Origin of the sequence: Nitrospirillum karajorum (assembly GCF_036348415.1) — a bacterium.
GTDB classification, from domain to species: domain Bacteria; phylum Pseudomonadota; class Alphaproteobacteria; order Azospirillales; family Azospirillaceae; genus Nitrospirillum; species Nitrospirillum amazonense_B.
Genome location: NZ_JAZBQB010000003.1, coordinates 870172 through 927842 on the forward strand (window position 1 = coordinate 870172; position 57671 = coordinate 927842).

Here is a 57671-nt window from a genome sequence, read left to right on the forward strand (position 1 = left end):
CAAAAGCGGCCGGCGCCTACATGACGACGTCGATTACGACGCAGATGGGGATACTCCACATATGACGGATTTCATCCGATGACCCGGTTCGCGCGCAGCTCGATTAGGGAACTGACCCTGCGCGGCATCATCCTGGGTGCCTTGATCACCGTGGTGTTCACCGCCGCCAACGTCTACCTGGGCCTGAAGGTGGGCCTGACATTCGCCTCCTCCATCCCGGCGGCGGTCATCTCCATGGCGGTGCTGCGCCTGGCCAAGGACAGCACCATCCAGGAAAACAACTTCGTGCAGACGCTGGCCTCCAGTGCCGGCACGCTGTCATCGGTCATCTTCGTGCTGCCCGGCCTGGTCATCGTCGGTTACTGGACCGGCTTCCCCTTCTGGCAATCGGCGGGGATCTGCGCCGTGGGCGGCATCCTGGGCGTCATGTATACCGTGCCGCTGCGCCGGGCCATGGTGGTGCAGGGCAACCTGCCCTATCCCGAGGGCGTGGCCGCGGCCGAGGTGCTGAAGGTCGGGTCGCCCGACACGGCCGGTGAGGCCGGCGCGGACGAGGCGGCCAAGGGGGCCGGGCTGCGTGACGTGGTCGCCGGCGCCGTCGTTTCCGTCGGGTTCTTCCTGATGACGGCCATGCGCTTCTTCACCGAGCAGTTCCAGGGCTTCATCCGCATCGGCGGCGGCGTGACCGGCCTGGGCACGGGCCTGTCCATGGCCCTGCTGGGCGCCGGCTACCTGGTGGGCGCCACCGTCGGTTTCGCCATGTTCGTGGGCGTGGCCATCGCCTGGTTCGGCGCCGTCCCCATCCTGACGGCACTGCATCCGCCGGCCGACGGCATGGACCTGATCCAGTACGCCAACAGCGTCGTGTGGCGCCAGCAGGTCCGCCTGATCGGCGCCGGCGCCATCGCCGCCGCCGCCATCTGGACCCTGATCGTCCTGGCCAAGCCCATGGTGGAGGGCATCCGCGCCTCGCTGAACGCCATGAAGAACGTGCGCGCGGGCAACGGCCACTCCGTCCCCCGGGTGGAGCAGGACATCCCCTTCCACTACGTCATGGCCTTCGCCGCCGTGCTGCTGGTGCCGCTGGCCGGCCTGTTCATCTCCTTCATCCTGGGCACGCCCCTGTCGACCCACCTGGTGGTGCTGGTCCTGGCGGGCGTGGTCTTCGCCGCCGTCATGGGCTTCATCGTCGCGGCCGCCTCGGGCTACATGGCCGGCCTGATCGGCAGTTCCAACAGCCCCATCTCCAGCATCGGCATCCTGGCGGCCATCGCCTCGTCCCTGCTGCTGGTGGCGCTGCTGGGCAAGGACGCGGTGGCCGATCCGGTCATTCGCGGCGCCGCCGTGGCGCTGGCGCTGTTCACCACCTCTGTGGTGCTGACCATCGCCACCATCGCCAACGACAACCTGCAGGACCTGAAGACCGGCCAGTTGGTGGGCGCCACGCCCTGGCGCCAGCAGGTGGCCTTGATCATGGGCTGCGTCGTCGGCGCCGCCGTGATCCCGCCGGTGCTGAACCTGCTGCAGCACGCCTACGGCTTCGCCGGCGCGCCGCTGGACCCGGGCATGGACCCGGCCAAGACCCTGGGCGCCCCGCAGGCGACGCTGATGGCCACCCTGGCCACCGGCATCCTGAGCGGCAAGCTGGACTGGTCCATGCTGGGCATCGGCGCCGTCGTCGGCATCTGCCTGGTGGTGGTGGACGAGGTGCTGAAGGCCACCACCCGCCGCTTCCGCCTGCCGCCCCTGGCCGTCGCCCTGGGCATCTACCTGCCCATGACCGTCACCGTGCCGGTCAGCCTGGGCGCCCTGCTGGCCTACATCGTCGACCGGGTGCTGGCCAAACGGGCCAAGGCCGCCGGCGTGCCGTTCACCACCTTCGCCGACGTGCCCCAGCGCCGCGCCATGCTGCTGGCGTCCGGCATGATCGTGGGTGAAAGCCTGTTCGGCGTCGCCCAGGCGGCCATCATCTCGCTCACCGGCAACCAGGAACCGCTGGCGGTCATGGGCGACGGCTTCGCCCCGGCGGCCGAATGGCTGGGCGGCGTGGTCTTCCTGCTGGCCTGCCTGTGGAGCGTGCGCTGGGTTCTGGCCCAGCGGAAGTAACGTTCAACACATCGGCAAGTGGGGCGAAAAGCCCCAGGCCCGAAAGGGTTACAAAGGGGGCTCCAGGGAGCCCCCTTTTTCTATCCTTAGTCCCTACCGCTACCGGCGTATGTCGGGTTTGTCCTGAAAAGGGCGTACCATGGGCATTGCATCGACAGATGAGGGCCCGACATGGTCGTCCCCACCCCCACGTCCCCTACGCCGTTCCCAGCGCCGTCTCAGGAATGGATTTTCCTGAACCGCTTCGCCTACGGCCCCCGCCCCGGCGAGGCCCAGGCGTTGCGGCAGCAGGGCATCGCCCACTGGCTGGATGAGCAATTGCGCCTGGCGGCGGCCAGCACCGCCCCGGGACCGGAATGCCAGCAAAAGCTGGAAAGCGCCACCATGCGCATCAAGTACGATGCGGGCGAGGGCTGGGCGGCGCTGGATGAAATGCGTCCCTTGCGCACACTGGACCAGCCGGTGGACGCGCTCTGGTCCCTGAACCAGCCCGACCGCAAGCTGCCCTATCAGGAACGGGTGCGCCCGCGCCTGGACCTGGCGGCGGCCACCGTCATCCGGGCCGTCTATGATCCGGCCCAGTTGCGCCAGGTCATGACCCTGTTCTGGCACGACCACTTCTCCGTCAACGCGGCGGACAGCTACACGGCCCCCGCCCTGCCGGCCTACGACACCGCCTTGCGCACCCACGCCCTGGGCAATTTCCGCGACCTGCTGGAAGCGGTGGCCACCAGCCCCGCCATGCTGATCTACCTGAACAACCGCTCTTCCCGTGGCGGGGCCGCCAACGAGAACTACGCCCGCGAACTGTTCGAGCTGCACACCCTGGGCCGCGACGCCTACCTCAACACCCAGTACGACCGCTGGCGCGACGTGCCCGGTGCCCTGAAGGGCGCGCCCGAGGGCTATATCGACCAGGACGTCTACGAGGCCAGCCGCGCCTTCACCGGGTGGAGCATCCAAAGCGGCCAGGATTTGGGCGGCTACAAGGCCGCCAATGACGGCCGCTTCACCTACATCGAATCCTGGCACGATAATTACCAGAAGCGCGTGCTGGCGGCGGAGTTCGACAGCTACCAGCCGCCGCAGAGCGACGGCCACCGCGTGCTGGACCTGGTCGCCAACCATCCCGCCACCGCCCAGTTCATCTGCACCAAGATGGTGCGGTCCCTGCTGGGCGGGGAGCCGTCGCCGGACCTGGTGAAGGCCGCCGCCGCCGCCTGGCTGGACAACCGCCAGCGCCCCGACCAGATCGCCCGCGTCGTGCGGCTGATCGCCCTGTCGCCCCAGGCCACGGCCAACTGGGGCGCCCGGCCCAAACGGCCGCTGGAGTTGGTGGCCAGCTTCGCGCGGGCCACCGGCCTGCCCGTCACCGCCAGCGAGGGGCTGGTGAACACCATGGATAGCGCCGGGCAGAAGCTGTACGCCTGGCCCACGCCGGACGGCCACCCCATCGCCGACGATTATTGGCTGGGCGCGCAGAACATGCGGGCGCGCTGGAACCTGGCGCTGGGCCTGGCGGAGGGGTGGTGGATGCCGCCCGGCCTGTCGGCCGGCGTGCAGATGGGCCCGGCGGCCGCGCACAGCGGCCAGGCCGTCGCCTTCTGGTCCGAACGTCTGCTGGGCAGCCCCAACGCCATCGACGCCAAGGCCCTGCTGGGCGGCCTGTCCCTGGCGGCCGACGCGCCGCCCACGGTGGACAACAAGACCGGTGAATTCGCCAACCGCCGCCTGGCCGCCTATGTGGCCATGAGCCCGGCTTTCCAGCTGCGCTGAGCCGGAGAAGGAGACGCATCATGGCGTTCAATACAGTCGATATCAGCCGCCGTGGCATCCTGAAGACCCTGGCCGCCGCCGGCGCGCTGACCACCGTGCCCGGCCTGGGCCAGCTGGCCTTCGCCGCCCCCGGCGGCGCGCAGGACGCGAATGGCAAGATTCTGGTCGTGCTGTTCTTCCGGGGCGGCATGGACGTGCTGAACTTCATCGGCCCGTCCAACGACGCCGTCTACATCGACGCCCGGCCGGCCGACCTGCGGCTGCTGGACAGCGGCGACAAGGCCGGCATCCCCTTGGACAGCGACCTGGCCCATGGCGTGGACTTCCGGCTGCATCCCGAGGCGGCCGCGCTGCATGAGTTGTACCGCCATGGCGACCTGGCCATCGTCCACGCGACCGGCCTGGCCAACGCCACCCGCAGCCATTTCGAGGCGCAGGAACTGATGGAGCGCGGTCTGGCGGATGAGCCTAAGGGCAACGGCGCCCTGGGCACGGAAGGTGGCTGGGTCGCCCGGCTGCTGCGCCAGATGGGCGGGGACGGGGAACTGGTGGCCATCAGCACGGCGGGCGGCGTGCCCAAACTGCTGCAGGGCTATCCCGAGGCGCTGTCCATTCCCGATCTGCGCGGGGGCTTCGGGCTGCCGGGTGGTCCCAGCACCCAGGCGGTGCTGGAGCGGCTGTATCCGGCCGGCCCGGCCACGGGGTTCAATCCCAACGTGGCCAGGGGTGGCCGTGTCGCCCTGGACGCCGCCTTGCGGTTGAACGCCGCCTTGCCCAAGGGTCCGGACGGCAAGGTCCTGCCCTACCAGCCGGAGCATGGCGGCACCTTTGACGGCGATGTCGGCCGGTCGCTGGAAACGGTCGCCCGCCTGATCCGCATGGATGCCGGCCTGAAAGTGGCCTGTGTCGACATGGGCGGCTGGGACACGCATGAGGGCCAGTCCGGCCGGTTCAAGGGCTTGGTCCACCAGCTCTCAGGCTCGCTTTCCACCTTCTGGAATGACCTGTCCGCCTATCACGACCGCATCACCCTGGTGACCATCAGCGAATTCGGCCGCCGCCTGCGCGCCAACCGCAGCGGCGGCACCGATCACGGGCACGGTTCGCTCATGATGGTGATGGGGGGCGGCGTGGCGGGCGGCCGCCTGCTGGGGCGCTGGCCCGGCCTGCAACCCCAGGACCTGGACGAGCGGGTGGACCTGGCCGTCACCACCGACTACCGCGACGTGCTGACCAGCGTGCTGAAGCATCGCATGGGCGTGGGCCAGGTCGATGGTGTCTTCCCCGGCTTCCACCCCGGCAGCGGCGACCCGGCCTTGTTCAAGGCGTAAACAGCCAGGACCGCCGCCGGCGCCTGGATGTCCTAGCGCGCCAGGACGTGAGCCGCCTGTTTGGTGGTGGCGACGGCGGTACCCACCTGACCGACGGCGGCGGCGATGCCGCCGAGGTTGGTGGTCACCGTCTCCACCGCCACGGCGGTGCGCTGCATGTTGGAGGACATGTCGCGGGTCACGGCACTCTGCTCCTCCACCGCACTGGCGGTGCTGGTCACATATTCCCGCACCGTGCCGATCGACTGGCGGATGGTGGATAGCGCCCCCACCACCTCGCCCGAGACGGCCTGCATCCCCTCGATCTCATCGGAGATTTGCTGGGTCGCGTTGGCGGATTGCGTGGCCAGGTTCTTCACCTCCGTCGCCACGACGGCGAAGCCCTTGCCCGCCTCGCCCGCCCGCGCCGCCTCTATGGTGGCATTCAGCGCCAGCAGGTTGATCTGCCCCGCGATGCCGCGGATGGCCTCCACCACCCCTTCCATGGAGCGGGCGACGGTGGCCAGCCGCTGGGTGGAGGCGTCGGCCCGTTCCGCCAGCTCGGCGGCACTCTCCGCCGCCGCCCGCGACTGCGCCATGCTCTGCGAGATTTCACGGATGGAGGCCGCCAGTTCCTCGGCACTGGACGCCATCATCTGCACGGCACCCGACGTCTCCCCCGCGGCGTGCAGCGCCTCGCCCGACTGTCCAGTCGCCCGCGCCATGGCCTGGTCGATCTCGCCGAAGTTATTGTCGATCAATTGCTTGAGGTCCGCCAGCATCTGAATCTGGCGGGTGATGTCGGTCGCATACTTCACCACCTTGAACGGCCGGCCATTCAAATCGAAAATGGGGTTGTAGGATGCCTCGATCCACACCGCGCGTCCGCCCTTGCCGATGCGCTTGAACTGCGCCGCCCGGTATTCCCCGCGTCGCAGCGCGTCCCAGAACGCGCGGTACTCGGCGCTGTCGCGCTCGGCCGGTTCCAAGAACATGGCGTGCGGCTTGCCCTTCACCTCGGCCAGGGTATAGCCCAACGCGTTCAGGAACAGGTCGTTGGCGGTCAACACCGTGCCGTCCAGGGCGAACTCGATCACCGCCTGCGACCGGCGGATGGCGTCCATCTGGCCCCGCATGTCGGCGTATTCCAGCTTCTGGGCCGTGACGTCGGTGGCGTACTTCACCACCTTCACCGGCCGGCCGGCATCGTCGAGGATGGGATTATAGCTGGCCTCGATCCAAACCTCGCGCCCACCCTTGCCGATGCGCTTGAACTGCGCCGCCTGGTATTCCCCGCGCCGCAGCGCGTCCCAGAACGCCTTGTAGGCGGCACTGTTTCGTTCCGCCTCTTCGACGAACATGGCATGCGGCTTGCCCTGAATCTCCGCCAGGGTATAGCCCATGGCAGACAGAAAGTTCTTGTTGGCGGTCAGCACCCTGCCGTCCGGCGAAAATTCGATCACCGCCTGTGACCGGTCCAGGGCCTTCAGGGTGGACAAAACCACGCGGATTTTGCGCAGGTAGCCGGCAAAGAACATTCATCACTCCAAGGTAAACGGGCCAAGATCGCGCCCGGATGAGCGGATGAAGCCGACGATCCCTGAGAGGGCCAAACCCATTGGCCCTGACCCTGGGACGTCTAGGCCCCCAAGGTGCCCCTTGAGTGATTACCAAATCCTTGCCGTTCGCACGCTGTTAACGTTGCGCGACCAATTCTAACCTTAAGGTCAGGCCGGTTCCCACGCCTCCGGCGACGCGGCGGAGGGTAGGTTCAGGCACAGCACCAGGCGCACTTGGCCGGTGCCGGCGACGGAGGGTGAGCGGTGGACCACGCCGTCCTCCTCCCCCGCTGGGCCGCCACCACAGCCGGTTGGGCCACAGCCCTTGAACAGGGCCACGGCATGGCGCGGCATTTCGTGCAGCGGCCCGTGGTAGCGTCGCTGATCCGCCAACGCCCGGGCGGCGTCGGCGGGCGCCACGATCTGGGTGCCCGGTCCCCGATAGGTGGTGATCAGGCGCAGCCGCACATGATCGCGGTGGAATTTCCAGCAGGCGTCGCCGCCCACGGCCTCCAGCCGCACGTCGATCCACTCCCCACCGGCGACCGCCAGGAAGCGGCGGCAAAGGTCGGTGATATCGACCGTCAAGGCCGCCGGCGCCTCCGTTCCGCGCAACAGCGTCGCCAGGGCCGCGTCCACATCGCCCAGACGCGCGAGGAAACGGCCATGGGGCAAACGCTCCGCCGGCAGGGCGTCCAGCCAAGGATCAAGGGCCGCGCCGGGATGCCCCCTCCGCCGCCACAAGGCCAAACCCACGGTGGGTTCCATCACCCGATCCAGCACGGCGGGCGTATCGTCCTCGACAATACCGGCGACGCTCATTGCCGCGTGGTCTCCCCGGCCATGAGGCCGCCGTCCGCCATGTCGCTGCGGATGTGAATCGCCAGCGTGGCCAACATGTCCGCCACGCCGTCGGCGCCGTACGCGGTGACCAGACGCGGCATCAGTTCCACCAGGGCTGCGGCCAGGACGCTGTGGCCGGGAATGCCGGCCGCTTCGCAGCGCTCCAAGGCACCCTGGAATGTGAAAAGGGCTTCAGCGAAGCGGGGCGGCACCATTCCGGGCGACAGGCCGAGCGCGGCGGTGAAGGTCGTCATCGACAAGGACTCCGCTAAAGGGAAAGTCCGTGACTGTAACGTTATAACATAACATATCAAGGAAAGAATGGCGGCGGCGTGGGGGCCATCCCTCACGCCGCCGCCGGATATGGCCGGGTCTGCTGGCTATCGCGCCAGGATGTGCGCGGCCTGCTTGGTGGTGGCGACCGCCTGGCCGACTTGGCCGATGGCGGCGGCGATGGCGCCAAGGTTGGCGGTCACCGTTTCCACCGCCACGGCCGTGCCTTGCATGTTGGACGACATGTCACGGGTCACCGCGCTCTGTTCCTCCACCGCGCTGGCGGTGCTGGTCACATATTCCCGCACTGTGCCGATCGACTGGCGGATGGTGGACAACGCCCCCACCACCTCACCCGAGACGGCCTGCATCCCCTCGATCTCGTTGGAGATTTGCTGGGTCGCGTTGGCGGACTGCATGGCCAGGTTTTTCACCTCCGTCGCCACCACGGCGAAGCCCTTGCCCGCCTCGCCCGCCCGCGCCGCCTCGATGGTGGCGTTCAGCGCCAGCAGGTTGATCTGCCCCGCGATGCCGCGGATGACCTCCACCACGCTTTCCATGGAGTGTGCCACTCCGGCCAGTTTCTGGGTTGAAGCGTCGGCCATGTCCGCCAGTTGGGCGGTGCTTTCCGCCGCCGCCCGCGACTGCGCCATGCTCTGCGAGATTTCGCGGATGGACGCCGCCAGCTCCTCCACGCTGGACGCCATCATCTGCACGGCCCCCGATGTGTCCCCAGCCGCGTGCAACGCCTCACCCGACTGTCCTGTGGCGCGCTCCATGGCCTGGTCGATCTCCCCGAAGTTCTTGTCGATCAGCACCTTGAGGTCCGCCAGCATCTGAACCTGGTGGGTGATGTCGGTCGCATACTTCACCACCTTGAACGGCCGACCGTTTAAATCGAAGATGGGGTTGTAGGAGGCCTCGATCCATACCGGGCGCCCGCCCTTGCCGATGCGCTTGAACTGCGCCGCCCGGTATTCCCCGCGCCGCAGCGCGTCCCAGAAGGCGCGGTACTCGGCACTGTCGCGCTGGGCCGGTTCCACAAACATGGCGTGCGGTTTGCCCTGCACCTCGGCCAGGGTATAGCCCAGGGTGTTCAGGAAGAGGTCATTGGCGGTCAGCACCGTGCCGTCCAACGCGAACTCGATCACCGCCTGTGACCGGCGGATGGCGTCCACCTGGCCCCGAAGGTCGGCATATTCCCGCTTCTGCGCCGTGATGTCGGTTGCGTACTTCACCACCTTCACCGGCCGGCCGGCAGCGTCGAGCACGGGGTTGTAGCTGGCCTCGATCCAGACCTCACGCCCGCCCTTGCCGATGCGCTTGAACTGGGACGCCTGATAGTCCCCGCGCCGCAGCGCGCTCCAGAACGCCTTATAGGCGGCACTGTTCCGTTCCGCTTCCTCCACGAACAGGCTGTGCGGCTTACCCTGGATTTCCGCCAAGGTATATCCCATGGCCGCCAGGAAATTCCTGTTGGCGGTCAGCACGGTGCCATCCAGGGAAAACTCGATCACCGCCTGCGACCGGTCCAAAGCCTTCAAAGTAGAGGCCATCATTCGATATTTCTGAAACAGCCCATTCAGCAAAGCAACCTCCGGTAATAATATTGACAAATAAACAAATGCCGACGGTCAATAAATTAACTCGGCAAGTCGCGGAGGATGTTTATTCTCGATAACGATTGAATGCCGATAATACTCCAATAATTTAATGAAAATTTATCCCAAATGAAATTCAGCAATTGACCTCTGCACGGGAAGAGGGATTTTCCTGCACCGTCGGAAAAGGCTGGGCACTGGATCAAGGCGGGGGGTGGAAGGGCGGCATACCATGACGAATTACGCCGCCCAGCCTGTACAGGGCCGGGCGGCGGTCGCGTCCAAACAGAGAGGGGGTGGAAGGCGTGGGCGCGGGTCCGCTACACCTCTAGCCTGAAGCCGACTTCCATGACTTGCTCGGACGGCAGGCGGGTCAGAAAGCGGCCTTTGGGGCAGGCGCTCCGCCGGCAGGGCGTCCAGGCGCGAATCAAGGGCCGCACGGGGCCGCCCGCTCCCGCATTCGACCTCCGCTGGCGCCTATCAGCAGAAGGGCCAGGGTGATCAAGCCACCGGCCACCAGGAAGGTGATGTACATGCCACTGGCGACCGCGGCCGCCGGGGCGGCGGTGATGTCCGGCACGCCGGCGGCAAGGGTGAAGACCGCTCCCATGGCGGAGGCGCCGGTGATCAGACCCAGGTTGCGCGACAGGTTCAGGATGCCGGATATGACACCCCGCCGGTCCGCCGGAACACCTGACATCACGGCGGTGTTGTTGGCCGCCTGGAACAAGGCGTAGCCGGCGGTTAACACGGCGATGGGCCCGACATAGCCGGCAACGCCCAGGACAGACCTCTCCAGCACCAACCCCGCCGATGCCATCAACACGCTGCCGGCCACCATGGCGCCCAGGCCGATGATGCTGATGCGCACCGCCCCGAAACGGTCGACCAGGCGGCCGGCCGGCACCCCGGCCAGGGCCGACATCAACGGTCCGGCGGACATCACCAGCCCCACGCCGGCCGGGCTCAAGCCCAGGGCCCGGGCCAGGTAGAAGGGGCCCACGACGAAGGTGGTCGCCATCACCGTCGCCACGGCAGCACTGCCCGCCAGGCCCGGCCCCACCGCCGGATCGCGCAATAGGCGCAAACGCACGAGCGGCGACCGCACCCGCGCCTCCACCACCGCGAACAGCCCGGCCCCCACGACCGCCCCCGCCAGCAGCACCAGGTTCAAGGGGCCCCAATGCCCCCGCCCCAGGGTCATGGCCAGGGCGTACAGCGCCAACGTCCCCCCCAGCAATACCGTGCCGGCGCCATCAAAGCCGGACCACCCGCCCTCGCCACGGCCGCCGTCCACCGGCAGTGCGCGCCACGCCAGGAACAGGGTCAGACCGCCCAGCGGCAGATTGACCAGGAAGATCGCCCTCCAGCCCAGGACGGCGATCAGCACCCCGCCCAGGGAAGGCCCCAACGCCGTGCCCACGGCCGACATGGTGCCCATCAAACCCATGGCCCGGCCGACGCGGTCCCTGGGCACCGATCCACTCACGAAGGCCAGGGCCAGGGCCATCATGGCCGAGGCGCCCAGCCCCTGCGCCGCCCGCGCGGCGACCAGGACGCCCAGCCCAGGCGCCAGGCCGCACAGCGTCGAGGCGCCGGTGAACAGGCCCAGGCCCACCAGCAGCGTTCGACGGCGCCCGACCAGATCACCCAGTCGTCCGACGCTGACGATCAGGGTGGTCATGGCCAGCAGATAGGCCAGCACCACCCATTGCACCTGCTGGAAGGGTGCGTTCAAGGCCGAGGCCAAGGTGGGCAGGGCCACATTGGCGACGCTGGTGCCCAGGGAGGACAGCAGCACGCACAAGGACAGCACCGGCAGCGCCCACCGCGTCCCCGGCGGCACCATCGCCGCCACTGTCAGTCGTTGATTCACAGGTATCGAGGTCATGTCACCCTCCGCTCATCGGTTCAGGCGGACGGTAGCCGGCGTCGTGACATGGCGGAACACGCACGGTCTGCAGCATATTCGTGCATACGACGCGCCATATTGGGCCGCATCGCATGCTAGGATCGACCATGGCCACCCTGCCCGACCTGAACCTGCTGATCACCCTGGACGTGCTGCTGAGCGAGGGCAGCGTGGCCAAGGCCGCGCGCCGCCTGCGGCTCAGCCCCTCCGCCATGAGCCGGGCGCTGGGCCGCCTGCGGGAGGTGACGGGCGATCCGCTGCTGGTGCGGGCCGGTCGGGGCCCGGCGCCCACCCCCCGCGCCCTGGAGCTGCGCGAACGGGTGGCCCCCCTGGTGCGGGAGGCGGAGGCCGTGCTGCGCCCGGCGGAGAGGCTGGACCTGGCGCGCCTTACCCGCACCTTCACCCTGCGCACGCGCGAGGGTTTCGTGGAAAGCTTCGGCGTCGCCCTCGTCACCCGGCTGGCGCGGGAGGCGCCGGGCGTGCGTTTGCGCTTCGCCCCCAAGCCGGACAAGGGCAGCACGCTGCTGCGCGATGGCGCGGTCGACCTGGAAACCGGGGTGGTGGGCGACAGCATGGGGCCGGAGATTCGCGCCCAGTCCCTGTTCCGCGACCGCTTCATCGGCGTGGCGCGGGCGGGACACTTTTTAAGTCAAGGCGCCCTCACCCCGGCACGCTTCGCCGCCGCCCGGCATATCGCCGTGGCCCGCCGGGAGCATGATGCGGAGCGTCGCCAGGCCCCGGTGGACGCGGCGTTGGAACCGCTGGGCCTGACGCGCGATGTGGCCGTCATCGTCGGCGACTTCTCCGCAGCCTTGACCCTGGCCCGCGCCACCGACCTGGTGGCCACCGTGCCGGAGCGACATACCCTGACCCTGCGTGAGGGCCTGTTCACCTTCGCCCTGCCAGTCCAGGTGCCCGAGATCACCGTGTCGCTGCTGTGGCACCCCCGCCTGGATGCCGACCCCGCCCACCGCTGGCTGCGCGCCTGCGTACGCGAGGTCTGCGCGGCATGAGCCCTCATGCCGCTAGGACGCGACCGCGTCCGGTACCTTACCGGACCCGGCCTCATTCAAGTTACAAGGATGAGCCAAGCCAGCGGATGCTGGCGCCCGGCGACTGAGGGAACCTTCAACAACCCTAAACCTCCAACCTGAACCCAACCTCCATCACCTGATCGGGCGGCAAGTGGAAGTAATCCGACGCCCGCAGGCCCAGGCGCTGCATCAGGTGATAGGCGGTCCAGACCGGGCCGGACAGCGCGGGGTTCCGCTCCGCCCGGATCAGGCGCTCGTGGGAGATGTAATAGGTCACCTCCTCCCGGCAGAAGGCCAGGCCCAGGCGGGCTAGGCCACGCATGACCGTGGGCACGTCCGGCTTCTGCATGAAGCCGATGCGCACCGTGACCCGCCAGAAGCCGTTGCCCACCTGCTCCACCGCCAGGCGCTCAGCCGCCGGCACGCGCGGCCGCTTGGTCGGCACCAGGGTCAGCAGGATGACGTGCTCGTGCAGCACGCGGTTGTGGGTGACGTGGTGGACCAGCATGGGCGACACCCGGTCGGCCGTGCGGGTCACGAACACCGCCGTGCCCGGCAGGCGGTGGACCACCGTTTCCTCCACCCGCTCCATGAACTCCGTGAAGCTGGTGCCGCCTTCGCTCAGCTTGATCTGCACGATGGCGCTGCCCTTGCGCCAGGCCACCATCAGGAAGGCGATGAAGCCGCCGATGGCGAGCGGCAGCCAGCCGCCCTCCAGCAGCTTGGTGCTGTTGGCCACCAGGAAGGCGAGGTCGACGGCGGCGAAGAAGCCCATCATCAGGTTGGTGGGGATGGCCGGCCAGTCCCAAAGCTCCCGCATCACCCGGCGCAGCAGGATGGTGGTGATCAGCATGGTGGCGGACACGGCGATGCCGTAGGCCGCCGCCAGCGCCTCGGAATGGCGGAAGCCCAGCACGATCATCAGGGTCGCCAGCATCAGCAGCCAGTTGACCACGCCCACGTAGATCTGGCCGTAGGACTTGCGCGAGGTGGGGGAGATGGACATGCGCGGCAGCAGGCGCAGGGTGATGGCCTGGCGCGTCATGGAAAACACGCCGGAGATCAGCGCCTGGCTGGCGATGACCGTGGCCATGGTGGCCAGGATGACCAGGGGCACCAGCGCCCAGTCCGGCGCCAGGCGATAGAAGGGGTTGTCCACCGCCTCGGGCCGGTCCAGCAGCAGGGCGCCCTGGCCCAGATAGTTCAGGATCAGCGCCGGGAAGACGACCACGAACCAGGCGCGGCGGATGGCGCCGGCGCCGAAATGGCCCATGTCGGCGTACAGCGCCTCCGCCCCCGTCAGCGCCAGGAAGACGGCGCCGAACACGGCGAAGGCCACGCCGGGGGCATGCACCAGCAGATGCTCCGCCGACAGCGGGTTGAAGGCCATCAGGATGTCCGGACGCTGGACGACATGGAACAGGCCGACGGCGGCCAGCATGGCGAACCACAGCGCCATGATGGGGCCGAACAGGCGGCCGATGGCGCCGGTGCCCCGGTGCTGGATGGCGAACAGCGCCACCAGGACGGCGATGGTCAGGGGCAGCACGAAGGCGCCCAGGTGGCTGTCCGCCACCACCAGGCCCTCCATGGCCGACAGGACGGAAATGGCGGGTGTGATGGCGCCGTCGCCGAACAGCAGGGCGGCGCCGCAGATGCCCAGGAACACCACCATGGGCACCATTTCCCGGGCGTTGGGCGGATGCACCAGGGACAGGAGCGAGAGGATGCCGCCCTCGCCATCATTGTCGGCCCGCAGCACCAGGGCGACATACTTGACCGCCACGATCAGGATCAGCGCCCAGATGATCAGGCTGACCACCCCCAGCACGTCGCCCTCGCTGGGCAGACGCCCATGATGGGTGACGGCGCCCAGGGCCGTCTGCATGGCGTAGAGGGGGGAGGTGCCGATATCGCCGAAGACGACGCCCAACGCGCCCAGCATCAGGGCGGCCCGGCTGCCATGCACATGGCCGTGGCCATGCTCCTGCGGGTTGTGATCCTGCAGGCTATCGGGCACGCCCTCGTCCTTCACCACCGGTTCCGCCTGAGTCATCCCCGCCCCGCCATCCTGCTGTGAACGCATGGCCCTGAAATCCCTACCCAAGATAGGGCACCCCCGGCGGACCTTCTACCGTTGGGACGGGCGGGGCGGCAATGCGGCGAAAGGGGCTTCAAAAGCCCCCCAACGGATCGGGTGGGTGTCACCGGCGATCAACAGGCCTTAGCGGGGGGCCTTGGTCAGCGGGCAGCCGCCCTTGTCCTGGGACTGGTAGGCCTCCTCCCCGGGATGGTGCGCAGCAGCTTGTAATAGTCCCAGGGCTTCTTGCTCTCCTCCGGCTTCTTCACCTCGAACAGGTACATGTCATGCACCATGGTGCCGTCCTGGCGCACCGTGCCCTTGGCGAACATGTCATCCACCGGCAGCTCGCGCATCTTGGCGGCCACCGCCTTGGCCTCGGTCGTCCCCGCCGCCTTCACCGCCTTCAGGTAATGCAGCACGGCGGAATAGGTGCCGGCCTGCACCATGTTGGGCATGCGCTTAACCTTCTGGAAATAGCGCTCCGCCCACTGCCGGCTGGCGTCGTCGCGGTCCCAGTAGAAGGCCTCGGTCAGCACCAGGCCCTGCGCCGTCTTCAGGCCCAGGGCATGTACGTCGCTGAGGGTGAATAGCAGGCCGGCCAGACGCTGCCCGCCCTTGGTGATGCCAAGCTCCGCCGCCTGCTTGATGGCGTTGGTGGTGTCGGTGCCGGCGTTGGCCAGGCCGATGACCTGGGCCTTGGACGCCTGCGCCTGCGACAGGAAGGAGGAGAAGTCGCGGTTGTTGAAGGGCGCGTTGACCGCCCCCACCACCGTGCCGCCCTTGGCGGTCACGAAGTCGGTCGTGTCCTTTTCCAGCTGGTGGCCGAAGGCGTAATCGGCGGTGATGAAAAACCAGGATTTGCCACCCGATTCCACCAGCGCCCCGCCGATGCCGCGCGCCAGCGCGTAGGTGTCGTACGCCCAGTGGAAGCCGGTGGGCGAACAGGCCTCATTGGTCAGTTTGGAGGTGGCCGCCCCCACCACGATGTCGATCTTGCCCCGCTGCTTGGCCAAGTCCTGCACCGCCAGGGCCACGGAGGAGGTGGTGAGTTCGCCGATCATGTCCACCGCGTCGGCGTCGAACCATTGGCGGGCGATGGCGACACCGGTGTCCGGCTTGTTCTGGTGGTCGGCGCTGAGCAGCACGATCTTGCGCCCCAGGACGCTGCCGCCGAAATCATCGATGGCCATCTGCGCCGCCACGACGGAGCCCCGGCCACCGAAGTCGGCGTAGATGCCGGACTGGTCGTTCAGGATGCCGATGCGCACCGGCTTTGCCGTGTCCGCCTCTGGTGCCGCCCGGGCCGCGCCCGGCGCCAGCAGGCTGAACGCCGCCGCCGCCAGCAACGCGCCCCCCACCATCGCACCGCGCAGCAAGGAACCGCGCCGCGTCAGAGTTCCGCTCATCCGCTTCCTCCCGATATCGTTATGGCCGGCGCCCGTCCTGCCGATCCCGGCGCCGCAGGGCATCACTATGCCCCATCCCAGGCAATCCGGGAATGCAACACCTTGAAATATCTTGATGTGCAGGCTTAATGGACGCGGGCCGCAAGTCGTGCCGGTGGTTCAGGGCGCACGACACGTGCCGGATATCAGTTGAAGTCGTACTCCTCCCGCAGATGCAGGGCGAAGCCGGTGGCCCCGGCACCGAGCCCCTCCCGCAATTCCATGGCCGGGATCCGATAGTCCCCACCGTTCTGTTGCCGATAGGGGATGGGCGTCGTCTGCTCCACTGTGCGCATCCGCTCGCGCAAACGCTCAGCCTCGCGCTCAAAGCCGGCGGCATCAAGCCGATCCGCCTGGTACAGGACGAAGGGCGGCAGGACGGAATAGCCGGGATAGTAGAGGATGCCGTGGTGGATGGGGAACAGCAGGTCCTCGATGGGGCCGTTGATCCCGCGCGGGCCGTAATGCGGCGCCCAGCCGCCGGTGGTGGTGATGACCATGGCGCGCTTGCCCTGGAAGACTCCCTCGCCATAGCGGTCGCCCCAGCGACGGTCGCTATGCTCCCCCACGCCATAGGCGAATCCGTAGGCGAACACGCGATCGACCCAGCCCTTCAGGATGGCGGGCATGGTGAACCACCACAGGGGGAACTGCAGGACCAGCATGTCAGCCCAGCGCAGCTTTTCCTGTTCCGCCAGCACGTCGGCGGTCAGCCGGCCGGTGGCATAGGCATCCCGCGACGCCAGCACCGGCACCAGGCGATCCTCAGGCTTAAGGTCGGGGAAGTCGGCGTGGTCGACCACGGCCTTCCAGCCCATGGCGTGAAGGTCGGACACCTGGACCGTGTGACCCTGGGCCTGGAGTTCGGCCACCGCGACATCGCGCAGCGCGCCGTTCATGGACCGGGGATCGGGATGGGCGAAGACAAGAAAGACGTTCATGGGGGCGGGCTCCGACAAGGACAAAACACCCCCCAGGTAGACCCGATGGCATCTATGCGCTAGATAAGCACTATGCATATGATTTTGCCGGATTATGGATAAGTCTGACGTCACCCTGGATCGCATGCGCACCTTCGTCCGCGTGGCGGAGCGGGGCAACCTGTCCGCCGTGGCCCGGGAATTGGGCATCGGCCAATCCAGCGTCACCCGCCAGTTGCGGGAACTGGAAGACGCGGTGGGCGTGCCACTGCTGAGCCGTACCACGCGCCGCGTCAGCCCGACGGAGGAAGGCGCGCGCTATTACACACAATGCGTCCAGATCCTGCGCCTGGTGGACCAGGCGGGGGATGAGGCGCGGGGCGGCCGGCGGGGGCGGCCGGCAACATCCGCCTGTCCTGCACGGCGGCCCTGGGGGTGCGGCATATCAGCCGCCTGCTGTTCGCCTTCCAGGACCGGCACCCGGATATCGACATAGACCTGAACCTGACGGATGAGCGGGTGGATTTGGTGCGGGAGGGGGTGGACATCGCCCTGCGCCTGGGCCCCCTGACCGACAGCACCCTGAGGCTGAGGCCGCTGGGCCGGTCGCGGCGGGCGTTGATGGCGTCGCCGGATTACCTGGCCCGGCGGGGTCGGCCGGCACACCCCAGAGACCTGGCCGGCCACGACATCATCCGCATGTCCAACGTCGCCGGCAGCGACACCCTGGTGCTGCATGGCCCCGATGGCGAGGTCGAGGAGGTGGCAGCCGGCGGGCGGTTCCGTGTCGACCATGGCCTGGGCGCGCGCGAGGCGATGGCCGCCGGCCGGGGCATCGGCCCCACCCACCACTGGCTCATGGACGATTTGCTGGCGACCGGCGGGGTGGAGATCGTGCTGCCCGGCCACAGCCCACCGCCGGTGCCCTTTAACATGCTGATCGTGCCGGAACGGGCCGGCATCGCCCGGGTGCGCCTTCTGGCCGATTTCCTGGTGGATGCCGTAGCCGGCATCCCCGGGATGGACCGCTAAGGCGCCGCCTTCACCAGCCGGGTCACCGCCGGCAGGATGGCGAAGTCCAGCTCCGCCCCGGCATCCGCCGCATCCGCCACCGCCTTTTCCCCGCCGGCGCGGTCGAACATCGGCTTGCCGGTGTGCAGCGCCTCCGCCGCCGCCATACCGGCATCGGCCAGCCTGGTCAGCTTGGCCGACGGCCCAGCCAGTTCGGCCAGCAGCGGCGTGGCGGTGGCGTGGGGGGCCAACAGGGCGTTGCCCTGCTGCCAGGCCATCAGGGGCCGCAACACCGCCGCCCGCGCCTCGACATCCTTCGGGTTCGCCAGGAAGCGGTCCACCGCCAGGCTGAAGGCGCGGGCCTCGGCACTTTCCGCCGGCACCGCATCCACCAGGCGGTTCAGCGGCGTGGACTGCACCGCGTCTGGCCGGCGGACCGAGCGCCGGTAATCCTGCAGGGGCTGTACCGTCTGGGCCAGGGGCAGCAGCGCCGGCAGCCCGGCGGGGCCGGCCACGCGGGTCAGCAGGACGGACCGTGCCGCCTCATGTTGCGAGCCGGCGGACACCAAATCCTGGGCCACCGTGTCCAGGCGCGCGTACATCGCGGGCACGTCCCGGGTCATGTCCCGGGGTGACCACAGCTTTTCCGCCACCACCGCGGCGCGGGGCCACAAGCGGACGTCCAGGTTCTCCGGCGACAGCCGCTCGCTCCACGCGCAGGCCTCACCCCCCAGGATCAGGCTTTCCAAACCCGGCGGCAGGTTCTCCGGCAGGGGATCGGCGGCGTAGTGGCGGCCCGCCGGCCAGTTCAGGTCCAGGTAATAGGGGGCGGACAGGATGCCGGCGTGGCCGGCCAGGGCCGCCTTCTTCAGCGACTCCGCATCCCGCCAGGATTGCACCACCACATCCTTGGGCATGTCGCCGTCCATGATCTCATCCCAGCCGATGGCATGCTTGCCATGGGCCGCGACGATGGCCTGGACCCGGGTGGTGAACAGGGCCTGCAAGGCGGCGGTGTCCTTCAGGCCATGGGCCTTCATGTAGGCCTGGACGCCGGGGCTGGCCTTCCACTGTTCGCCGTTCACCTCATCCCCGCCGATATGGAAGTACGGGTCAGGGAACAGCGCGGTCATTTCGCCAACGAGACGATCCAGGAATTGGTATGTGCTGTCGCGCGTCGGGTCTAGCGCCGGGTCGAACACGCCCCAGTGGCGCTCGATGGCATAGGGGCCGGGCGCGCTGGCCAATTCCGGATAGCCCACCAGCCAGGCGGTGGTGTGGCCCGGCATGTCGAATTCGGGCACCACGCGGATGCCCCGGTCGGCGGCGTAGCGGATGACCTGGCGCACCTGGTCCTGGGTGTAGAATTCGCCATCGGACCCCAGCTGGTGCAGCCTGGGGAAGACCTTGCTTTCCACGCGGAAGCCCTGGTTGTCGCTGAGATGCCAGTGCAGGACGTTCAGCTTCACCGCCTGCATCAGGTCGATGGTGCGCTCCACCGTGGCGATGGGCATGAAGTGGCGCGACACGTCCAGCAGCAGGCCGCGCCAGGGGAAGCGCGGCTGGTCATGGATGGTCACCGCCGGCGCCGCCCACCCCTGCGGGCCGTTGGCCACCAGTTGGGCGAAGGTGGCGACGCCCCGGTTGATGCCGATGGATGTGGCGGCCGTGATGCTGGCGCCGCCAGGCGTCACCGTCAGGGTGTAGGACTCATCCTCCGTGGGCGCCGGGACGGCCGCGCTGACGCCCGTGATCGTCAGGGTCAGGGTGGCCCCCTTCCCCGGCGCGGTTCCCGCCGTCACCGGCGCGCCGGCCAGGAACTGCCCGGTCTTGGCCGACAGGCGCTGGATCAGCGTGCGGGCCGCGGCCTCCAGGTGCGGGTCGGCCGGCCCCGCCAGCGCCACGGTGAACCCGCCATCCACCGCCAACCGGCCCTGCCCCGCCGTCATCGACGCCGGCAGGGGCATCAGGGCCGGCAACGGCATCCCGGCAGCGGGGGTGGGAACCGATTGGGCCTGGGCGAGGCCGGCGGCCATCACGGCCACACCGCAGACAAGCAAGGTCGACAGACGCATGGGAAGGCACCCTTGGGAAAAAGCGGAACCGTGGACGGGGGGCCGGCGGGGATCAGCCGCCGGCGCGGGCGAGGGTCAGGGCATCGGCCAGCGGCGCGGCGGGCGCCCCCAGCAGCAGATGAAGACGGCCGGCCGCCGGCCGCGCGACGCCACGCAGGCCCAGAGCCAGCAGGCTGCCATCGTCAACGCGGGCCGGGTCGGTGACCCCCAGCAGCAAGCGGTTGGCCCGCGCCTCCACCTCCTGAAGATTGCCGGCACCGCCCAGGGCGGCCAACACGGCACCGGCATCGGGCCCGGTGACGGCCGCAGACTGGGCCGCCGCCGGGCGGCTCAGGGCCTGGCGGATCTCACCCGCCACCTGGTCCGCCACGGGACCCAGCACCACCTGCAGGGCCGTGGCATTGGGGCGTACCACGCCGCGTGATCCCAGGGCGGTCAGCGCCGCCTCATCCACCGCGCGGTTGTCGGCCAGCACCAGGCGAAGGCGGGTGGTGCAGGCGTCCACTGTGCGGATGTTGCCGGCGCCGCCCAGGGCCGCGACGAAGCCGCCCCCCTTCCACCGGCCGCCACCGCCTGGGCGGAGACGACCGCCACCGGCGCCGCCTCCCGCCCCAGGATGCTCAGGTCGAAGCGGCGGATGACGACAATAAAGACGGTGTAATAGAGGGCGAAATAGGCCGCCCCCACCGGCAGCAGCAGCAACGGCCGCGTCGCCTTGCCGAAATTGACGACATAGTCGACCAGGCCGGCGGAGAAGGTGAAGCCCAGCTTCACCCCCAGCAGGTCCATGACCACCATGGCCAGCCCGGTCAGCACGGCGTGCAGGGCGTAAAGCGCCGGCGCCGCGAACATGAAGGTGAACTCGATGGGCTCGGTCACGCCGGTGAGGAAGGCGGTCAGCGCCATGGACAGCAGCATGCCGCCCACGGCGGCCCGCCGGGCCGGCCGGGCCGCGCGATACAGGGCCAGGCAGGCGGCCGGCAGGCCGAACATCATGACGGGGAAATAGCCCGCCATGAAACCGCCGGCCGTGGGATCGCCGGCGAAGAAGCGCTTCAGATCGCCGGTGGCGCCGTGATAGTCGCCCAGGATGAACCAGGCGACGTTGTTCAGGATGTGGTGCAGGCCGGTGATGATCAGCACCCGGTTCAATAGGCCGTAGAGGAACAGCCCGGCCTCGCCCGACGACAGCACGGCGCGGCTGAGCCCGTCCAGGCCAGCCTCCAGCACGGGCCAGCCCAGGCCGAAGACCAGCGCCAGGCCCAGCCCCGCGATGCCGGCGGCGATGGGCACGAAGCGCCGGCCGCCGAAGAATGACAGGAATTCCGGCAGCTTCAGATCGCTGTAGCGGTTATAGAGTCCGCCGGCCAGCAGGCCGGACAGGATGCCGGCCGGCACGCCGATCTTGGCCACCGCCTTGATCTTGTAGCTGGTGGACGCCGCCTCCAGCGCGCTGCCGGTCAGGCCGGCGATCACCTCGGGCGGAACCCGCACCAGCGCCTGCGCCCCTTGCGTGGCCACCAGGAAGCCGACGACGCCGGCCAGGCCGGCGGCCCCGTTGTTCTCCCGCGCCAGGCCCACGGCCACGCCGATGGCGAAGATCAGCCCCAGGTTGGTGAAGATGGCCTCGCCGGCGGCCGCGATGAACGGGATGCCCAGCAGGTCGGGCTGGCCCAGGCGCAGCAACAGGCCGGCCACCGGCAGGACGGCGATGGGCAACATCAGGGCGCGACCCAGCTGCTGCACGCCCAGTCGTTCAAACAGGCTGAAACGGTCGCGCATCAGGCGGCTCCTTCCATGACAGACACCGCCATGCCGGCCCGGGCCAGCAGGCTGCGCACGGCGGCGGCGGATTCCTGGGCCAGCGCCTCACGCGCCAAGGCGGCGCAGGCCGCCTTGTCCAGCGGACGCAGCGCCGCCTTGATGTCGGGGATGGCCGGTGGCGTGGCCGACAGCTCCGTCACGCCCAGGCCCACCAGCAGGGGGGCCGCCGCTGGATCGGACGCCAGCGCGCCGCACACGCCCACCCAGCGCCCATGCCGGGCCGCCCCTTCCGCCGTCTGGCGGATAAGGCGCAGCACGGCGGGGTGCAGGGCGTCCAGGCGTGCGGCCAGGTCGGGGTTGCCCCGGTCCATGGCCAGCACGTACTGGGTCAGGTCATTGGTGCCGATGGACAGGAAATCGGCCTCGGTCGCCAGCTGGTCGGCTGTCACCGCCGCCGCCGGGGTTTCCACCATGACGCCCAACTGCACCGGCGGGGCGTGGCCCAGGGCCTCGCGCTCCTGGTCCAGCATGTCGCGCACGGCCCGCACCTCATCCAGGGTCGCCACCATGGGCACCATGATGCGGCACTGGCCCACCGGGCGGACGCGCAGGATGGCGCGCAACTGGGTGCGCAGGATCTCTGGCCGGCGCAGGCCGATGCGCACCCCGCGCAGGCCCAGGATGGGGTTCTCCTCCCGCGGCAGGGGCAGGTAGGGCAAGGGCTTGTCCCCGCCCACGTCCAGGGTGCGGATGATCAGCGGGCGTCCGGCCAAGGCCGTCGCCACCGCCTGGTATTGGGCCGCCTGCTCATCCTCATCCGGTGCCGTCTGGCGGTCCAGGAACAGGAATTCGGTGCGCAGGAGGCCGCAGCCCTCCGCCCCCTTGGCCACCCCCTTCACCGCGTCGGCCACTTTGCCGACATTGGTGTAGACCTCGATGCGGGTGCCGTCGGCCATGACGCAATCGGCGGCCGCGGCCCGGAGGTTGGCCTCCGTCCGCGCCTGGCGCTGCCCCGTCTCCCGTTCCAGCCTGGCCAGATCCTCGGCCGGCGGCTGGACATGCAGCAGGCCCCGGTCGGCATCCAGGATCAGCGGCGCGTCGTCGGGGATGCGCAGCACGGCCGCCCCGCCCGCCACCAGCGCCGGCACGCCCATGGAGGCGGCGAGGATGGCGACATGGCTGGTGGGGCCGCCGCGCGCCGTGCAGAAGCCGGCCAGACGGCCGGCATCCAGGTTGCTGAGCTGGCTGGGCATCAGTTCCTCCGCCACCAGGATGGCGCCCTGGGGCAGGATCACCGGCTGAGGCTCCCGCCCGGCCAGCGCCAGCATGACCTGGCGGCGCAGGTCGATCAGGTCGGCCGCGCGCTCCGCCATGCGGGGATTGCCCAGGGCGCGCAAGGCGGTGGCGCGGCGGTCGGTGGCGGCGCGCCACGCGACGCCGGCGGCCTCGCCACCGCTGATCGCGGCCAGCGCTTCGTCCAACAGCTCGGGATCGTCCAGGATGGCCAGGTGCGCCCGGAAGATGTCACGGCGCTGGGCCTGGCCGGCGGCTTCCGACTGGGCCACGGCGGCGCCCAGGCGGGCACGCACCCGCTTCAACGCGGCGGCCAGCAAGGTGCGTTCCGCCTCCGCTCCCCGGCCGCTGGCCGGCACCTCCACCTCCTCATCCTCCAGGCGGAAGGCGCGGCCCAGGGCCAGCCCGGGGGCGGCGGTGACGGCGCGGATGACCGCCGTCTCCCCTGGCGCGAAGGGTGGCTGGACCTCCAGCGCGGGCGGCTCGTCCGGGGGCGGCACGGCGGCGCTGGGCAGCGACGGCACGGGCAGCGCCGCCGGGGGCGGTACCGGCGTCTCCCCCAGGCCGGCGGCGATGGCGTCGGCGACGGCGGCCACGGCGGCGGTGGCGTCGGCCCCCTCGCCCACCACCGTCAGGGCATCGCCGTGGCGCAGGCCCAGCGACATGGCGGCCACCGCGCTCTTGGCGTTGGCGCGGCGCCCCTGGGCAACCAGATGGACGGCGGCGGCGAAGGGCTTGGCGGCGGCCGCCAGCACCGCGGCCGGGCGGGCGTGCAGCCCGTGCGCCAGGGGCAGCACCAGCGAGCGCTCGGCCCCCGCCGCTGACCCACGGGCCACCCCCGCGCCGTCCGCGCGGGCTGATCCACGCCCCTGGACCAACAGGGTCAGCAGAACCTCACCCGCGCGCACCGCGACACCCGTCTTGGCCGCCACCACGGTGGCGGACGGACCACCGGCGATGACCAGGGGCGTCACCAGGCTTTTGGCCTCCCGCGCCAGCAGGTCCATGTCGAACTCGATCAGGGCGTCGCCGGCGCGCACGGCCGCCCCTTCGGTGGTGTGGACCGTGAAGCCACGGCCGCCCAGGGCCACGGTTTCCAGCCCAATGTGCATCAGGATTTCCACGCCGCACTCGGCGCGCAGGGTCACGGCGTGGCGGGCACGGTGGATGGCGATGACGACGCCGTCGCAGGGCGCGCGCAGCGTGCCGCCGGTGGGGTCGATGGCCAAGCCATCCCCCATCATGCGCTGGGCGAAGACGGGGTCCGGCACCTCTTCCAGCGGGGCGGCCCACCCATCCAGCGGCGCCAGCAGGCTGAGCCGCGTCACGCCGCCGGTGACCGTGCCCTTACCGGGATCATTTCCCACCATCGAACCGCCCACGCCTGACCCTCATTTTTCCCGGCGCCGGCGCGCCGCCTTAGCCATAGACTCAGCGGCGGCGCCTGAAGCCGCCGCCATACCCCGCCCCGGAAAAAGGGGGCCCGGCCGGTGCCGGACCCCTGTCCAGTTTGGGGAGACCGAAAGCGCCCGTCCGAGGACATCGCCTTCCGGAAAGAACCCGCCGACCGTCACGGAAGCGGCCGGCGGGGCACTGGCGATGGCCCGGCGCGACGCCGCCCCGGGCCACCACACGCCCGCGGGACGCGTCAGTACTTGAACCGGGCGCCGAAATAGAACTGGCGGCCGTTGTCGTAGATGGCGCGCGGCTGGTCGGTGTTGTTGGCGTAGTACTTCAGCTGGCTGTCGGTGATGTTCAGCGCCGAGAAGGACAGCGTCACGTAATCGCCCACCGGCACATTGACCGAGGCGTCCAGGGTTCCATAGTCGTCCTGGTTCTCCGCCGAGCTGCGATCCAGCCCCACCAGGAAGTGGGAGCGGAAGGTGTAAGACAGGTGGGCGCTGATCCACGCGTTCTCGTAATAGCCCGTCAGGTTGTAGGTGTGACGGGAATTGCCGATCATGGGGCTGCCGTTTTCCTCGGTGCCATAGGCGTAGGTGTAATTGGCCTGCACACCGAAGCCGGCGTAGATCGGCTGCTGCACCGCCAGCTCGAAGCCCCGGTTCCGGGCCGAGGTGTTGGTGGGCGTGGTGACGATGTAGGTGTGGTTGGCCTTGTAATAGTCGGAGTAGTAGGTCTGCGGCGCCGTGCCGAAGGTCACGTAGGAATTCATGTCGTTGTAGAACACGGCAAACGACAGCAGCGACTGCGGGCCGTAGTACCACTCGATGGACGCGTCGTAGTTGGTGGACTCGATGGGCTTCAGGTTGGGGTTGCCGCCCGAGCCGGAGGAGGCCACGTCGTTCAGGCTGACCGACCCGCCCAGCGCGCTGTAATCCGGCCGCGCCATGGTCTTGGCGACCGCCAGGTGACCGATCAGGTCGTCGGTGACCTCGACCTTCAGGTTGGCGCTGGGCAGCACGTTCACGTAATCGTGGCTGATGGTCGTCGGCACGTAGGGGCCGAAGGCCGAGCTGGTGATGGCGCCCGGCGTCGTGGCGGTGGCGCCGACATAGACCAGGCTGTGGACATTGGTGTCGACGAAGCGCACGCCGAAATTGCCCGACCAGCCGGCCCCGCCGACATTGGCCATGACATAGGCGGCGCTGTCGTCCTCCGTCACCTTGAAGGAGCCGGGCCAGTAATAGCGGCTGACCGGATCGGCGTTGCCGTAGGCGGCGAAGAAGGCGGCGATCTGGGGCTCCGACAGGGTCCAGATGTCCTTCAGGATGGGACCGCCCAGGTTGGAGCCGAAGTCGCTGGGATAGGTGCCCGACGCCGTCGGGGTGGCCGCCCCCCACCCGCCGTTCAGGCAGCAGCCGCCGTTGACCTTGAACTGGGTGTTGCGCTGGTGCGCGGCATAGCGGACGCCGGCCTTCACCGAGTCCCAGATGCCGGACTTGATGTCGTACTGGGTGTCCAGCTGGCCGTAATATTCCTGGTCCTGGGCGGTGACGACGTCGGTCCAGGCCCAGCCGGTGGAATAGTTGCCGTTCTGGGTGCCGGTGGGGATGGTGAAGGCGGCGCTGGCCGGGGCCGACAGGCCGTTCAGGGCGAAGCTGGTGCCGGCGTTGGCCACCGCCTCATAGGCCGGCTGGCTGGGGGTGTCGCCCAGGCCGTAGGTGTAGCCGGCCTTGGCGCTGACGCTCAGCCGGTCGGTCGCCTGGTATTTGATGTCGGTATCGATGTAGGAGGTTTCGGCCGCAGCACCCGGGCGGCTGATCTGGTCATAGACGATGGCGTTGGTGGCCAGCGGCGCCGTGGCCGACACCAGCGTGCCGTTGCGGACGGTATAGCTGGTGGGCACGATGCCGTCGTTGCCGCCGGCGGTGCCGCCGAAAATCTTGGCGCCCCACAGCATGAAGTTGCGGTTGGAGTTGTCCGCGTCCATGTGGGAGTAGAAGCCGTTGACGTCGATCGTCAGCTTGTCGGTCGGCGTGAATTCCACATCCACGTCCCCGCCCATGCGCTTGCGCTTTTGCTGGAACAGGGCGGAACCGATCAGGGTGGGATAATAGACGCCGTTCAGGTCGGGATGGGCGACGACAGCCGGGTCGGTGGGGGCGAACTGGGAATAGCCCAGCACCTCATTGCCGTCGCGGCGCACGTTGCGTTCCTCATAAAACGCCTGGGCCACGATGCCGAAGGTGTTGGCCTGGTTCTTCCACGCGGCCAGGCCGTTGAACTGCGGCGCCGTCTTGCCGGACAGGTCGCCATAGGCCGCCTCGGCCGAGGCCTGCAGCGTCAGGCTGTCCTTGAACTCCAGCGGCTTGCGGGTCTGGATGTCGATGGAGCCGGCGATGCCGCCTTCCACCAGGTCGGCCTGCTGGCTTTTATACACCAGGGTCTTGGAGACGATTTCCGACGGCAGCAGCGAGAAGCTGACCGAACGGCCCACGGTCTGGAACTGGTCCAGCAGGAACCAGTCGCCGGTGGCGACGCCGTGGCCGTTGATGGTGGTCTGGGTCAGCGACGGGCTGGACCCCCGGATGCTAACGCGGTCGGCCTCATCGAAGCCGCCCTCGCCGGACGCGGCGGACTGGATCATGACGCCGGGCAGGCGCTGCAGGGCGTCGGCCACGTTCTTGTCGGGCAGCTTGCCGATATCCTCGGCGCTGACGACATCGACCACCGCGTTCTGCGCCCGCTTCACGTCGATGCTGTCCTGGATGGACTTACGGAACCCGGTCACCACGATTTCGTTCAGGCTGTCGTCCGCCGCCGGCGCGTCGGCCGCCTGCGCCGTGGCCATCATGGCCAGCATCACCGCCACGCTGGCGGAACCGCGCAGCATCGTTCTCCCAAAACCCATCAAACCCTCCTGTGCCCATCTTTTGTGTTTGGCAGTCCGCCGGACCCAACCTGGAGGCCCCGCGCCTGAACCGGACACCGCCCTCAACTCAGCCGGGGGGCGAGCGGGGCGGGCCCTTGCGTTCCGGCAGAGGAGAGCCGAGGGGGGCGGAATAGCGAAAGGCTGGTTCCGGCAGAATGTCGAAAATGACGGCAAAACCGGGGATTTTGACACTGGGGATTTTGACTGCGGCGACCATGGTTTTTCCCCTGGGACGCCAGCCTTGGGGCGCTAAATGCGCTCCGCATGGCGCAGGTGCTGTTTCAGGCGGCCCAGGGCCTCGCGCACCCCTTCCCGCTCCGCACCGGCGTCGGGGCAGTGCCGCAGCACGAATTCCGCCGTGCGCACCACGTCGCGCCAACGGGGGTTGCGGGGCAGGGTTTCGACCAGCAGGTATTTGTCCAGGGTGCGGGTCTGCAGGGAACTGCGGTCCATATAGACGCGCCACAGCCCGCTTTCCTCCGCCAGCTCGATCTTCCCCTTGCGCTTGGCGTGGTGCCAAAAGTCCAGCGCCAGGGTCATGACATCGACGATGCAGCGGCGGAATTCCTCATTGGCATCCAGGTCGTTGGCCGGCTCCCTCTCCGGCGCCAGGGCGGGCACCGAAGAGGGCGCAGGAACGGGCGCAGGAACAGGTGGCGGCGGAGATTCGGCCGGCACCGGTTGGGGTGGCAGCTGGGATCGCACCGTTTCCAGGGACGCTGCCGGCATGATCGCGGCGGCGATGGGCGCCGGGGCGGCATGCGGCGCGCCGGCCTCCGCCGTCGCGTCCGGGTTGGACCGCCGTGCCTGGCGCCAAGCCCAGGTGCCGCCGGTGACGCTGGCCAGCGCCAGGCCCCAGGTCCACCAGCCCAACCAGCCCGCCAAGGCCCAGCGGCTGGCCAGCACCTGGAATTGCCATGGGGTGTCCGGCACCGGATAGACGCCGAACGGGGCCAGCCCGCGGGCCGCGGCCGGCACATCGGCCGGGCGCCCGCCGGCGTCGATCAGGGCGAAACCGATGCCGCGCCGCGCCAGCGCACCCAGGCGCTGGTCAACAGCGGCCAAGGGCAGGCGGAAGGCCACCACGCCCTCAACCGCGCCGTGGCGCACCACCGGCCGGGCCACCAGCATCCCCACCCCATCCGGGTGATCGGGCGTGGTGACGCCATCCAGGGCCTGCGGGCGCGTCACCACCAGGACCTGGTTGGGATCGTCCACCTGCTGCAGCCGGGCCATGATCTCACGGAACGCCTGGCCCAGCGGCGTGTCGCGGGCGCGGGCGTCGTTCAAGTCCAGGCCGAACGCGCCATCCTTGCGGAGGCTGTAGACCACGCGGCCCAGCCGGTCGATCAGGTAAAGGTCGTCGAAGACCGAGGCGCGGATCATGTCCACGAAACTGGCGTGGAAACGGTCATGCACCGCCATATAAGGGGCCAGCGCCGAGGAGGCGCCCGGCTGCGGCGCCTCGCCCCCCGCGAACGCCGTGCGCAGCAGGGCGGCGGCCCGCTCGGGATTGGGCGAGATTTGCGCGAAGGCGGAGGCGAAGCCGTAATAGCGGCCGACGCTGTAGCCGATGAAGCTGGTGCTGGAAAAGGCGGCGCTCTGGTCACGCGCGGAGTCGTACAGGATGCCCAGGTCGTGGGCCGCCATGTCGCGGGCGGTGGCGACCGCCGTGTCCGCCCTGTCCATGACGGCGTACAGCGCCGTCAGCAGCGACAGGCAGAGCAGCACCGCGATCGTGACGAGGCCGGCCGGCGCCCTGATAGCCCACCCCTTGAACCCGACCACCCCGATGACCCCCTGTCTTTTTTGATGCGGACAGGAATACATCCAAATGTGCGGAGATCCCTGTTTTTAAATCGGCTTTACCGGCGCAGCGCCGCAAGCATACCGTCAATTTCGTCAATTCGCAAAGCGGCCCTTGACTGCCGCCCTTGTCCTCGGGGCGCGCGGCGGCGCGGATTCCCTGGGGTTTCGCCGCCCGGGCGGGTCCAGTCCCCATGACGAAAGTGACGAGTTTGCGCCCTGGCCTTGGCGCCGGTGGCTGGCGACAGTGGAGTGGGCCGGCGGGGTGGCAGCGGTTAGACTCCCCCCTCCATCACGGGCCTGCAACCGAGGGAATGCTCTTGATCCGGCGTTTCATTTCCATCGTGGTCGTCGCCCTGGCCGCTGCCGCCAGGACGATGGCCGCCCCGCCTGATGGCCAGCCCGATCCGGCGACGCTGACGGTGGTGGCCGCCATGTCCAGCGGCTGGGTCCGCAACTTCAACCCGTTCAACGAGACCAGCCGATTGCCCAGCGTGCGCGAGTTCATTTACGAGCCGCTGGTGGTCTTCAACTCGATGTACGGCGGCCGGCCGGAATACCGCCTGGCCACCGACTACGCCTTTTCGCCCGACCTCTTGAAGCTGACCTTCAAACTGCGCGATGGGGTGCTGTGGTCGGACGGTCAGCCCTTCACCGCCGCCGACGTCGCCTACACCTTCGACCTGCTGCGCCGCTTCAAGGCGCTGGACACCCTGGACATGGCCAACCGCGTCGCCAGCGTGGCGGCGGTGGACGCCCACACCGTGGTGTTCACCCTGAAGAGGGTGAACACCAGCATCGTGTTCGAGATCGTGCGCGTGCCCATCGTGCCGCGCCATGTCTGGTCCAAGGTCGCGGACCCGGTGGCCTTCACCAACGACACGCCGGTGGGCACCGGCCCGATGACGGAGGTGGCGCGCTTCACACCCCAGGTCTATGTCCAGTGCCGCAACCCCAATTACTGGGACGCCGCCGACCTCAAGGTCGACTGCCTGCGCTTCCCCCAGGTCAGCACCAACGAACAGCTGCTGGCGGCGGCGGCGGAGGGGCGGCTGGACTGGTTCGGCGCCTTCCTGCCGGATATCGAGCGCACCTACGTCGCGGCCGATCCCCGGCATCACCGCTATTGGTTCCCGCCGGGCGGCACCGTCGCCATCGACATCAACCTGAACAGCCCCAGCCGGGGCAACCGCGCCGCCTTCCGCAACGTCAACTTCCGCCGCGCCGTCAGCATGGCGGTGGACCGGCGGGCCATCGTCGATATCGCGGGCTACGGCTATCCCGAGGTCAACGAGTACGCCAGCGGCATCGGCCGCGCCTATCAGGACTGGGTGAACGGGGAGGCGGAGCGCCAGTATGGCCGCTACGCCCATTTCGACAAGGGCGGGGCCCAGGCCCTGTTGGCCGAAAGCGGCTTCCGCGACGTGAACGGCGACGGCTATGTCGACAACGCCGACGGCAGCCCCATCGCCTTCGACATCCTGGCACCCGCCGGCTGGACCGACTGGGTCAATGCCACCCAGCTGGTGGCGGAAAGCCTGAACGCGCTGGGCCTCAACGTGCGTGTTTCCACCGTGGACCCGGCGTCCTGGGCGCAGCGGCTGATCAGCGGCGATTATGACATGGCCATCAACGGCCTGTTCCCGGGGGAAACGCCCTATCGCAGCTTCGACACCGGATTCCATTCCCGCTACAGCGGCAAGACGCGCTTCGCCCCCACCCGCTTCACCGAACCGGATCTGGACGGCGCCCTTGACGCCTTCGTCGCCACCATCGACCCCACGGAACAGCGCCGGGCCATGGACAAGGTGCAGATGATCGTGGCGGCCAACACGCCCTACGTGCCGCTGTTCAGCAACCCCACCTGGTACGAATACAACACCCGCCGCTTCACGGGCTGGTTCAACGCCGACAACCCGGTGGCCCGGCCCGACGTCTTCGACGGCACGCCCGAACGCCTGTTGCACCTGCTGGCGCTGGCGCCGGTGAAGGGCCAGGCGGCGTCATCCCCGCCCCACGACACAGGAACACCATGATCCCCGCACCGCCCCCCGCGTCCCCGACGGTTCCGCTGATGGCCCTGGAGGCGGCCGAGTCCGGCGCCGCCGCGGCCCGGCAGATCGCCCGCACGGCACCGCTGTTCCGCGAACTGGGCGCCCGGCTGCGGGCGCTGAAGCCCAAGGTGGTCGTCACCTGCGCGCGGGGCAGCAGCGACCACGCCGCCGCCTACGGCAAATACCTCATCGAAACCCGGCTGGGCGTGCCCGTCGCCTCCGTCGGGCCCTCCGTCGTCTCCCTCTACAATGCCCCCCTGGCCGTGGACGGCGCCCTGTTCGTGGCGGTGTCGCAGTCCGGCCGCAGCCCCGACCTGCTGCGCCTGGCGGAGGCCGCCAAGGCCGGCGGCGCCCTGGTGGTGGGCTTCGTGAATGACGAGACCTCCCCCCTGGCCGCGCTGGCCGATGTCTTCATTCCGCTGTGCGCCGGGCCGGAGAGGAGTGTCGCCGCCACCAAGTCCTACCTCACCGCCTGCGTCGCCTTTCTGCAGCTGGTGGCCCATTGGCAGGAGGATGCGGGCCTGGCGGACACGGTGGCCAGGGTCCCCGGCTGGCTGGACCAGGCCGTGGCCCTGGATTGGTACCCGGCCTTGCGCCGGCTGGAGCTGGCCACCGGCCTCTATGTCCTGGGCCGGGGCATCGGCAGCGGGGCGGCGGCGGAAATCGCCCTGAAGTGCAAGGAGACCTGCCGCCTGCATGCCGAGGCCTTCAGCGCGGCCGAGGTGGTGCATGGCCCCTTCGCCCTGGTGGGCCCCGGCTTCCCCATCCTGGCGCTGACCCAGGACGACGTGACGGCGGCGGTGACGCGCGACACCCTGGCCAAGGCCGCCGCCCTGGGCGCCCCCATCCTGGCCACCGAGACCGGCATCGACGGCGTCGAGGCCCTGCCCGTGGTGGCGGGCCTGCCGGCGGAGGTGGGCCCCCTGGCGGCGGTCGCCAGCTTCTACAGGGCCATCCACCGGGTGGCGCGGGCCCGGGGCCTGGACCCCGACGTGCCGCCCAACCTGCGCAAGGTGACGGAGACGGTGTGATGCGGACCTTCTTCCACGGCTGCCCCGTTTTCACCGGCGAACGGACAGTGATGGACGCCGGCGTCCTGGTGGAGGATGGGCGCGTGCTGGACCTGGCGCCCCAGCCGCCGGCGGGCGCGGCCGAGGTGGTCCTGGCGTCGGACAGCCTGCTGGTACCCGGCTTCGTCGACACGCAGGTGAACGGTGGCGGCGGGGTGCTGTTCAATGAGACGCCGACGGCGGCGGGGGCCCTGGCCATCGCCGCCGCGCATCGCCGCTTCGGCACCACCGCGCTGCTGCCCACCTTCATCACCGACGCCGCCGGCACATGGCGCCGGGCGGTGGACGCGGCGGCCGAGGCCGCCCAGGTTGCCGGTGGCGGTGTGGTCGGCATCCACCTGGAAGGCCCCTTCCTGAACATGGAGCGCCGGGGCGTGCACGAGGCCGCCTATGTCCGGGCCCCCACCGACGAGGACATCGACTTCCTGCTGGGCCTGCCCGCGCGTTTCCCCCAGGGCCGCGTGCTGCTGACCCTGGCGCCCGAGGTGGTCAGCGACGGAACCCTGGCCCAGCTGGCGGAAGCCGGCCTCATCCTGGCCGGCGGCCACTCCGCCGCCAGCTTCGCCCGCACGCGCGGCGCGCTGGACCACGGCCTGACCGGCTTCACCCACCTGTTCAACGCCATGCCGCCCTTGATGAACCGGGAGCCGGGCATCGCCGGCGCGGCGCTGGCGGACCCGCGCGGTTGGTGCGGCGTCATCGCCGACGGCGTGCATGTCCACGGCGCCATGCTGCGCCTGGCGCTGGCGGCCAAGGGGCCGGAGCGCCTGTTCCTGGTGACCGACGCCATGCCGCCCACCGGCACCGACGCCGACCGGTTCGAGCTGTACGGCCAGACCATCCACCGCCGCAACGGCCGCCTGGAGACGGCGGACGGCGTGCTGGCCGGCGCCGATATCGACATGGCGGCGGCCGTGCGCGGCGCCATGGGCCTGTTGGGCGTGTCGCGGGAAACGGCGCTGGCCATGGCCTCAAAGGTGCCGGCGGACTTCCTGGGGCTGCCGGATGTGGGCCGCATCGCCCCGGGGTCCCGGGCGGACCTGGTGGAGCTGTCGCCCGACCTGGCCGTGCGGCGGATGTGGATAGCCGGCGCCATCAATGCCCAATCAGCAGGCAATCCCCCTTTCGCCTAAAACGCGGGCAAATCCCCTCCCCCGCGCCCCGATTTCCGGGGCATACTGGTCCGGTGAACAAGACGGGGGCACGCGGCATGGGGACGGATGGGGCCGGGCTGAACAAAAGCCTGGGCGGGTGGCATCTTTGGGGCATCGCCGTGGGGCTGGTGATCTCCGGCGAATACTTCGGGTGGAGCTATGGCTGGGCCCAGGCCGGCACGCTCGGGTTCCTGGCCACCACCATCCTGGTGGCGGTGCTATACACCACCTTCATCTTCAGCTTCACCGAACTGACCACGGCCATCCCCCACGCCGGCGGCCCCTTCGCCTACAGCCACCGCGCCTTCGGGCCGCTGGGCGGCTTCATCGCCGGCTATGCCACGCTGATCGAGTTCGTGTTCGCCCCGCCGGCCATCGCGCTGGCCATCGGCGCCTATCTCAACGTCCAGTTCCCGGGGCTGCCGCCCAAGCTGGCCGCCGTGGGCGCCTATGGCGTCTTCGCCCTGCTGAACATCGCCGGCGTCACCATCGCCGCCACGTTCGAGCTGTGCGTGACCCTGCTGGCCATCGGCGAGCTGCTGGTGTTCATGGGCGTGGTGGCGCCAGGCTTCCGCTGGGCCAACTTCGCGGCCCACGGCTGGTCGGGGGATGCCGGGCCGCTATCAGCAACAGCGTTGGGCGGCATCTTCGCCGCCATCCCCTTCGCCATCTGGTTCTTCCTGGCCATCGAGGGCGCGGCCATGGCGGCGGAAGAGGCGAAAGACCCCGCCCGCACCATCCCCCGCGCCTACATCGCCGGCATCCTGACCCTGGTCGCGCTCGCCTTCGGCACCATGGTGCTGGCCGGCGGCGTGGGCGACTGGCGGGACCTGGCCAACATCAACGACCCCCTGCCCCAGGCCATGAAGGCGGTGGTGGGGGCCGACAGCGGCTGGCTGCACATGCTGGTGTGGATCGGCCTGTTCGGCCTGGTGGCCAGTTTCCACGGCATCATCATGGGGTATTCCCGGCAGATTTTCGCCCTGGCCCGCGCCGGCTTCCTGCCGTCCGTCCTGAGCCGCCTGCATCCCACGCGGCGCACGCCGCACTGGGCCATCCTGGCCGGCGCCGCCGTGGGCATCGCCGCCATCTTTTCCGATGAGGTGCTGGCCTTCGGCGGCCAGCCGTTGACCGCCAACATCGTCACCCTGTCGGTGTTCGGGGCTATCGTCATGTACATCGTCAGCATGGCCAGCCTGTTCCGCCTGCGCCGCGATGCGCCGGCGCTGGACCGGCCCTTCCGGGCACCCGGCTACCCCTGGGTGCCCGGCCTGGCGCTGGGCCTGGCCTGCCTTTGCCTGGCGGCCATGATCTATTACAACCTGGTACTGTTCGGGGTGTTCGTCGCCCTGCTGGCCCTGGGCTGGCTGTACTGCCGTCTGACGGCCTTCCGGCGGCCGGGACGGGGGAGCGACCCGGTGCCGGAAACCGGCCGGTAAACGCGGGGCACGCCGGGCGAGACGCCAGCGCTCAGCGCGCCAGCAAGCTGTCGGTGATGCCGGGGGTGGGGATGTCCAGATCCGGACGGCCCAGGCGCCCGGCCATCTCGGCCCGGATCACCTTCAGCCGCTCCAGATATTCCTCGGCCTCATCGCCGGCGGTGTCGGTCAGGATCAGGCTGTCGCTGCTCCACCGTTCGATCAGGGGATCGAGGTCGGCGATACGCTCCTGCAGAATACGGGCATACGCAGCGCTCTGGTTCGTGCTCATGGCTTTCCTCCTGCTGTGATGCGTCGATCCCAAGCCTTTCAAAAGCCGGGAGGGCCGGCAACGGGGCAATGGGTCAAGGCCCCTACCCCGAAAGCCCGTGGCCGGCGCCCGGCCTATGCGGTCCGACCAGGTGCGTCACCGACGCCCGGCCAAGCAGCCGTGCCATTATCGAATATCTGGCTCCGACATTTCCAGTATATCATTAGTAAATATACGCCATATTGGGCACAAAATGATGCAGCCGGACAATCAAAGCCGCCACAAAGGATATGAGGACCTGGCCGCCATGGCCATCGGCACCTTGATGGTCTCGCTGGGAACGGTGCTGTATGCCAAGGCCACCTTGCTGGTGGGCAGCATCGCCGGCCTGGCGCTGCTGCTGCATTATGTGACTGACCAGGGGTTCTGGCTGTTTTTCTTCGTGCTGAACCTGCCCTTCTATGTCCTGGCCTGGCGGCGCATGGGATGGCGCTTCACCGCCCGCACCTTCGCCGCCGTCTGCCTCGTGACCATCGAAACGCGGCTCACCCCTGGATGGATGGAGTTCGCCGTCCTGAACCCCGTCTATGCGGCATTGGCTGGCGGCGGCCTGATCGGCACCGGCCTGCTGATCCTGTTCCGCCACCGCATCGGGCTGGGCGGCATCAACATCCTGGCGCTGTACCTGCAGGAGCAATTCGGCATCCGCGCCGGCTATGTCCAGCTGGGCATCGACGCCGGCATCCTGGCGGCGGCCTGCTTCGTGCTGACGCCGCAGCGGCTGGCGCTGTCAGTCGTCGGAGCCTTCATCGCCAACATGATCGTGGCCATGAACCACCGGGCGGACCGCTATATGGGTCTGACGGCCGATCCGGCGCGGTGAGCGACATGACAGGCACGCGAAAGCCCCGTCCCCGTGTCCGGATAACCCGAACGCGGGGCGGGGCAGGTGCGTGGTGATATCAACGAACCGTCATTCCGTCAGCGACCAGGGGTGTGATGCGACCGTCCAGGTCCGGCCGCGCGATGCGGCTGGCCAGGTCGGCGCGCAGTTCCCGCAAGCGGCCGACAAATTCCCCGGCCTCGTCCTGGGCGGCGCCCGTCAGCAGGAAATGCCCGCTGGTCCACCGTTCAATGAGGGGGTCGAGGTCCGCAATGTGCTCCCTCAGCACGAGGGAATAGGTGCTGTACTGGGTCATGGAACACCTCCACCTTGGTGCTTCCCATGAAAAACCTTGGCGCTCTCCCCCGCAACCGCTCTCTCGTATTGGTATCCTTATTTGACGCACATCAAGTATTGGGGGCGAATATTATCTGATAAAGCTGATCAGCCGGGGAACCAACCGGCGTCGCGGTTCAGCCGCCCGCATCGACCACGGTGGGACGCCAGGCCGACGGACGGGACAGGGCCCGCAGGTCCACGTCGCGCCGCTGCGGGCGTTCCATCTCGTGGGAGAACAGCCAGCCCTGGCCCATGGCGCAGCCCAGGCCACGCAGGCGCAGCATCTGTTCCGGGTTCTCCACATGCTCGGCGATGGCGCTAACGCCCAGGCCGCGACACAGGGCCAACATGCCGGCGACGATGGCCTCCTCCCGCTTGTCCACGCACATGCGGGCGATGAAGCTGCCGTCCAGCTTCACATGGTCGAAGTCCAGCGCCCGGATATAGGTGAAGGAGGCCATGCCCACGCCGAAATCGTCCAGGCAGATGGGGTGGCCCTGGCGACGCACGGCGCCCAGCACGTTCCGCGCCCGGTCCAGGTCGCCCATCTGCCCGGTTTCCGTCACCTCGAACATCAGGCGGCCGGACAGTCCCGGCTGGGCCTTCAGTTGCGCCATCAGCGACTGCATGAACAGGTCGGACCCGACGGAAACGGCAGAGAGGTTCACGGCCAGGACCATATCGGCCGGCGCCCGTTCCAGCTCGCGCATCGCCAGGCTGCACACCAGCATGTCGACGTCGTTGATGACGCCCAGTTCCTCCGCCAGGGTGATGACGGCCCCCGGGCGGTCGCCGTTGAACCGGCTCAACACCTCCAGGTGGTGCATGCGCCCGGTCTTGAGGTCCACGATGGGCTCATAGACCAGGGACAGGCGATTGCCGCCCAGGTCATCGCGCAGCCGGGCCAGGCAGCCCACCGCGTCCTTGACGAAGCCGGCGGCAGCCGACTGGCCGGACAGCACGTCCACCGCCGCCGGCCCCGCCTCGGCGAAGCGGCGCAGGGCGTGCAGCAGCAGGCGCGACCGGTCGGCCCGGCTGAGCCCCGGAGTGTCGCCGTCCAGCGTGCGGGCATCCACCTCCAGCGGCTGGTCCAGGCCCAGATCTGCGGCGATGTGGCGGATGTCGCGGGTGATCTGCTCGGCCAGGCCGGCCGGGGCCATGACGCCGAAACGGTGGTCGGCGACGCGGCCGGCGACGCCCCCGCCATGCTGGCGGAAAACGGCACCGATCTCGGTCATCAGCTGGCCCTCCGCCTCGGCCGTCAGGCGGGTGCGGATATCGGCCAGGTTGTTCATTTCCACCAGGGTGAGGGCGCCCCCGGCCGCCGGTTCGTCCCCCTCCTGGGTGAGGGTGGCATCGGCGGCGCGCGCGAAGGCGGCGGGGGTCAGCAGGCCGGTGGCGGCATCAAGATCCTGCGGGGCGGGCAGCGCCGCCGGACCGGCGGCCAGCTGGCAGAAGGTGACGTTCAGCAGGGGACTGGACTGCAGGCGATAGGCCGCCAGGGCACAGACGATGACGCGACCGTCGCGGCGGCGCAGACGCACCGGCCGGGGGACGCTGCGCTCATTATCCCCCAGCGCCCCCAGGACGCGCCGCGCCAGCGCCGCGTCGCCCGGCGCCAGCAGCTCGGCCAAGGGACGGCCCGCCAGGTCCGCGTCGCTGTAACCGGTCAAGGCCTGGACGGCCCCGGCGGCGAACCGCAACACGCCCTCGCCATCCACCTCCATCAACAGGTCGGCATTGGCGAAGGCGAACCCCAGATACCGCTCCACCCGCTTCATCCTGCCGCACCGCTCCGTTGGCGGGCCACACGCCTGGCCCCAGCCGCGCAGCTTGGCGCGGACATGCTTAACATTGCATGAACCGACGACCTATGGCGCGGCGGTCAGGGGATCAGTGCCCGACGGCCTGGTTCACCACCCAGGCCAGGCGCACGCCCGCCATTTCCAGGCGCATGCGCACCAGCGGCCAGGCGGCGGTTTCATAGCCCTGGGCCAGGCGTTCCACGCCGTCCGACTCCGGCGCCCGCAGCAGGCCATAGACGACGTCGCGGGCCAGCCCGTGGCTTTCCTCGCCCCAGGCCTGCACCGCCTTGTCCAGACCGGCGCCCTTGAACGGGGGTCGGGTGGCCGGGACCTTGGGCGTCCAGGCATTGGCGTCATAGGCGGTGATGCCCGGCTCCAGCGTGGCGGCGGCCGCCTTGGCCTTGGCAAGGTCGATGGAATAATCCTTGTTCACCGACAGGCCCAACTCGCGGTCGACGATGGAACCGTCCCACACCGAATGCAGGTTCAGGTGGCCGTTCCTGTCATCGTCGAAGTAGCGGACCTTGACATCATTGCCGCCCTTGTCATGGTCGCGCTCGGCCGCATGCAGGGGCTGGTGCAGGTCGCCCACCAGATGGACCACCCATTTCAGCGCGGCCAGGCGCGCCTCCGGCGGCGCCTTGGTATCGGCCAGGATGCGGGCCTGTTCCGGCAGGCGGGCGATGACGCAATTCTCATTGGCGCAGTCGCGGGTGGGATCGTAGGCCGGCTGGTCGGTGGGCACGTCGACATAATGCCAGGGCAGCGTGTCCGGCAGACCGCCCTTGTCCTTGGGCAGGTGGCCCACGGTGTCTGGCCAGCTCGCCACCTCATCCAGGGTGTGGTGACCCTCCAGCGACAGCAACTGGTCCACCACCACCTTGGCCTTGGGCGTCAGCCGGTCCTGGGCGATGTCGCCCACGATGGCATGTCCGTTGGGGCCCCAGGCGAACGCCGGCCCGGCGGTGAGGGCGATGGCGGCGGTGGAAACGATGGCGGCGGCAAGGCGGCAGAAGGCGGTCATGGACGATCCCGGTCTGGAGAAGGCCGCCAAATTAACCGCTCACCATTGCGCTGTCATGTCGGGTGCGACAGCCGGGCACGGGGTGCCGGATACAAAAAATGGCCCGGGAAGGGCCATCTTTGACAGTCAGGGATTTTAAAGAATTAAAGTGGTGCCCCCGGTCGGACTCGAACCAACACGACCTTGCGGCCAACAGATTTTGAGTTTGCCGCGTCTACCATTTCGCCACGGAGGCACCGGGCGCTTCAAGCGTGGGCGGGATCATAGCGATAGAAAGCCGGGGGTCAAGCGCCGCATGCGGTGGACGTGTTCAGTGGGCGGGCACAGGTGGGCGGGGCACAGGCTTGACACGCGCATCACAGGGCCGCGCGGTTGCGGGCGGGGGGCGCACCTGATAGACGGGTAGCGCCCGGCCCCGCCCCCTTGGCGGGGCCCCGCTGTCGGAGATGCCCGTTGCTGCGTAGCCTGTATGACCGCACCCTCGCCCTTGCCGGCCACCGCCATGCCGTGTGGGCCCTGGCGGGTATTTCCTTCATCGAAAGCTCGGTCTTTCCCATTCCGCCGGATCTGCTGCTGATCCCGCTGATCCTGGCCGACCGGCGCCGCGCCTTCTTCCTGGCCACGGTCTGTACCGTGGCTTCCGTCCTGGGCGGCTTCCTGGGCTACGCCATCGGCTATTATTTCTGGGACGTCATCGGCCACCGCATCATCGACGCCTATGGCCTGATGGACAAGTACATGGAGTTCAAGCAGGGCTTCGATGAGAAGGGCGCCTGGATCATCATCCTGAAGGGCATGACGCCCATCCCCTACAAGCTGGTGACCATCGCCAGCGGCGCCTTCCAGTTCGACCTGCTCACCTTCGCCGGCGCCTCGCTGATCTCCCGGGCCTTGCGCTTTTTCCTGGTCGCCGCCCTGCTCTGGAAATTCGGCGAGCCCATCCGCACATTCGTGGAAAAGCGCCTGACGCTGGTCACCACCCTGTTTTTAGTGCTGCTGGTTGGCGGCTTCGTGCTTCTCAAATACGTGCATCTGCATTGAGCCTTTTACCACCCCGATCTGGACCACCGCCATGACTGCCGTCGCCCCCCGCCCTACCGCAGCCCCCTCCCCGCTGGCCCACCCCCGCCTGCCGCAGGCGGCGCTGGTGCTGGCGTCGGTGGCGGCACTGGGCACGGCGCTGCTGTCGCAATATGTCGGCGGCCTGCACCCGTGCGAGTTCTGCATGTGGCAGCGCTGGGCCTATGTCGCGGCCATCGTGGCGCTGCTGCCCGGCCTGGTGAACACCCGCCTGCGGGGCGTCTCGCTGACCCTGGGTGGCCTGGCCTTCCTGGCCGGGGCCGCCATCGCGGGATTTCACGCCGGCGTGGAACAGCATTGGTGGGAAGGCTTCACCACCTGCAGCAGCAGCATGCCCAAGAACCTGACGCTGGATCAGCTGCGCGAGCGTCTGATGTCCGCCCCGCTGGTGCGCTGTGATCAGGCGCAGTGGACCTTCCACGGGATTTCCATGGCCGCCTTCAATTTCCCGGCCTCGTTGATCCTGGGCCTGGTCGCCTGGGCCGCCGCCCGCGCCGGCGCCAAGCGGGCCTGAGGAGGGTTTCATGAGCGCCACGAACACCGCCCCCCGTCCCTCCGCCACCCTGTCCACTGCCAAGCCCGCCGAGCGCCTGGCCCGCCGCCCCCTGCCGGGCGACCTGGGCACCGACGCACAGATCGCCCGCATCATCCGTGTGGACCAGGCGGGCGAGTACGGCGCCGCCCGCATCTATGCCGGGCAGTTGTCGGTGCTGGGGAAAAGACCGGTGGGCGCCACCATCCGCCACATGGAGGAACAGGAGCGCGTCCACCTCGACACCTTCAACACAATGATGGTGGAGCGGCGGGTGCGGCCCACGGCGTTGCAGCCGCTGTGGAAGCTGGCCGGCTACGCCCTGGGTGCCGCCACCGCCCTGATGGGCGAGCGGGCGGCCATGGCCTGCACCGTGGCGGTGGAGGAGGCGATCGACGCCCACTATGCCGAGCAGGCGGAACGCCTGGGCCCGGGCGAGGCGGAGCTGAAGGCCACCATCGAAAAATTCCGGGCCGAAGAGCTGGAGCACCGCGATATCGGCATCGCCCACGATGCCGAGCTGACCACCGGCTACCCCGTGCTCTACACCCTGATCAAGGCTGGCACCCGCGCCGTCATCTGGGTGGCGGAACGGGTCTGATCAGGGGCCGGCGGTATCGCCGCCACCCAGCTTGTATGTCAGCCTGAGATAGACGATCTGCCCCGGCACGGCCAATTCCGACCGTTCCCGATACTGCGGCGTGTCGATCCACGTCACGCGCCGCACGCCATTGAACACGTCGTTGGCGGTGACGATCGCCTTAAGGCGGGACGTCACGTCATGGCTATAAGACAGGGTCACTGACTGATAGCCGGAGCGCGTGCCGCCCGTTTCCAGCGACCGGCCATGCAGTTGCGCCTGGAGTTGCAGGCGGTCGCCCTCCGCCGGCGTCCAGGTCAGGTTGACCTTGGTCAGGTGCGTGAACAGCGCGCCGGTATAGTTCTCCCCGCCGATTGGCCCCCCAGCGATTGGCATGGTTTCCCGCAAGTGGGACAGGTCGGAACTGAGGCTGATCGCCCAGTCCGGCCCGAGGTGGAAATCCACCGCCAGGTCCAGGCCGGCCGACGTGCCGCCGCCCGCGTTTTCCACCGTGGAGACCAGGACCGTGTCCACCGGTGCCGCCGCATAGCGATAGTCCACGATATCATCGGTCAGACGGCGCGCGTACAGGGTGCCGCTGACCGTCACCTTCGCCGCCGTGTAGGTGTAGCCGGCCTCCACCGAGTCCGTACGGCTGGGCCGCAAGCCGGTGTTGCCCAGAATGGTGGTCGCCCCCACGATGGTCTGAAGCGGATTCAGTTGCTCTGTCGTCGGCCGGTCGATGCGCCGGGTGTAGCTGAAGGTAAGCCGGCTTTCGGGGCTGAGATCCCGTCCCAGTGACAGGCTGGGCAACCAGCGCAGGTCACTCGAGTCCGGCATGCCCTGGGCCGCCGCCAGGAACCGGGTCGCCATCGACTCCACCCGCAGCCCGCTCTTGACCAGCCAGGGCCCCAGCAGGCGCTGATAACTGGCATAACCGGCGCTGAGGGTGCGGTTGAGGCCGAAGCGCGCGGCGGGGGTGGCGCCGAACCCGCCGGCACCCGGATCGCCCACCGCCGCATCACCCACCGCCCCCGCCTGGTAGGCCGACTGCACCCGGTCCGACTCCACCTCAAAGCCCAGCTTGAGCTGTTCCTCCCGGGGCAGCGGCAGGACATAGTCGCCGCTGATGGTATCGATCAGCTCCCGTTCCGTGTGCCGTTGGCGATAGATGTCCTCCACGGCGGTCGGAACCTGGAAGAGCTGGTCGTCGGTCTGGTCGCGCAGTGTCTCATGATCCTCATGGCTGGCCTTCAGGGTCAGCGTGTCGCCACCGATCACCCCTTTGCGGACGTAGTCGCCGGTCAGGGAAGCGTGGTCGAAATGCTGGGGGGCGCGGTCCTGGGTGACGCTGCGGCCGGTCACCCCGCCGTCGGGATCATAGAGGCCGAGGTCATCCCGGTATTGGCGCGGCCGGTGGCGTAGGGCCCCTTCGCCACCAAGGCTGAGCGCGTCGTGATCCGAAGCGGCATAGGAGACGGTCAGGACGCCGGTGGTGTTGGTGTAGGGCACGAAGGTGGCGCGGTGCTCCACCAGCCGGCCCGCGGCCGAACCATCGGCGTTCTTGGCCGTCCGGTCGATATACAGCAGGTCGTAGCGGATGTCGTCCCGCACGTCGGCCGAGCCGCTGAAACTCCAGGCGCCCACCCCGAAGGAGCCGGCGGCCGAGCCGCTGCGCCGCCCCTGTGGACCGATGCCCGCCCCCAGGTCCGCCTTGGCCGTCGGCGTGCGGGGCTTGCGCGTGACCAGGTTGATGACGATGCCGGCATCCCCCCGGAACTCCGGCCCCGGGTCGGTGATGACCTCGATCTTGGCGATGGTGTTGGCCGGCATGGATTGCAGGGCCGTCGCCAAGGGCAGGCCCCGCAACGCCGGGGAGGGCTTGCCATCGACCATCACCGTGACGGCGGCGCCACGCACGCTGACCTTGCCCGCCGGGTCGACACTGACCGCGGGCAGGGTGGTCAGGACGTCGGCGACGCTGCCACCCCCCTTGGCCTGAAGGTTGTTCGCCAGGTCGTAGACCGTGCGATCATCCAGGCGGGTGGCTTCCGGCGGGGGCGCCGTGATGGTGATTTCCGTCTGCGCCAGCGCCGAGGGCGCGGCGACGGCAAGGCCGGCGATGACCGCGTTTCGAAAGCCCCTGACCTTCACCCTGGTCCCCCTTCATGCGGTCCGCCGCGGGCACGCGGATGCCTGCTCCAGACAGCGGAGGCCGGGAGGTCGCAAACGCGGGCGCATGGCGGGAAACGAAGGGAGAGGCCCCCTGGAAAAGCGGGGCATACCCTTCGCTTTTCTCAGGCCGTCCCGCCCCCGTCAGTCGGTAATGCCTTAAAATTCCAGCATTTGATTGCCGGTGCAAACGACGATACCTTGGCGCGATCCTGAGTTTTTCTAAGGACGGGACCATGCCGCTCAGCGCCATCTCCTTGAACGCGCTGCGGGCCTTCGAGGCCGCCGCGCGGCATCTCAGCCTGACCCGCGCGGCGGCGGAGCTGCACGTCACGCAGTCGGCGGTCAGCCATCAGGTGCGCGGGCTGGAGGAGCAACTGGGCGTCAGCCTGTTCCGCCGCAGCACCCGGGGCCTGATCCTGACCGATGAGGGCCAAGCCTTGGCCCCCACGATCCTGGAGGCGTTCGCCATGATGGAGCGGGCGCTGGACGCCGTCAGCGCGACGGGCCCGGCGGAGATCGTGAACCTGGGCGTGGTGGGCACCTTCGCCGTCGGTTTCCTGTTCGAGCGCCTGGGCGCCTTCCGCGCCCACCATCCGCGCGTCGACTTGCGCATCATGACCAACAACAACAAGGTCGACCTGTGGACCGAAAGCCTGGATCTGGCCATCCGCTTCGGCGACGGCGCCTGGCACGGGGTGGAGGCGCACCGCCTGATGGACGCGCCCATGACGCCCCTGTGCGCGCCGGCCATCGCCGCCACCCTGCACAAGCCCGGGGACCTGGCCGCCCATCCGCTGCTGCGGTCCTACCGCGCGCAGGATTGGCCGGCCTGGTTGAAGGCCGCCGGGGTGCCGGGGATCACAGCGCGGGGACCGCTGTTCGACGCCTCCCCCCTCATGGTCCAGGCGGCGATGGTGGGGGAGGGCGTGGCGCTGGCGCCGCCCGCCATGTTCCGGCGGGACCTGGAGGACGGCCGCCTGGTGCAGCCATTCCCGGTGTGCGTCGACACGGGGAGCTACTGGCTGACCCGGCTGTTCTCAAAGCCGCTGACGCCGGGCGTCCGCGCCTTCCGCGATTGGATGCTGGCCTGCACAGCCCCATATCGCTGAGAACCGTATCGCTAAGAACCGCCGTCAGAAGGGATCCAGTTCCGTGTCCCAATAGAGGAAGTCGCGCCAGCTTTCGTGCAGGAAATTGGGCGGGAAGGCCCGGCCGTTTTCCTGAAGCTGGAAGACCGTGGGCTGGAACGGGGGGCTGAGGGGGATCATGCCGCATTGGTGCGGCAGACGGCTGCCCTTGGCCAAGTTGCAGGCGGAGCAGGAGGTGACGACGTTGTCCCAGGTAGTGCGTCCGCCGCGGGAGCGTGGGATGACGTGGTCGAAGGTCAGTTCCTGGGTGGGGAAAGGCTCACCGCAATACTGACAACAGAAATGATCGCGCAGGAAAACGTTGAAGCGGGTGAAGGCCGGCCTTCGAGTCGCCGGTATGTATTCCTTCAGGCTGATGACGCTGGGTATTCGGATTTCCGCCGTGGGCGACCGCACGACCCGGTCATAGACGGAAATGATGTTGACCCTGTCCAGAAACACGGCCTTGACGGTGTCTTGCCAAGACCAAAGGGACAAGGGGAAGTAGCTGAGCGGCCGAAAATCGGCGTTCAGTACCAAGGCCGGACAACTGTCTAGTGGTGGAGACAATACCACCCCCGCGCCGTTCCCGAGGAAGGCCGGGGCCGAACCCACGGCCAGAGATCATTGCCTTATTAGCCTTTCCCACCCGTTTCGGCAATCCTCGCCTTGGTGGGCCCCGGGCGATTTCACCATAACGTCATATGTTTACCCACAAGATGTGGGGCGGCCATCCCGCCCTACCCCTTTTTGTAGGGAGGGTGGAGGGCCAAACCATGGCCAACTCGGGGCAGGGGATTGGGGGGCAGGGGATGGGCAAGACGCGTCCCCCGGTGGTATCAGGGGGCATGAACCAGACCGTGACCCGCTTCGCCCCCAGCCCCACCGGCCTGCCCCATCTGGGCCACGCCTATTCCGCCCTGTTCGGTTGGGACGCCGCGCGCCGGGCCGGCGGCACCTTTCTGCTGCGCTTCGAGGATATCGACCCCAATCGCTGCCGGCCTGAATTCGAGGAGGCGTTTCTCCGCGACTTGGCTTGGTTGGGCCTGAGCTGGCCGCAGCCGGTGCGGCGCCAGTCGGAACACATGGCCGATTATCGCGCCGCCCTGGACCGCCTCTCCGACCTGGGGGTTCTGTATCCCTGCTTCTGTTCGCGCAAGGACATCCAGGACGAGATCGCGCGGGCCGGCGCCGCCCCCCATGGGCCGGAGGGGCCGCTTTACCCCGGCACCTGCCGGCATATGGACCCGGTACGGCGGGCCGACCTGCTGGCGGCGGGGGCGCCGCACGCCCTGCGGCTGGATGTCGCGGCCGCCACGCGTCGCGCCGGACCCTTGCTCTGGACCGACCTGGAGGCGGGGACCGTGGCGACCCAACCCGGCATCCTGGGCGATGTCGTGCTGGCACGGCGCGACGTGGCCACCAGCTATCACCTGGCGGTGACGGTGGACGACCATCTGCAGGGCGTCACCCTGGTGACCCGCGGCCGCGACCTGGTGGAGGCGACGCATGTGCATCGCCTGTTGCAGGCCTTGCTTGACCTGAACGTCCCCGACTGGCATCACCACCGCTTGCTGGTCAATGAGCGTGGTGAACGGCTGGCCAAACGCGACGGGGCGGCAAGCCTGGCGGCGCTGCGCGACGGCGGGGCCACCCCGGATGACATCCGCCGCCGGTTGGGCATGGACTGGTTGGGAGTGGAGACGCCTTGATCAAGCACGGGGCACGCACATCTAGCCGAAGGCGCGCTTCGCTGCTCAGCGCATTTTTCGCCTCCCAGACCGAAGGCTCCGTGGTAAGAACGCCCTATGCCTGATGCCGACACCCTCGCCCATTACCGGACCCTCGTCAAAGACACGACGATAGATGGCAACACCCTGCTGTCGACGGACTACTTCAATCACTTCAACGAAGTGATCATGCTGTTGTCCATGCTGGGTGACATGCCGGAAATGCTGGACGAGATCCGCGCCTGGCACCCCAAGACCTACAAGCAGCATTTCGAGGGCAGCGGCCTGGGCTTCGCGGCACTGGCCATCGAAGCCTACGATCATGTGCCGCCGGAATACCGCCAGCCCTTCGACCGCGTGGTGGAGGAGTTGGACGCGACCATCGCCGAGGCGGTGGTGGCGCTGGAGGCGGAACAGGACTCGCCGGAGATGCTGGGCTTCCTGGCGACAGACTATTGGCAGCGCCTGCAAAAGCTGGTCGACCGGGGCAGCGCCATCGTGCATGGCGCCACCGAGCAGGCGACCCTGGATCAGGACGCGATCGACGCGTTGTTCTGAGTCCCTCAAGTGCCGGCGGGGCATCCGCCCCTTGGCTTATCCTCAGCTTCCAGTCCGCTTCGCTCCCCGGAAGCTTCCGGCGGACGCGGTCGCGTCCTATTTCTGAGCACCTCAGGCGCCGGGCGGGCGCATCCGCGCCCTGGGCTATCCTCAGTTTCCAGTCCGCTTCGCTCCCCGGAAACTTCCGGCGGACGCGGTCGCGTCCTATTTCTGAGTCCCTCAAGTGCCGGCGGGGCATCCGCCCCTTGGCTTATCCTCAGCTTCCAGTCCGCTTCGCTCCCCGGAAGCTTCCGGCGGACGCGGTCGCGTCCTATTTCTGAGCACCTCAGGCGCCGGCGGGGCATCCGCGCCCCGGCGTATTAGTCGGTGGCGCGCAGGCCGGTCACCAAATCCATGTAGTCCGGTTCATGGTCCGGGTTCAGTTGACCGTGGCGGATCAGGAAGTCGATCACCACCAGGTTGACGTTGAACTTCCAGTCATCGGTGGTGCGGACGCTGTCCGCCACCCGGTCCAGGGGCCAAAGCTCGAAAGCCTCGACCTCGCCATCGGTGTTGCGGGGGATGACGTCTCGGCTGAGCGCCAGGTCGTAGCAGAACAGGGTGTCGCGCCGCAGGCCGGCGGCGGTGTCGAAGACATAGGTGATGGCGCCCACCGGCACGGCGCTGCGGGCCAGGCCGGGCTCAAGGCCGGCTTCTTCATGCGCCTCCTTCACCAGGTTCTCGGTGAGGCTGAGGCCGGCCGGCTGGCCGCCGGCCACGATGTTGTCCAGCTTGCCCGGCGCCACGCCCCGGTCACGGGCTCGGCGGCCCACCCACATCTCCAGGCCGCCATCAGCGCCCCGGACATAGCCGTTCACATGCAGGCCGAAGCCGCGTACGCCGAAGCTGGGCACCGCCGCCCGGTCCAGCTGCAACAGTTCGGGCTGCCCCCACTGCGCCACCACGGGAAAGTCCTCCCCCCGCAGGGGCGGCACCAGCCCGTCCGCCGCCAGGGCGGCCACCACCTCGGCCACCGCGCGGGTGCGGCTGCCGGCATCGGTGGGCAGCAGGTCCAGCAGCGGGGCGCCCCCTTGCGTCCAGCGAAAGGCGTCGCTGAGACCGGCCACCCGGTCGGCGAAGGCGCGGCGCACTTGCCCCACGCGCTGTCCATTGACGGCGAAGGGCAGGAAAGCCGCGGCGTCGTGGGCGTTGCACGCCCGGATGTGTCGAATGAAGGCCATATCTGGGTTTAGCCCTGTCAGCGACCCGACGCAATGGCGCTGGCGGAAGCCAAAAGGTCGCTGCTGATTCAAATCAAATAGGACTACCAAAAGGTTAGGGCGCCTTCCTCAGCTCCCGTTTTTTACGGTTGATTTACCAAGCTGGAGAACTCTGGTCTGGTCACGCGCCGGGAGTCGCAATCTTTCAGGGGACAGGACCATGACCGCCAATGAGGACACATTGCAGCGCCAGTTTCAGGAACGCCTGACCTTCCTCAACATCGACGCCGCCACCCGCGACGCCCTGCGCACCCTGCGCCCGCAGGTGGAGCGTGAGTTGCCCGCCATCCTGGACCGATTCTACGCCAAGCTGCGCACCCAGCCGGAGATATTCAAGCTGTTCGGCGGCGATGAGCATCTGGCGCATGTGAAGCAGATGCAGATGCGCCATTGGGCGGCCATCGTCACCGGTGCGTTTGACACCACCTACCTGGACAGCGTGATCCGGGTGGGCCGGGCCCATAACCGCCTGGGGCTTGAGCCGCGCTGGTACATCGGCGGCTACGCCTTCATCACCGGGGAGTTGCTGGCCATGGTCGCGCGCACGGAGCGCCGCGGGCTCTTCGGCTGGCTGAAGCCGCGCGTGGACATGGCCCGGCTGCAGCAGGCCTTGCTGCGGGCAGTGATGCTGGACATGGACCTCGCCATCTCCGTCTACATCGAAGAGGGGCGCCGGGACCGGCAGCGGGTGCTGGAAGGTCTGGCCCAGGGGTTCACCGACACCATGTCCGGTGTCATCGACGGCATCGGCACCGCCGTGGGCGGCCTGCGCGATGACGCCGGCCTGCTGACGAAGGCGGCGGACCGGTCGTTGAGCGACAGCACCCAGGCCGACGCCGCCGCCGGCGACGCCGCCGGCAACGTCCAGGCGGTGGCCAGCGCCACGGAGGAGCTGTCCGCCTCGATCAACGAGATCAGCGCCCGCGTGGCGCAGTCCAACAAGATTTCCGCGCAGGCGCTGGAGACGACGCGGCGGACCGACGGCGCGGTGCGCAGCCTGGTGGCCGCCGCCGGCCGCATCGGCGACGTGCTGGGCCTGATCAACACCATCGCCAGCCAGACCAATCTGCTGGCCTTGAACGCCACCATCGAGGCGGCGCGCGCCGGCGAGGCGGGCAAGGGCTTCGCCGTCGTGGCGGGCGAGGTCAAGGCCCTGGCCACCCAGACGGCCAAGGCGACGGAGGAGATTTCGGCGCAGGTGAGCGCCATCCGCCAGGTGTCGGAAGAGGCGGTGGCGGCCATCAGCCAGATCGGCACCGTCATCGCCGGCATGGATGAGATCGCGACCTCCATCGCCGGCGCGGTGGAGGAACAGAGCAGCGCCACCCGGGAGATCGCCCGCGGTATCGCCCAAGCCGCCACGGGCACCGCCGGGGTGTCGGCCAGCATCGGCCATGTCGCCGACGCCGCCCGCCAGACGGGGGCGGCCGCCGACCGCGTCAGCCAGTCGTCCAACGAACTGGGACTGCAGGCCCAGCGCCTGCGGGACGGCGCGCACACCTTCACCACCCGCCTGCGGGAGAGCGCCTGATCCCCCGAGCCTGATCCCCCGAGGAGGAATGGTCCCCAAGCCGATGGGCAAGCGGACACGCGCACGCTATAATCGCCGCCATGGGCACGTTCCTCTTCTTTTGCCTGGGCGCCACCATGCTGGCCGTGCTGGGCGTCCTTATCCTGGGCCTGTTCACCATGGCCCGGGGTGGCGATAAGGCCGGCACCACGGGCAACCGCCTGATGTGGTGGCGTATCCGTCTGCAAATCCTGGCGGTGGTGCTGTTCTTCCTGACGGCGCTGGCCCTGGGGCATCACGCATGAGCGCCGCGGCGCATGGCATCGGGATGCGGGGGACGGCATGGTCACGCTGACCCGCATCTACACCCGCGGCGGCGACAAGGGCCAAACCTCGCTGGGCGATGGCCGGCGCGTGTCCAAGCATGACCTGCGGGTCGAGGCTTACGGCACGGTGGACGAAGCCAACGCCGTCATCGGCCTGGCCCGCCTCCACACCGCCGGCACGCCCGAGGACGCCTATCTTTCCCGCATCCAGAACGACCTGTTCGACCTGGGCGCCGACCTGTGCACGCCCGAGCAGGAGGCCCCCCCTATCCGCCCCTGCGCATCGTCGATGCCCAGGTCACCCGGCTGGAACAGGAGATCGACGCGCTGAACGCCGAACTGGCGCCGCTGTCGTCCTTCGTTCTACCCGGCGGCACCCCGGCGGCCGCCTATCTGCACCAGGCCCGCACCGTCACCCGGCGGGCGGAGCGGCTGGTGGCCGCGCTGGCGGAACGGGAGCCGGTGACGCCGGCGGCCTTCAAGTACCTGAACCGACTTTCAGATTTCCTGTTCGTCCTGTCGCGGTACGTCAACGGCCGCGGGGCGGGCGATGTGCTGTGGGTGCCCGGCGCCAACCGTTAAGGGCCGGAAACATGCGGGGAGTATGGGCGTAAACCCTTGGGTTTAGGCCATATTGCAGTGCAACAGGGCAGCGTTGACAGCCTTGTGGGACAATCCTATTTTTGCCGACCACGTCCGTATGGCTCGATCCGCCGGACGGGGAAAATAACCAGAACCCGCCAGATCGAGGGTGGAGCGTCACACCGGGCGGGCGCCCTCCAAGAAGTGCCAAAGGATGGCTTGAGAATGAAGATACTGGTCGCGGTCAAGCGGGTCGTTGACTACAACGTGAAGGTCCGGGTGAAGGCGGACGGCACGGGTGTGGAGACGGCCAACGTCAAGATGTCGATGAACCCGTTCGACGAGATCGCGGTTGAGGAGGCTGTGCGCCTGAAAGAGGCGGGCAAGGCCACCGAGATCGTGGTGGTGAGCGTGGGGCCGAGCCAAGCGCAAGAGACGCTGCGCACGGCGCTGGCCATGGGGGCCGACCGCGCCATCCTGGTGCAGACGGATGTGGAGACGCAGTCGCTGGGCGTGGCCAAGGCGCTGAAGGCGCTGGCCGAGAAGGAACAGCCCGGCCTGGTGATCCTGGGCAAGCAGGCCATCGACGACGACGCCAACCAGACCGGCCAGATGCTGGCGGCCCTCTTGGGCTGGGCCCAGGGCACCTTCGCCAGCAAGGTGGTGCCGGCCGAGGGCACGGTCGCCGTGACGCGCGAGATCGACGGCGGTCTGGAGACGGTGGAGTTGAAGCTGCCGGCGGTGGTGACCACCGACCTGCGCCTGAACGAGCCGCGCTACGCCTCGCTGCCCAACATCATGAAGGCGAAGAAGAAGCCGCTGGAAACGGTGGACCCGGCCAGCCTGGGTGTGGACCTGGCGCCGCGCCTGAAGACGCTGAAGGTGGCGGAGCCGGCGAAGCGCGCCGGCGGGGTGAAGGTGGGCTCCGTCGAGGAGCTGGTGGCCAAGCTGAAGACCGAAGCGCGGGTGATCTGACCATGACAACTCTTGTGATTGCTGAGCCCTCGGTGGAGGGCGTTAAGGCCCCGACGCTGACCACCCTGGGGGCGGCCGCCAAGCTGGGCGGCGACGTCCATGTGCTGGTGCTGGGCCAGGGCGTGGGTGCCGTGGCCGACGCCACCGCCCAGGTCGCCGGTGTGGCCAAGGTGCTGACGGCGGACGCCGCCGAGCTGGCGCATGGCCTGGCGGAGAACGTGGCGCCGCTGGTGGTGAACCTGGTGAAGGCCGGCGGCTACAGCCACGTCTTCGCCCCCAGCACCACCTTCGGCAAGAACGTGGCGCCGCGCGTCGCGGCCCTGCTGGACGTGGCGCAGATCAGCGACATCACGGGTGTGGAGGGTGCGGACACCTTCACCCGGCCGATCTACGCCGGCAACGCCATCGCCACCGTGCAGTCGTCCGACCCGGTGAAGGTGGCGACAGTGCGCGGCACGGCGTTCGAGGCGGCGGCGGCCACGGGCGGCAGCGCGTCGGTCGAGGCGGTGTCGGGTGCGGCGGATGCCGGCCTGTCCACGTTCGTGAGCCAGGAAGTGTCGAAGTCCGAACGGCCGGAGCTGACCAGCGCCCGGGTCATCGTCTCGGGCGGCCGGGGCATGCAGTCCGGCGACAACTTCCCCCTGCTGGAGGCCCTGGCCGACAAGCTGGGGGCGGCGGTGGGCGCCTCTCGTGCGGCGGTGGACGCCGGCTTCGTGCCCAACGACTACCAGGTCGGGCAGACGGGCAAGATCGTGGCGCCGGAGCTGTACATCGCCGTGGGCATTTCGGGCGCCATCCAGCATCTGGCCGGCATGAAGGACAGCAAGGTCATCGTCGCCATCAACAAGGACGAGGAGGCGCCCATCTTCCAGGTCGCCGACTACGGCCTGGTCGCCGACCTGTTCAAGGCCGTGCCGGAATTGACCGCGGAATTGGGCAAGGCGGGCTGATAAACCCCGTTCAACACCCTATCCTGCCTCTTGTTATGGGTCCCGCCGGCCATATCCGGCGGGGCCCCGCCAGGGTGGCCTTGCAAGGACAGACACCATGATACGCACGATCGGCATCATCGGTTCGGGGCAGATGGGCACGGGCATCGCCCAGGTGACATCACTGTCCGGCCATACGGTCCGCCTGATGGACACCAGCCCGGAGTCGCTCTCCCGGGCCATGCAGACCCTTGAGAAGAACCTGGATCGCCAGGTGGCCAAGGGCAAGATCACCGAGCCGGAGAAGGACGAGGCCCTGGCCCGCATCTCGACCGGCACGGACATGGCCACGCTGGGCGACTGCGACCTGGTGATCGAGGCCGCGACCGAGAACGAGGACATCAAGCGCGGCATCTTCAAGGATCTGGTGCCGCACCTGAAGGCCGAGGCGCTGGTCGCCACCAACACCTCCTCCATCTCCATCACCCGGCTGGCGGCCTGCACCGACCGGCCGCACAAATTCATCGGCATGCACTTCATGAACCCGGTGCCGGTGATGCAGCTGGTGGAGATCATCCGGGGCATCGCCACGGATGAGGAAACCTACCAGGCCATCCGCGAACTGACGTTCAAGCTGGGCAAGACCCCCGCCGTGTCGGAGGATTTCCCCGCCTTCATCGTCAACCGGGTGCTGCAGCCCATGATCAACGAGGCGGTCTACACCCTGTATGAGGGCGTGGGCTCGGTCGAGGCCATCGACACCGCCATGAAGCTGGGCGCCAACCATCCCATGGGGCCGCTGGAACTGGCGGACTTCATCGGCCTCGACACCTGCCTGTCGGTGATGCAGGTGCTGTATGAGGGCTTGGCCGACAGCAAGTACCGGCCCTGCCCCCTGCTGGTGAAGTATGTCGAGGCCGGCTGGCTGGGCCGCAAGGTCGGCCGGGGCTTCTACGATTATTCCGGCGATACGCCCCGGCCTACCCGTTAAGGGGCCCACGCGCTGATCCGGCTTCCCCAAAAAGCCCGCCCCCCTTCGCCGGGGGCGGGCTTTTTATTTCTTGTAGAACTTGATCAGCGCCTGCGCCTCGGGGGAGTTCCAGTCGGCGTCGCCTTCCAGGCGGCCGATCTCCCGTCCCTCGGCGTCGATCAGCAGGGTGGTGGGCAGGCCGCGCGGCTTCAGCACGGACATGGCCGTGCTCTTGGGATCCAGCCAGGTCGCCAGGTGGGTGATGCCGTGGTTCTGCATGAAGGGCGTGACCACGCGGGCGCCGCCCCGGTCCAGCGACAGGGCCACGACCTCGAATCCCCCCTTGCCGCCGGAGGTGTCCCCCAGGGCGCCTTGCAGCTTGTCCAGGGACGGCAGTTCCTGAACGCAGGGGCCGCACCAGGTGGCCCATAGGTTCAGCAGCACCAGGTGGCCCCTCAGATCCGACAGGTGAATGCCGCTGCCGTCGGGGCGTGTCAGCGCCAGGTCGGGAACCTGGGGATGATCCGGGGTTTCGGTGAAGGGGGTGATGCCGCCTTTCAGGACCGGGGGCGCATTACCGGCCGCGCATGCCGCACCAGCGCAGAAAACGACCGACGCCACCACGCCAATCCTTGCGAGAAACCGCAAAATCGCCATTCTTGCCATCACCCTCGTTCCACCGGCCCCCTGTGGGCCCCGCTACAATTGGTCCCCGACCCCCGATGACGTCAACTCCCGCGACCCCGGAAAACGCCACGCCCGCCCAGAATGCCACAGCGACCGGCGCGGTGAACGAGCTGTGGGGCGGCCGTTTCAGCCGTGGCCCGTCGGAGATCATGGAGCGTATCAACGTGTCCATCGGCTTCGACAAGAAGCTGTGGGCCCAGGACATCGCCGGGTCCAAGGCGCACGCCACCATGCTGGCGGCCCAGGGCATCATCACGAAGGCCGACGCCGACGCCATCCTGACGGGCCTGGACCAGGTGGCCGAGGAAATCCGCGACGGCCGCTTCGTCTTCAAGACGGAGCATGAGGACATCCACATGAATGTGGAGTCCCGCCTGAAGGAACTGATCGGCGAACCCGCCGGCCGCCTGCATACCGCCCGCTCCCGCAACGACCAGGTGGCGACCGACTTCAAGCTGTGGGTGCGCGGCGCCTTGCAGCGCCTGGACGGTGACATGAAGGCGCTGCAGGCCGCGCTGATCGAGCAGGCGGAGCGCAACGTCGACACCATCATGCCGGGCTTCACCCACCTGCAGACGGCCCAGCCGGTGACCTTCGGCCACCATCTGCTGGCCTATGTGGAGATGCTGGGCCGCGACCGCGCCCGGGTGCGCGACGCCATCGCCCGCCTGAACGAATGCCCGCTGGGCAGCGCCGCCCTGGCCGGCACGCCCTACCCCATCGACCGGGAGGCCACCGCCGCCGCCCTAGGCTTCGACCGGCCCACGGCCAATTCGCTGGACGCCGTGTCCGACCGCGATTTCGCCCTGGACTATCTGGCCACCGCCAGCATCTGCGCCATGCACCTGTCGCGCCTGGCGGAGGAGATCGTGCTGTGGTGCACGAGCCAGTTCCGCTTCATCCGCCTGTCGGACGCCTTCACCAGCGGCAGTTCCATCATGCCGCAGAAGAAGAACCCCGACGCGGCCGAACTGGTGCGCGCCAAGTGCGGTCGCGTCATGGGCGCGCTGTCCGGCCTGCTGGTGGTCATGAAGGGCCTGCCGCTGGCCTATTCCAAGGACATGCAGGAAGACAAGGAGCCGGTGTTCGAGGCCGACGACACCCTGGCCCTCTGTTTGGCGGCCACCACCGGCATGATCCAGGACATGACGCCCGACCCCGCCGCCATGCGCCGCGCGGTGGAGGCGGGTTTCCCCACCGCCACCGACTTGGCCGACTGGCTGGTGCGCCGGCTTGGCCTGCCCTTCCGCGAGGCGCATCATGTCACCGGCCGTATCGTCCGCCTGGCCGAGGAACGGGGATGCGGCCTGTCGGACGTGCCATTGGACGCCATGAAGGGCGTGGACGCCCGCATCACCGATGAGGTCTATGCCGTGCTGAGCCTGGAAGCCTCCGTCGCCAGCCGCACCAGCTTCGGCGGCACGGCGCCGGAACGGGTGCGGGCGGCGGTGTCGGCCGCCCGGCAACGGTTCCTGTGAGGATGCCCCCGATGAAAACCCCCTATACCCGGGTTCTGCTGATCAGCGGCCTGACCGCCGCCGCCCTGGCCCTGTCGGGCTGTGGCAAGATCGCCCACACCCTGGACACGCCGGACGGCGAGGACCATCCCCTGAACTTCTATCCCAGCCCCAAGCTGGACCCGCAGCCCAACGCGAAAGAGGCGCTGCCCAGTTCGGTTGACCAGCCCGGCACCCCGGCCACCATCCAGCCGGCGACACCCTATGGCGTCATGCCGGACAGCCCGGTCATCAGCAACAGCGGGCCGATGATGGGGGGCACCACCACCAACACCCCCGCGAGCACCTCTTCCTCAACGCCCCAGTAAGGGCACGGGGCCCCCCTAGCCCGGGGCCCAGCTTACGCGACGGTTTGGATCTCCATGGCCTTCTCCTATGTTTCCGGCGTTCTGACCGCCGACGGCGTCCCCCTGGACCGGTTGGCGGAGGCCGTCGGCACCCCCGTCTATGTCTATGCCGCCAGCCGCCTGCGGGCCAATTACCAGGCCTACGCCCGGGCCTTCGCCCGTGACCCGGTGGACGTGTGCTTCGCCCTGAAGGCCAATTCCAACCAATCCATCATCAGCCTGTTCGCCCGCCTCGGCGCTGGCGCCGACGTGGTGTCGGAAGGGGAGATGCGCCGCGCGCTGGCCGCCGGCGTGCCGCCGGAAAAGGTGGTGTTCTCCGGCGTGGGCAAGACCCGGGATGAGCTGGCGGCGGCCCTGGTAGCCGGCATCCACCAGATCAACGTGGAAAGCCTGCCGGAGCTGGAGGCCCTGTCGGCCGTGGCGACGGAGTTGGGCCGGACCGCCCCGGTGGCGCTGCGCATCAACCCGGACGTGGACGCCGGCACCCATGGCAAGATCGCCACGGGCCGCAAGGAGGACAAGTTCGGCATCGACCTGGGCCACGCGGTGGCGGCCTACGCCAAGGCCTGCAGCCTGCCCGGCCTGGCGCCCAAGGGCTATGCCGTCCACATCGGGTCGCAGTTGCTGAACATCAGCCCCTATGACGACGCCTACGGCCACCTGTCGGATCTGGTGATCGCCACCCGCGAGGCCGGCCTGAAGGTGGAACGGCTGGATCTGGGCGGCGGCCTGGGCGTGCCTTACCAGGGCGAGACGGCGCCGGACCATGACGCCTATGCCGGCATCGTGCGCAAGCGCCTGGGCAACCTGGGGTGCCGCTTGACGCTGGAGCCCGGCCGGTCGCTGGTGGGCGACGCCGGCGTGCTGCTGGCCCGCGTCATCTACGTCAAGGAAGGGCTGCACCGCCGCTTCCTGATCGTGGACGCGGCCATGAACGACCTGATGCGCCCCACGCTCTACGACGCCTACCATGGCATCCGTCCGGTGTTGGAACCGGCGGCCGACGCCCCGCTTTCCCCCATGGACGTGGTCGGCCCCATCTGTGAGACGGGCGACACCTTCGCCCGCCAGCGGCCGCTGCCGCCGGTGGCCCAGGGCCAACTGGTGGCGTTCATGACCGCCGGCGCGTACGGTGCCGCCATGTCGTCCACCTACAACTCCCGCCCCCTGGTGGCGGAGGTGCTGGTGGATGAGGGGCAGTGGGCGGTCATCCGCCGCCGCCAGACGTTCGAGGAAATGCTGGCCCTGGACGTGACGCCGCAATGGCGCCACCTTTAAGGCGCAGGGCATAGGGCTCACCCGAGAGGACACAGCGGCCGAAAGGGCACCGACGGCATGGCTGAGAGGGCACTTAAATCCCGTAAGGAACGGTCGGAGGCATCGGACGCCGCCGCGCCCACGGGTATTGTCGTGCCCCTGCCCAACCGCGCCCGCCTTGCCTTGGTGCCGCCGCCGCTGAAACCCTGGCGCCACGCCTTGCGCGCCGCCTGGCTGTCGCTGGCGGCGGAGAGGGTGGGCCTGCGGCTGTGGCCCCTGCCCGGCCTGCTGATGCTGGGCCTGGCGCTGGCCTGGTCCGGGGCCCTGCCCCACCTGCCGCCCTGGGCCCACGGCTTGGCATTGGCCGC

General features: G+C 68.9%; 48 protein-coding genes, 1 tRNA gene and 1 pseudogene (1 of these 50 running past the window's edge). 27 read left to right on the plus strand and 23 right to left on the minus strand.

All coding sequences use genetic code 11. The features are described from left to right. Positions 1-78: 78 nt before the first annotated feature. From UCD39_RS17600 to UCD39_RS17610, 3 genes are all read left to right on the plus strand, one after another. Positions 79-2106, plus strand: coding sequence for an OPT family oligopeptide transporter (locus UCD39_RS17600; RefSeq protein WP_330497185.1), 2028 nt, complete (start codon positions 79-81; stop codon positions 2104-2106). 171 nt (positions 2107-2277) lie between these two features. Continuing rightward, positions 2278-3882 (plus strand): DUF1800 domain-containing protein, encoded by a 1605-nt coding sequence (locus tag UCD39_RS17605; RefSeq protein WP_330497186.1) that lies wholly within the window; start codon positions 2278-2280, stop codon positions 3880-3882. A gap of 20 nt (positions 3883-3902) precedes the next feature. Continuing rightward, complete coding sequence (locus UCD39_RS17610) at positions 3903-5213, plus strand: DUF1501 domain-containing protein (RefSeq protein WP_330497187.1); 1311 nt, start codon at positions 3903-3905, stop codon at positions 5211-5213. Between the two features lie 32 nt (positions 5214-5245). Here UCD39_RS17610 and UCD39_RS17615 read toward each other — a convergent pair whose 3' ends face one another. The 5 genes from UCD39_RS17615 to UCD39_RS17635 all read right to left on the minus strand — a co-directional run bounded on the left by UCD39_RS17615 (position 5246) and on the right by UCD39_RS17635 (position 11359). After that, entirely contained in the window at positions 5246-6730 is a 1485-nt protein-coding gene (locus tag UCD39_RS17615) for a methyl-accepting chemotaxis protein (protein WP_330497188.1), read from the minus strand. Positions 6731-6919: 189 nt separating this feature from the next. After that, a complete protein-coding gene (locus tag UCD39_RS17620; RefSeq protein WP_330497189.1) occupies positions 6920-7573 on the minus strand; it encodes a DUF1826 domain-containing protein in 654 nt (217 codons plus the stop codon). Beyond that, entirely contained in the window at positions 7570-7848 is a 279-nt protein-coding gene (locus UCD39_RS17625; RefSeq protein WP_330497190.1) for a hypothetical protein, read from the minus strand. The genes UCD39_RS17620 and UCD39_RS17625 overlap by 4 nt, the downstream gene beginning before the upstream one ends. A 126-nt stretch (positions 7849-7974) precedes the next feature. Further along, a complete protein-coding gene (locus tag UCD39_RS17630; RefSeq protein ID WP_330497191.1) occupies positions 7975-9426 on the minus strand; it encodes a methyl-accepting chemotaxis protein in 1452 nt (483 codons plus the stop codon). Positions 9427-9895: 469 nt separating this feature from the next. After that, positions 9896-11359, minus strand: coding sequence for an MFS transporter (locus tag UCD39_RS17635; protein ID WP_330497192.1), 1464 nt, complete (start codon positions 11357-11359; stop codon positions 9896-9898). A gap of 128 nt (positions 11360-11487) precedes the next feature. Here UCD39_RS17635 and UCD39_RS17640 point away from each other — a divergent pair, with 128 nt between their 5' ends. Then, on the plus strand, positions 11488-12393 hold the full coding sequence (locus UCD39_RS17640) for a LysR family transcriptional regulator (RefSeq protein ID WP_330497193.1): 906 nt from the start codon (positions 11488-11490) through the stop codon (positions 12391-12393). Between the two features lie 124 nt (positions 12394-12517). Here the strand turns inward: UCD39_RS17640 and UCD39_RS17645 are convergent, their stop codons facing one another. From UCD39_RS17645 to UCD39_RS17655, 3 genes are all read right to left on the minus strand, one after another. Then, positions 12518-14500 carry a potassium transporter Kup gene (locus UCD39_RS17645; protein WP_330497194.1) on the minus strand — a complete coding sequence of 661 codons (1983 nt, stop codon included), beginning with the start codon at positions 14498-14500 and terminating at the stop codon, positions 12518-12520. A gap of 155 nt (positions 14501-14655) precedes the next feature. Next, the gene (locus UCD39_RS17650; protein WP_330497195.1) at positions 14656-15903 is read right to left on the minus strand and encodes an ABC transporter substrate-binding protein; all 1248 of its coding nucleotides are present in this window, start codon (positions 15901-15903) and stop codon (positions 14656-14658) included. Between the two features lie 185 nt (positions 15904-16088). Continuing rightward, positions 16089-16883 carry an NAD(P)H-dependent oxidoreductase gene (locus tag UCD39_RS17655; RefSeq protein WP_330497196.1) on the minus strand — a complete coding sequence of 265 codons (795 nt, stop codon included), beginning with the start codon at positions 16881-16883 and terminating at the stop codon, positions 16089-16091. A gap of 94 nt (positions 16884-16977) precedes the next feature. On the opposite strand from UCD39_RS17655, the gene UCD39_RS28555 reads away from it, so the two are divergent. Further along, positions 16978-17358: a LysR family transcriptional regulator gene (locus UCD39_RS28555; protein ID WP_442943660.1), complete on the plus strand. Its 381-nt coding sequence runs from the start codon at positions 16978-16980 to the stop codon at positions 17356-17358. Beyond that, the gene (locus UCD39_RS17660) at positions 17298-17894 is read left to right on the plus strand and encodes a substrate binding domain-containing protein (protein WP_442943661.1); all 597 of its coding nucleotides are present in this window, start codon (positions 17298-17300) and stop codon (positions 17892-17894) included. The genes UCD39_RS28555 and UCD39_RS17660 overlap by 61 nt, the downstream gene beginning before the upstream one ends. Here UCD39_RS17660 and UCD39_RS17665 read toward each other — a convergent pair. From UCD39_RS17665 to UCD39_RS17690, 6 genes are all read right to left on the minus strand, one after another. Continuing rightward, a complete protein-coding gene (locus UCD39_RS17665; RefSeq protein ID WP_330497197.1) occupies positions 17891-19948 on the minus strand; it encodes a beta-N-acetylhexosaminidase in 2058 nt (685 codons plus the stop codon). The two genes, UCD39_RS17660 and UCD39_RS17665, sit on opposite strands and share 4 nt — an antisense overlap. A gap of 52 nt (positions 19949-20000) precedes the next feature. After that, positions 20001-20453 (minus strand): PTS sugar transporter subunit IIB, encoded by a 453-nt coding sequence (locus tag UCD39_RS17670; protein ID WP_330497198.1) that lies wholly within the window; start codon positions 20451-20453, stop codon positions 20001-20003. After that, a complete protein-coding gene (locus tag UCD39_RS17675; protein ID WP_330497199.1) occupies positions 20384-21730 on the minus strand; it encodes a PTS transporter subunit EIIC in 1347 nt (448 codons plus the stop codon). The genes UCD39_RS17670 and UCD39_RS17675 overlap by 70 nt, the downstream gene beginning before the upstream one ends. Next, entirely contained in the window at positions 21730-24387 is a 2658-nt protein-coding gene (gene ptsP, locus UCD39_RS17680) for a phosphoenolpyruvate--protein phosphotransferase (protein ID WP_330497200.1), read from the minus strand. Before ptsP ends, UCD39_RS17675 begins: the two co-directional genes overlap by 1 nt. Before the next feature lie 266 nt (positions 24388-24653). Next, on the minus strand, positions 24654-27299 hold the full coding sequence (locus UCD39_RS17685; RefSeq protein WP_330497201.1) for a TonB-dependent receptor: 2646 nt from the start codon (positions 27297-27299) through the stop codon (positions 24654-24656). 288 nt (positions 27300-27587) lie between these two features. Then, a complete protein-coding gene (locus tag UCD39_RS17690; protein ID WP_330497202.1) occupies positions 27588-29126 on the minus strand; it encodes a hypothetical protein in 1539 nt (512 codons plus the stop codon). Positions 29127-29464: 338 nt separating this feature from the next. Between UCD39_RS17690 and UCD39_RS17695 the strand changes: the two genes are divergently transcribed. The 4 genes from UCD39_RS17695 to eat all read left to right on the plus strand — a co-directional run bounded on the left by UCD39_RS17695 (position 29465) and on the right by eat (position 34861). Beyond that, the gene (locus tag UCD39_RS17695; RefSeq protein ID WP_330497203.1) at positions 29465-31180 is read left to right on the plus strand and encodes an ABC transporter substrate-binding protein; all 1716 of its coding nucleotides are present in this window, start codon (positions 29465-29467) and stop codon (positions 31178-31180) included. Continuing rightward, positions 31177-32229 carry an SIS domain-containing protein gene (locus UCD39_RS17700; RefSeq protein WP_330497204.1) on the plus strand — a complete coding sequence of 351 codons (1053 nt, stop codon included), beginning with the start codon at positions 31177-31179 and terminating at the stop codon, positions 32227-32229. Before UCD39_RS17695 ends, UCD39_RS17700 begins: the two co-directional genes overlap by 4 nt. After that, the gene (gene nagA, locus UCD39_RS17705) at positions 32229-33401 is read left to right on the plus strand and encodes an N-acetylglucosamine-6-phosphate deacetylase (protein WP_330497205.1); all 1173 of its coding nucleotides are present in this window, start codon (positions 32229-32231) and stop codon (positions 33399-33401) included. The genes UCD39_RS17700 and nagA overlap by 1 nt, the downstream gene beginning before the upstream one ends. A gap of 77 nt (positions 33402-33478) precedes the next feature. Continuing rightward, positions 33479-34861 carry an ethanolamine permease gene (eat, locus tag UCD39_RS17710; protein ID WP_330497206.1) on the plus strand — a complete coding sequence of 461 codons (1383 nt, stop codon included), beginning with the start codon at positions 33479-33481 and terminating at the stop codon, positions 34859-34861. 31 nt (positions 34862-34892) lie between these two features. On the opposite strand, the gene UCD39_RS17715 is transcribed toward eat, so the two are convergent. After that, positions 34893-35132 carry a hypothetical protein gene (locus UCD39_RS17715; protein ID WP_330497207.1) on the minus strand — a complete coding sequence of 80 codons (240 nt, stop codon included), beginning with the start codon at positions 35130-35132 and terminating at the stop codon, positions 34893-34895. Positions 35133-35364: 232 nt separating this feature from the next. Between UCD39_RS17715 and UCD39_RS17720 the strand changes: the two genes are divergently transcribed. Further along, positions 35365-35994, plus strand: a complete 630-nt coding sequence (locus tag UCD39_RS17720) for a YitT family protein (protein WP_330497208.1) — start codon at positions 35365-35367, stop codon at positions 35992-35994. A gap of 79 nt (positions 35995-36073) precedes the next feature. On the opposite strand, the gene UCD39_RS17725 is transcribed toward UCD39_RS17720, so the two are convergent. The 4 genes from UCD39_RS17725 to UCD39_RS17740 all read right to left on the minus strand — a co-directional run bounded on the left by UCD39_RS17725 (position 36074) and on the right by UCD39_RS17740 (position 39397). Further along, entirely contained in the window at positions 36074-36310 is a 237-nt protein-coding gene (locus UCD39_RS17725; protein ID WP_330497209.1) for a hypothetical protein, read from the minus strand. A gap of 157 nt (positions 36311-36467) precedes the next feature. Beyond that, positions 36468-38114, minus strand: coding sequence for an EAL domain-containing protein (locus tag UCD39_RS17730; protein WP_330497210.1), 1647 nt, complete (start codon positions 38112-38114; stop codon positions 36468-36470). A 112-nt stretch (positions 38115-38226) separates the two neighbouring features. Then, the gene (locus UCD39_RS17735; protein ID WP_330497211.1) at positions 38227-39162 is read right to left on the minus strand and encodes a S1/P1 nuclease; all 936 of its coding nucleotides are present in this window, start codon (positions 39160-39162) and stop codon (positions 38227-38229) included. Between the two features lie 149 nt (positions 39163-39311). Further along, positions 39312-39397, minus strand: a tRNA-Leu gene (locus UCD39_RS17740). Between the two features lie 218 nt (positions 39398-39615). Between UCD39_RS17740 and UCD39_RS17745 the strand changes: the two genes are divergently transcribed. The 3 genes from UCD39_RS17745 to UCD39_RS17755 are packed head-to-tail and all read left to right on the plus strand — an operon-like array spanning position 39616 to position 41375. Beyond that, complete coding sequence (locus UCD39_RS17745) at positions 39616-40203, plus strand: YqaA family protein (RefSeq protein WP_330497212.1); 588 nt, start codon at positions 39616-39618, stop codon at positions 40201-40203. A 31-nt stretch (positions 40204-40234) separates the two neighbouring features. Beyond that, on the plus strand, positions 40235-40756 hold the full coding sequence (locus tag UCD39_RS17750) for a disulfide bond formation protein B (protein ID WP_330497213.1): 522 nt from the start codon (positions 40235-40237) through the stop codon (positions 40754-40756). A gap of 10 nt (positions 40757-40766) precedes the next feature. After that, positions 40767-41375 (plus strand): demethoxyubiquinone hydroxylase family protein, encoded by a 609-nt coding sequence (locus tag UCD39_RS17755; protein ID WP_330497214.1) that lies wholly within the window; start codon positions 40767-40769, stop codon positions 41373-41375. Here the strand turns inward: UCD39_RS17755 and UCD39_RS17760 are convergent, their stop codons facing one another. Next, a complete protein-coding gene (locus UCD39_RS17760; protein ID WP_330497215.1) occupies positions 41376-43508 on the minus strand; it encodes a TonB-dependent receptor in 2133 nt (710 codons plus the stop codon). Positions 43509-43762: 254 nt separating this feature from the next. On the opposite strand from UCD39_RS17760, the gene gcvA reads away from it, so the two are divergent. After that, positions 43763-44638, plus strand: coding sequence for a LysR family transcriptional regulator (gene gcvA, locus UCD39_RS17765; protein ID WP_145732674.1), 876 nt, complete (start codon positions 43763-43765; stop codon positions 44636-44638). A 24-nt stretch (positions 44639-44662) separates the two neighbouring features. Here the strand turns inward: gcvA and UCD39_RS17770 are convergent, their stop codons facing one another. Then, a complete protein-coding gene (locus UCD39_RS17770) occupies positions 44663-45232 on the minus strand; it encodes an HNH endonuclease (protein ID WP_416211018.1) in 570 nt (189 codons plus the stop codon). 272 nt (positions 45233-45504) lie between these two features. Between UCD39_RS17770 and gluQRS the strand changes: the two genes are divergently transcribed. Both gluQRS and UCD39_RS17780 read left to right on the plus strand, forming a co-directional pair. After that, positions 45505-46368: a tRNA glutamyl-Q(34) synthetase GluQRS gene (gene gluQRS, locus UCD39_RS17775; RefSeq protein ID WP_330497216.1), complete on the plus strand. Its 864-nt coding sequence runs from the start codon at positions 45505-45507 to the stop codon at positions 46366-46368. A gap of 96 nt (positions 46369-46464) precedes the next feature. Continuing rightward, positions 46465-46944, plus strand: a complete 480-nt coding sequence (locus tag UCD39_RS17780; RefSeq protein WP_330497217.1) for a hypothetical protein — start codon at positions 46465-46467, stop codon at positions 46942-46944. Positions 46945-47303: 359 nt separating this feature from the next. Here the strand turns inward: UCD39_RS17780 and UCD39_RS17785 are convergent, their stop codons facing one another. Beyond that, positions 47304-48164, minus strand: a complete 861-nt coding sequence (locus tag UCD39_RS17785) for a DUF4743 domain-containing protein (protein ID WP_330497218.1) — start codon at positions 48162-48164, stop codon at positions 47304-47306. Positions 48165-48363: 199 nt separating this feature from the next. Here UCD39_RS17785 and UCD39_RS17790 point away from each other — a divergent pair, with 199 nt between their 5' ends. The 6 genes and pseudogenes from UCD39_RS17790 (at position 48364) to UCD39_RS17815 (ending at position 53516) form a co-directional block, all read left to right on the plus strand. Then, complete coding sequence (locus UCD39_RS17790; protein WP_330497219.1) at positions 48364-49734, plus strand: protoglobin domain-containing protein; 1371 nt, start codon at positions 48364-48366, stop codon at positions 49732-49734. Positions 49735-49814: 80 nt separating this feature from the next. Further along, complete coding sequence (locus UCD39_RS17795; RefSeq protein ID WP_145732682.1) at positions 49815-50018, plus strand: twin transmembrane helix small protein; 204 nt, start codon at positions 49815-49817, stop codon at positions 50016-50018. A 37-nt stretch (positions 50019-50055) separates the two neighbouring features. Further along, positions 50056-50621: pseudogene (locus tag UCD39_RS17800) on the plus strand (cob(I)yrinic acid a,c-diamide adenosyltransferase). 225 nt (positions 50622-50846) lie between these two features. Beyond that, entirely contained in the window at positions 50847-51596 is a 750-nt protein-coding gene (locus UCD39_RS17805) for an electron transfer flavoprotein subunit beta/FixA family protein (RefSeq protein ID WP_330497220.1), read from the plus strand. Positions 51597-51598: 2 nt separating this feature from the next. Then, the gene (locus UCD39_RS17810) at positions 51599-52546 is read left to right on the plus strand and encodes an electron transfer flavoprotein subunit alpha/FixB family protein (protein WP_330497221.1); all 948 of its coding nucleotides are present in this window, start codon (positions 51599-51601) and stop codon (positions 52544-52546) included. 97 nt (positions 52547-52643) lie between these two features. Then, the gene (locus UCD39_RS17815; RefSeq protein ID WP_145732687.1) at positions 52644-53516 is read left to right on the plus strand and encodes a 3-hydroxybutyryl-CoA dehydrogenase; all 873 of its coding nucleotides are present in this window, start codon (positions 52644-52646) and stop codon (positions 53514-53516) included. A 63-nt stretch (positions 53517-53579) separates the two neighbouring features. Here UCD39_RS17815 and UCD39_RS17820 read toward each other — a convergent pair whose 3' ends face one another. After that, positions 53580-54116: a TlpA family protein disulfide reductase gene (locus tag UCD39_RS17820; RefSeq protein WP_330497222.1), complete on the minus strand. Its 537-nt coding sequence runs from the start codon at positions 54114-54116 to the stop codon at positions 53580-53582. Positions 54117-54217: 101 nt separating this feature from the next. Here UCD39_RS17820 and argH point away from each other — a divergent pair, with 101 nt between their 5' ends. The 4 genes in view from argH to UCD39_RS17840 are tightly spaced (at most 57 nt apart) and all read left to right on the plus strand, a layout consistent with a single transcriptional unit that may run on beyond the window. Beyond that, positions 54218-55660, plus strand: a complete 1443-nt coding sequence (gene argH, locus UCD39_RS17825; RefSeq protein ID WP_330497223.1) for an argininosuccinate lyase — start codon at positions 54218-54220, stop codon at positions 55658-55660. An 11-nt stretch (positions 55661-55671) separates the two neighbouring features. Next, on the plus strand, positions 55672-56007 hold the full coding sequence (locus UCD39_RS17830; protein WP_330497224.1) for a hypothetical protein: 336 nt from the start codon (positions 55672-55674) through the stop codon (positions 56005-56007). Between the two features lie 54 nt (positions 56008-56061). Next, the gene (gene lysA / locus UCD39_RS17835) at positions 56062-57324 is read left to right on the plus strand and encodes a diaminopimelate decarboxylase (RefSeq protein ID WP_330497225.1); all 1263 of its coding nucleotides are present in this window, start codon (positions 56062-56064) and stop codon (positions 57322-57324) included. Positions 57325-57381: 57 nt separating this feature from the next. Then, positions 57382-57671 carry the start of a TIGR02302 family protein gene (locus tag UCD39_RS17840; protein ID WP_330497226.1) on the plus strand. 2491 nt of this gene lie beyond the right edge of the window, so 290 of the gene's 2781 nt are visible here — the first part of the coding sequence; the start codon lies at positions 57382-57384; its stop codon lies beyond the right edge, outside the window.

Coding starts and splice junctions, on each gene's coding strand:
- gcvA (WP_145732674.1), top strand. CDS start 43,763: ATGCCGCTCAGCGCCATCTCCTTGAACGCGCTGCGGGCCTTCGAGGCC.
- UCD39_RS17730 (WP_330497210.1), bottom strand. CDS start 38,114: ATGAAGCGGGTGGAGCGGTATCTGGGGTTCGCCTTCGCCAATGCCGAC.
- UCD39_RS17615 (WP_330497188.1), bottom strand. CDS start 6,730: ATGTTCTTTGCCGGCTACCTGCGCAAAATCCGCGTGGTTTTGTCCACC.
- argH (WP_330497223.1), top strand. CDS start 54,218: ATGACGTCAACTCCCGCGACCCCGGAAAACGCCACGCCCGCCCAGAAT.
- UCD39_RS17720 (WP_330497208.1), top strand. CDS start 35,365: ATGATGCAGCCGGACAATCAAAGCCGCCACAAAGGATATGAGGACCTG.
- UCD39_RS17785 (WP_330497218.1), bottom strand. CDS start 48,164: ATGGCCTTCATTCGACACATCCGGGCGTGCAACGCCCACGACGCCGCG.
- UCD39_RS17630 (WP_330497191.1), bottom strand. CDS start 9,426: ATGATGGCCTCTACTTTGAAGGCTTTGGACCGGTCGCAGGCGGTGATC.
- UCD39_RS17655 (WP_330497196.1), bottom strand. CDS start 16,883: ATGAACGTCTTTCTTGTCTTCGCCCATCCCGATCCCCGGTCCATGAAC.
- UCD39_RS17750 (WP_330497213.1), top strand. CDS start 40,235: ATGACTGCCGTCGCCCCCCGCCCTACCGCAGCCCCCTCCCCGCTGGCC.
- lysA (WP_330497225.1), top strand. CDS start 56,062: ATGGCCTTCTCCTATGTTTCCGGCGTTCTGACCGCCGACGGCGTCCCC.
- UCD39_RS17795 (WP_145732682.1), top strand. CDS start 49,815: ATGGGCACGTTCCTCTTCTTTTGCCTGGGCGCCACCATGCTGGCCGTG.
- UCD39_RS17675 (WP_330497199.1), bottom strand. CDS start 21,730: ATGCGCGACCGTTTCAGCCTGTTTGAACGACTGGGCGTGCAGCAGCTG.
- UCD39_RS28555 (WP_442943660.1), top strand. CDS start 16,978: ATGGATAAGTCTGACGTCACCCTGGATCGCATGCGCACCTTCGTCCGC.
- eat (WP_330497206.1), top strand. CDS start 33,479: ATGGGGACGGATGGGGCCGGGCTGAACAAAAGCCTGGGCGGGTGGCAT.
- UCD39_RS17755 (WP_330497214.1), top strand. CDS start 40,767: ATGAGCGCCACGAACACCGCCCCCCGTCCCTCCGCCACCCTGTCCACT.
- nagA (WP_330497205.1), top strand. CDS start 32,229: ATGCGGACCTTCTTCCACGGCTGCCCCGTTTTCACCGGCGAACGGACA.
- UCD39_RS17805 (WP_330497220.1), top strand. CDS start 50,847: ATGAAGATACTGGTCGCGGTCAAGCGGGTCGTTGACTACAACGTGAAG.
- UCD39_RS17610 (WP_330497187.1), top strand. CDS start 3,903: ATGGCGTTCAATACAGTCGATATCAGCCGCCGTGGCATCCTGAAGACC.
- UCD39_RS17780 (WP_330497217.1), top strand. CDS start 46,465: ATGCCTGATGCCGACACCCTCGCCCATTACCGGACCCTCGTCAAAGAC.
- gluQRS (WP_330497216.1), top strand. CDS start 45,505: ATGAACCAGACCGTGACCCGCTTCGCCCCCAGCCCCACCGGCCTGCCC.
- UCD39_RS17625 (WP_330497190.1), bottom strand. CDS start 7,848: ATGACGACCTTCACCGCCGCGCTCGGCCTGTCGCCCGGAATGGTGCCG.
- UCD39_RS17635 (WP_330497192.1), bottom strand. CDS start 11,359: ATGACCTCGATACCTGTGAATCAACGACTGACAGTGGCGGCGATGGTG.
- UCD39_RS17700 (WP_330497204.1), top strand. CDS start 31,177: ATGATCCCCGCACCGCCCCCCGCGTCCCCGACGGTTCCGCTGATGGCC.
- UCD39_RS17620 (WP_330497189.1), bottom strand. CDS start 7,573: ATGAGCGTCGCCGGTATTGTCGAGGACGATACGCCCGCCGTGCTGGAT.
- UCD39_RS17810 (WP_330497221.1), top strand. CDS start 51,599: ATGACAACTCTTGTGATTGCTGAGCCCTCGGTGGAGGGCGTTAAGGCC.
- UCD39_RS17735 (WP_330497211.1), bottom strand. CDS start 39,162: ATGACCGCCTTCTGCCGCCTTGCCGCCGCCATCGTTTCCACCGCCGCC.
- UCD39_RS17640 (WP_330497193.1), top strand. CDS start 11,488: ATGGCCACCCTGCCCGACCTGAACCTGCTGATCACCCTGGACGTGCTG.
- UCD39_RS17830 (WP_330497224.1), top strand. CDS start 55,672: ATGAAAACCCCCTATACCCGGGTTCTGCTGATCAGCGGCCTGACCGCC.
- UCD39_RS17815 (WP_145732687.1), top strand. CDS start 52,644: ATGATACGCACGATCGGCATCATCGGTTCGGGGCAGATGGGCACGGGC.
- UCD39_RS17665 (WP_330497197.1), bottom strand. CDS start 19,948: ATGCGTCTGTCGACCTTGCTTGTCTGCGGTGTGGCCGTGATGGCCGCC.
- UCD39_RS17645 (WP_330497194.1), bottom strand. CDS start 14,500: ATGCGTTCACAGCAGGATGGCGGGGCGGGGATGACTCAGGCGGAACCG.
- UCD39_RS17715 (WP_330497207.1), bottom strand. CDS start 35,132: ATGAGCACGAACCAGAGCGCTGCGTATGCCCGTATTCTGCAGGAGCGT.
- UCD39_RS17725 (WP_330497209.1), bottom strand. CDS start 36,310: ATGACCCAGTACAGCACCTATTCCCTCGTGCTGAGGGAGCACATTGCG.
- UCD39_RS17790 (WP_330497219.1), top strand. CDS start 48,364: ATGACCGCCAATGAGGACACATTGCAGCGCCAGTTTCAGGAACGCCTG.
- UCD39_RS17685 (WP_330497201.1), bottom strand. CDS start 27,299: ATGCTGCGCGGTTCCGCCAGCGTGGCGGTGATGCTGGCCATGATGGCC.
- UCD39_RS17650 (WP_330497195.1), bottom strand. CDS start 15,903: ATGAGCGGAACTCTGACGCGGCGCGGTTCCTTGCTGCGCGGTGCGATG.
- UCD39_RS17600 (WP_330497185.1), top strand. CDS start 79: ATGACCCGGTTCGCGCGCAGCTCGATTAGGGAACTGACCCTGCGCGGC.
- UCD39_RS17605 (WP_330497186.1), top strand. CDS start 2,278: ATGGTCGTCCCCACCCCCACGTCCCCTACGCCGTTCCCAGCGCCGTCT.